This is a genomic window from Streptomyces sp. NPDC020898 (assembly GCF_044333925.1).
In the GTDB taxonomy this organism is placed as follows: domain Bacteria; phylum Actinomycetota; class Actinomycetes; order Streptomycetales; family Streptomycetaceae; genus Streptomyces.
In genome coordinates this window covers 240,891-298,561 of record NZ_JBIRRV010000009.1, presented here as the reverse complement: position 1 = coordinate 298,561, position 57,671 = coordinate 240,891, and the positions used below count along the sequence as shown (strand labels likewise).

General features: G+C 70.8%; 46 protein-coding genes, 2 tRNA genes and 1 pseudogene (1 of these 49 only partly in view). 26 read left to right on the top strand and 23 right to left on the bottom strand.

Features of this window, described 5'->3' with window-relative positions; translation table 11 throughout:
* Window positions 1-195: 195 nt before the first annotated feature.
* The 4 genes from ACH4TV_RS28190 to ACH4TV_RS28175 all read right to left on the bottom strand — a co-directional run bounded on the left by ACH4TV_RS28190 (window position 196) and on the right by ACH4TV_RS28175 (window position 5,206).
* The gene (locus ACH4TV_RS28190; protein WP_398402838.1) at window positions 196-762 is read right to left on the bottom strand and encodes a Uma2 family endonuclease; all 567 of its coding nucleotides are present in this window, start codon (window positions 760-762) and stop codon (window positions 196-198) included.
* Window positions 763-1,479: 717 nt separating this feature from the next.
* Window positions 1,480-1,552, bottom strand: a tRNA-Arg gene (locus tag ACH4TV_RS28185).
* A gap of 351 nt (window positions 1,553-1,903) precedes the next feature.
* Window positions 1,904-3,196 (bottom strand): PQQ-dependent sugar dehydrogenase, encoded by a 1,293-nt coding sequence (locus ACH4TV_RS28180; RefSeq protein WP_398402836.1) that lies wholly within the window; start codon window positions 3,194-3,196, stop codon window positions 1,904-1,906.
* Between the two features lie 1,431 nt (window positions 3,197-4,627).
* On the bottom strand, window positions 4,628-5,206 hold the full coding sequence (locus ACH4TV_RS28175; protein WP_398402834.1) for a TetR/AcrR family transcriptional regulator: 579 nt from the start codon (window positions 5,204-5,206) through the stop codon (window positions 4,628-4,630).
* 194 nt (window positions 5,207-5,400) lie between these two features.
* Between ACH4TV_RS28175 and ACH4TV_RS28170 the strand changes: the two genes are divergently transcribed.
* The gene (locus ACH4TV_RS28170; RefSeq protein WP_398402832.1) at window positions 5,401-6,192 is read left to right on the top strand and encodes an SDR family NAD(P)-dependent oxidoreductase; all 792 of its coding nucleotides are present in this window, start codon (window positions 5,401-5,403) and stop codon (window positions 6,190-6,192) included.
* A gap of 105 nt (window positions 6,193-6,297) precedes the next feature.
* The gene (locus tag ACH4TV_RS28165; protein ID WP_398402830.1) at window positions 6,298-7,359 is read left to right on the top strand and encodes an alkene reductase; all 1,062 of its coding nucleotides are present in this window, start codon (window positions 6,298-6,300) and stop codon (window positions 7,357-7,359) included.
* Window positions 7,360-7,558: 199 nt separating this feature from the next.
* On the opposite strand, the gene ACH4TV_RS28160 is transcribed toward ACH4TV_RS28165, so the two are convergent.
* The gene (locus tag ACH4TV_RS28160) at window positions 7,559-8,506 is read right to left on the bottom strand and encodes an NADP-dependent oxidoreductase (protein WP_398403014.1); all 948 of its coding nucleotides are present in this window, start codon (window positions 8,504-8,506) and stop codon (window positions 7,559-7,561) included.
* A 284-nt stretch (window positions 8,507-8,790) separates the two neighbouring features.
* On the opposite strand from ACH4TV_RS28160, the gene ACH4TV_RS28155 reads away from it, so the two are divergent.
* Window positions 8,791-9,744 (top strand): GlxA family transcriptional regulator, encoded by a 954-nt coding sequence (locus ACH4TV_RS28155; protein WP_398402828.1) that lies wholly within the window; start codon window positions 8,791-8,793, stop codon window positions 9,742-9,744.
* A 219-nt stretch (window positions 9,745-9,963) separates the two neighbouring features.
* Window positions 9,964-10,404 (top strand): annotated as a pseudogene (locus ACH4TV_RS28150) (hypothetical protein); the annotation flags it as partial.
* A gap of 290 nt (window positions 10,405-10,694) precedes the next feature.
* Here ACH4TV_RS28150 and ACH4TV_RS28145 read toward each other — a convergent pair.
* The 3 genes from ACH4TV_RS28145 to ACH4TV_RS28135 form a co-directional block, all read right to left on the bottom strand.
* Window positions 10,695-12,035: an enolase C-terminal domain-like protein gene (locus ACH4TV_RS28145; RefSeq protein ID WP_398402827.1), complete on the bottom strand. Its 1,341-nt coding sequence runs from the start codon at window positions 12,033-12,035 to the stop codon at window positions 10,695-10,697.
* Between the two features lie 183 nt (window positions 12,036-12,218).
* Window positions 12,219-13,895, bottom strand: a complete 1,677-nt coding sequence (locus ACH4TV_RS28140; RefSeq protein WP_398402826.1) for an IclR family transcriptional regulator C-terminal domain-containing protein — start codon at window positions 13,893-13,895, stop codon at window positions 12,219-12,221.
* A 78-nt stretch (window positions 13,896-13,973) separates the two neighbouring features.
* The gene (locus tag ACH4TV_RS28135) at window positions 13,974-15,275 is read right to left on the bottom strand and encodes a M6 family metalloprotease domain-containing protein (protein ID WP_398402824.1); all 1,302 of its coding nucleotides are present in this window, start codon (window positions 15,273-15,275) and stop codon (window positions 13,974-13,976) included.
* 273 nt (window positions 15,276-15,548) lie between these two features.
* Between ACH4TV_RS28135 and ACH4TV_RS28130 the strand changes: the two genes are divergently transcribed.
* Entirely contained in the window at window positions 15,549-16,193 is a 645-nt protein-coding gene (locus ACH4TV_RS28130; RefSeq protein WP_398402822.1) for a TetR/AcrR family transcriptional regulator, read from the top strand.
* A gap of 165 nt (window positions 16,194-16,358) precedes the next feature.
* Entirely contained in the window at window positions 16,359-17,891 is a 1,533-nt protein-coding gene (locus ACH4TV_RS28125; protein ID WP_398402820.1) for an MFS transporter, read from the top strand.
* A gap of 102 nt (window positions 17,892-17,993) precedes the next feature.
* Here the strand turns inward: ACH4TV_RS28125 and ACH4TV_RS28120 are convergent, their stop codons facing one another.
* Window positions 17,994-18,503: a MarR family winged helix-turn-helix transcriptional regulator gene (locus ACH4TV_RS28120; protein ID WP_398402818.1), complete on the bottom strand. Its 510-nt coding sequence runs from the start codon at window positions 18,501-18,503 to the stop codon at window positions 17,994-17,996.
* A gap of 133 nt (window positions 18,504-18,636) precedes the next feature.
* Here ACH4TV_RS28120 and ACH4TV_RS28115 point away from each other — a divergent pair, with 133 nt between their 5' ends.
* The 3 genes from ACH4TV_RS28115 (at window position 18,637) to ACH4TV_RS28105 (ending at window position 22,129) form a co-directional block, all read left to right on the top strand.
* Entirely contained in the window at window positions 18,637-19,428 is a 792-nt protein-coding gene (locus tag ACH4TV_RS28115) for a dioxygenase (protein ID WP_398402816.1), read from the top strand.
* 421 nt (window positions 19,429-19,849) lie between these two features.
* Window positions 19,850-20,851: an RNA polymerase sigma factor RpoD/SigA gene (locus ACH4TV_RS28110; protein ID WP_398402814.1), complete on the top strand. Its 1,002-nt coding sequence runs from the start codon at window positions 19,850-19,852 to the stop codon at window positions 20,849-20,851.
* 597 nt (window positions 20,852-21,448) lie between these two features.
* The gene (locus ACH4TV_RS28105; protein ID WP_398402812.1) at window positions 21,449-22,129 is read left to right on the top strand and encodes a TetR/AcrR family transcriptional regulator; all 681 of its coding nucleotides are present in this window, start codon (window positions 21,449-21,451) and stop codon (window positions 22,127-22,129) included.
* Window positions 22,130-22,198: 69 nt separating this feature from the next.
* Here the strand turns inward: ACH4TV_RS28105 and ACH4TV_RS28100 are convergent, their stop codons facing one another.
* Window positions 22,199-23,167 (bottom strand): helix-turn-helix transcriptional regulator, encoded by a 969-nt coding sequence (locus ACH4TV_RS28100; RefSeq protein ID WP_398402810.1) that lies wholly within the window; start codon window positions 23,165-23,167, stop codon window positions 22,199-22,201.
* 62 nt (window positions 23,168-23,229) lie between these two features.
* Here ACH4TV_RS28100 and ACH4TV_RS28095 point away from each other — a divergent pair, with 62 nt between their 5' ends.
* From ACH4TV_RS28095 to ACH4TV_RS28080, 4 genes are all read left to right on the top strand, one after another.
* Entirely contained in the window at window positions 23,230-24,726 is a 1,497-nt protein-coding gene (locus ACH4TV_RS28095) for an MFS transporter (protein WP_398402808.1), read from the top strand.
* Window positions 24,727-24,966: 240 nt separating this feature from the next.
* Window positions 24,967-25,728 carry a DeoR/GlpR family DNA-binding transcription regulator gene (locus ACH4TV_RS28090; protein ID WP_398402806.1) on the top strand — a complete coding sequence of 254 codons (762 nt, stop codon included), beginning with the start codon at window positions 24,967-24,969 and terminating at the stop codon, window positions 25,726-25,728.
* Window positions 25,725-26,672 (top strand): 1-phosphofructokinase, encoded by a 948-nt coding sequence (gene pfkB / locus ACH4TV_RS28085; protein WP_398402804.1) that lies wholly within the window; start codon window positions 25,725-25,727, stop codon window positions 26,670-26,672. Before ACH4TV_RS28090 ends, pfkB begins: the two co-directional genes overlap by 4 nt.
* 184 nt (window positions 26,673-26,856) lie before the next feature.
* Window positions 26,857-28,920: a fructose-specific PTS transporter subunit EIIC gene (locus tag ACH4TV_RS28080; RefSeq protein ID WP_398402802.1), complete on the top strand. Its 2,064-nt coding sequence runs from the start codon at window positions 26,857-26,859 to the stop codon at window positions 28,918-28,920.
* Window positions 28,921-29,013: 93 nt separating this feature from the next.
* Here ACH4TV_RS28080 and ACH4TV_RS28075 read toward each other — a convergent pair whose 3' ends face one another.
* From ACH4TV_RS28075 to ACH4TV_RS28065, 3 genes are all read right to left on the bottom strand, one after another.
* On the bottom strand, window positions 29,014-29,760 hold the full coding sequence (locus tag ACH4TV_RS28075) for a DUF6227 family protein (protein ID WP_398402800.1): 747 nt from the start codon (window positions 29,758-29,760) through the stop codon (window positions 29,014-29,016).
* Between the two features lie 181 nt (window positions 29,761-29,941).
* On the bottom strand, window positions 29,942-31,126 hold the full coding sequence (locus tag ACH4TV_RS28070; RefSeq protein WP_398403012.1) for an Ig-like domain-containing protein: 1,185 nt from the start codon (window positions 31,124-31,126) through the stop codon (window positions 29,942-29,944).
* A 277-nt stretch (window positions 31,127-31,403) separates the two neighbouring features.
* Window positions 31,404-32,435 (bottom strand): P1 family peptidase, encoded by a 1,032-nt coding sequence (locus ACH4TV_RS28065; protein ID WP_398402798.1) that lies wholly within the window; start codon window positions 32,433-32,435, stop codon window positions 31,404-31,406.
* 179 nt (window positions 32,436-32,614) lie between these two features.
* On the opposite strand from ACH4TV_RS28065, the gene ACH4TV_RS28060 reads away from it, so the two are divergent.
* The gene (locus ACH4TV_RS28060; protein ID WP_398402796.1) at window positions 32,615-32,800 is read left to right on the top strand and encodes a hypothetical protein; all 186 of its coding nucleotides are present in this window, start codon (window positions 32,615-32,617) and stop codon (window positions 32,798-32,800) included.
* A gap of 127 nt (window positions 32,801-32,927) precedes the next feature.
* On the opposite strand, the gene ACH4TV_RS28055 is transcribed toward ACH4TV_RS28060, so the two are convergent.
* The 6 genes from ACH4TV_RS28055 to ACH4TV_RS28030 form a co-directional block, all read right to left on the bottom strand.
* The gene (locus ACH4TV_RS28055; protein ID WP_398402794.1) at window positions 32,928-33,395 is read right to left on the bottom strand and encodes an MscL family protein; all 468 of its coding nucleotides are present in this window, start codon (window positions 33,393-33,395) and stop codon (window positions 32,928-32,930) included.
* 138 nt (window positions 33,396-33,533) lie between these two features.
* A complete protein-coding gene (locus ACH4TV_RS28050; protein WP_398402792.1) occupies window positions 33,534-34,103 on the bottom strand; it encodes an RcpC/CpaB family pilus assembly protein in 570 nt (189 codons plus the stop codon).
* Window positions 34,104-34,257: 154 nt separating this feature from the next.
* Complete coding sequence (locus ACH4TV_RS28045) at window positions 34,258-35,118, bottom strand: S-methyl-5'-thioadenosine phosphorylase (RefSeq protein ID WP_398402790.1); 861 nt, start codon at window positions 35,116-35,118, stop codon at window positions 34,258-34,260.
* A gap of 86 nt (window positions 35,119-35,204) precedes the next feature.
* Window positions 35,205-35,564: an FmdB family zinc ribbon protein gene (locus tag ACH4TV_RS28040; protein ID WP_398402788.1), complete on the bottom strand. Its 360-nt coding sequence runs from the start codon at window positions 35,562-35,564 to the stop codon at window positions 35,205-35,207.
* Between the two features lie 68 nt (window positions 35,565-35,632).
* A complete protein-coding gene (locus ACH4TV_RS28035) occupies window positions 35,633-36,931 on the bottom strand; it encodes an MFS transporter (protein ID WP_398402786.1) in 1,299 nt (432 codons plus the stop codon).
* A gap of 227 nt (window positions 36,932-37,158) precedes the next feature.
* Window positions 37,159-38,664, bottom strand: a complete 1,506-nt coding sequence (locus ACH4TV_RS28030; protein WP_398403010.1) for a potassium/proton antiporter — start codon at window positions 38,662-38,664, stop codon at window positions 37,159-37,161.
* Between the two features lie 260 nt (window positions 38,665-38,924).
* Here ACH4TV_RS28030 and ACH4TV_RS28025 point away from each other — a divergent pair, with 260 nt between their 5' ends.
* Entirely contained in the window at window positions 38,925-41,681 is a 2,757-nt protein-coding gene (locus ACH4TV_RS28025) for a penicillin acylase family protein (RefSeq protein ID WP_398402784.1), read from the top strand.
* A gap of 67 nt (window positions 41,682-41,748) precedes the next feature.
* Here the strand turns inward: ACH4TV_RS28025 and ACH4TV_RS28020 are convergent, their stop codons facing one another.
* Window positions 41,749-42,357, bottom strand: a complete 609-nt coding sequence (locus ACH4TV_RS28020) for a 5-formyltetrahydrofolate cyclo-ligase (protein ID WP_398402782.1) — start codon at window positions 42,355-42,357, stop codon at window positions 41,749-41,751.
* Window positions 42,358-42,487: 130 nt separating this feature from the next.
* Between ACH4TV_RS28020 and galU the strand changes: the two genes are divergently transcribed.
* The 8 genes from galU to ACH4TV_RS27980 all read left to right on the top strand — a co-directional run bounded on the left by galU (window position 42,488) and on the right by ACH4TV_RS27980 (window position 48,949).
* Window positions 42,488-43,390 (top strand): UTP--glucose-1-phosphate uridylyltransferase GalU, encoded by a 903-nt coding sequence (gene galU / locus ACH4TV_RS28015; protein WP_398402780.1) that lies wholly within the window; start codon window positions 42,488-42,490, stop codon window positions 43,388-43,390.
* 5 nt (window positions 43,391-43,395) lie between these two features.
* Entirely contained in the window at window positions 43,396-44,718 is a 1,323-nt protein-coding gene (gene glp / locus ACH4TV_RS28010) for a gephyrin-like molybdotransferase Glp (RefSeq protein ID WP_398402778.1), read from the top strand.
* Between the two features lie 84 nt (window positions 44,719-44,802).
* Window positions 44,803-45,285: a cyclic pyranopterin monophosphate synthase MoaC gene (gene moaC, locus ACH4TV_RS28005; RefSeq protein WP_398402776.1), complete on the top strand. Its 483-nt coding sequence runs from the start codon at window positions 44,803-44,805 to the stop codon at window positions 45,283-45,285.
* Window positions 45,282-45,830 carry a molybdenum cofactor biosynthesis protein B gene (locus ACH4TV_RS28000; protein WP_398402774.1) on the top strand — a complete coding sequence of 183 codons (549 nt, stop codon included), beginning with the start codon at window positions 45,282-45,284 and terminating at the stop codon, window positions 45,828-45,830. The genes moaC and ACH4TV_RS28000 overlap by 4 nt, the downstream gene beginning before the upstream one ends.
* Window positions 45,827-46,456, top strand: a complete 630-nt coding sequence (locus tag ACH4TV_RS27995) for a GNAT family N-acetyltransferase (RefSeq protein ID WP_398403008.1) — start codon at window positions 45,827-45,829, stop codon at window positions 46,454-46,456. Before ACH4TV_RS28000 ends, ACH4TV_RS27995 begins: the two co-directional genes overlap by 4 nt.
* A 172-nt stretch (window positions 46,457-46,628) precedes the next feature.
* A complete protein-coding gene (glpR, locus tag ACH4TV_RS27990) occupies window positions 46,629-47,864 on the top strand; it encodes a gephyrin-like molybdotransferase receptor GlpR (RefSeq protein ID WP_398402772.1) in 1,236 nt (411 codons plus the stop codon).
* Between the two features lie 118 nt (window positions 47,865-47,982).
* Window positions 47,983-48,056, top strand: a tRNA-Ala gene (locus tag ACH4TV_RS27985).
* A 302-nt stretch (window positions 48,057-48,358) separates the two neighbouring features.
* Entirely contained in the window at window positions 48,359-48,949 is a 591-nt protein-coding gene (locus tag ACH4TV_RS27980; protein WP_398402770.1) for a GPP34 family phosphoprotein, read from the top strand.
* 61 nt (window positions 48,950-49,010) lie between these two features.
* Here ACH4TV_RS27980 and ACH4TV_RS27975 read toward each other — a convergent pair whose 3' ends face one another.
* Window positions 49,011-50,153 carry an acetamidase/formamidase family protein gene (locus ACH4TV_RS27975; RefSeq protein ID WP_398402768.1) on the bottom strand — a complete coding sequence of 381 codons (1,143 nt, stop codon included), beginning with the start codon at window positions 50,151-50,153 and terminating at the stop codon, window positions 49,011-49,013.
* Window positions 50,154-50,296: 143 nt separating this feature from the next.
* Here ACH4TV_RS27975 and ACH4TV_RS27970 point away from each other — a divergent pair, with 143 nt between their 5' ends.
* Window positions 50,297-51,043: a sulfite exporter TauE/SafE family protein gene (locus tag ACH4TV_RS27970; RefSeq protein ID WP_398402767.1), complete on the top strand. Its 747-nt coding sequence runs from the start codon at window positions 50,297-50,299 to the stop codon at window positions 51,041-51,043.
* 699 nt (window positions 51,044-51,742) lie between these two features.
* Here the strand turns inward: ACH4TV_RS27970 and ACH4TV_RS27965 are convergent.
* Together ACH4TV_RS27965 and ACH4TV_RS27960 are read right to left on the bottom strand one after the other, a co-directional pair.
* Window positions 51,743-53,944, bottom strand: coding sequence for a cytochrome P450 (locus tag ACH4TV_RS27965; protein WP_398402766.1), 2,202 nt, complete (start codon window positions 53,942-53,944; stop codon window positions 51,743-51,745).
* Between the two features lie 132 nt (window positions 53,945-54,076).
* Entirely contained in the window at window positions 54,077-55,159 is a 1,083-nt protein-coding gene (locus ACH4TV_RS27960) for an NAD(P)-dependent alcohol dehydrogenase (RefSeq protein ID WP_398402764.1), read from the bottom strand.
* Between the two features lie 73 nt (window positions 55,160-55,232).
* Between ACH4TV_RS27960 and ACH4TV_RS27955 the strand changes: the two genes are divergently transcribed.
* Window positions 55,233-56,678 carry an aldehyde dehydrogenase family protein gene (locus ACH4TV_RS27955; protein ID WP_398402762.1) on the top strand — a complete coding sequence of 482 codons (1,446 nt, stop codon included), beginning with the start codon at window positions 55,233-55,235 and terminating at the stop codon, window positions 56,676-56,678.
* 11 nt (window positions 56,679-56,689) lie between these two features.
* Window positions 56,690-57,671: the 5' portion of a PucR family transcriptional regulator gene (locus ACH4TV_RS27950; RefSeq protein WP_398402760.1), read on the top strand. It continues 224 nt past the right edge of the window; 982 of the gene's 1,206 nt are visible here — the first part of the coding sequence; its start codon is at window positions 56,690-56,692; its stop codon lies beyond the right edge, outside the window.

Genomic DNA, 57,671 nt, shown 5'->3' with positions numbered 1-57,671 from the left:
ACCACTGGGACGCCAGTCGGATGTGCCGTTGCATCCCTCCGACTGCTGGGGGCGTGGTGGCCCAGCCTGTCCGTGTACGCAGCTTGACCGACCCCCCCCGCCCCCGCCACAGGCAGGCCTGTAGCCAGACTGCCCTGTGTCGGACCGTCCGCTCATGCATCGCTCACGCGCTGTTGGCTGCCGAGCAGCGCCTGGTCAGACCTGCCCGAGGTCGATCTCTACCGGGAACGGGGCCACTACCTTGAGGACGCCGGTGAACACGTCTCCGTCCCGGTAGGTCTTCGTCGCGGGGTCGAGAACGTAGGTGTACACAAGGGGAACGCCTGTCGCGGCCTGCTCGATCCGCCAGTAGAAGCCGATGCCTGCCTTGGCGTACTGGTCGACCTTCACGATCCGGTCGGTGGTCTCCGAACCTGGCGACACCACCTCCGCGACCAGCAGCACGTGCTCGGGGCGGGTTGGGGTGATGTCGATGGTGTCGGCCTGGTACACGACGACGTCGGGGCGGCGATTGGTGAGCGGGACGTCCTGAAGCCGGACGTCGAAGTCCGTGTCGGCGCTCCACTCCGGACCTGCCGCGGCATCCAGGGCGTTCGCCAGAATCCGGGCCAGCCGGTTGCGCCGCTTGGACGCACTCGGACTCACGACGACCATCCCGTCCACGATCTCGATGCCGGAGCACTGCTCCTCGGACCAGGACTCGTACTCCTCCGCCGTGATCTGCTCATGCATCCACGCCGGGGCAACCATCTCGGCCGTCATGAAGCACCTCCCGGACGCTGTTCTGCGGACCCGATCCCACTGGACTCAGCGTACGGTCTGCCGTCCGTCCGGCATGCCGATCTCGCTCACACCACTCCCCGTCGGCCGGCATCCGACCAGCCGGCCCACGACAAGTGAGGAGGTGGCGCCCGGCTGCGGAACGTCCCGGTCGGCAGCCGCGCCTTCGTCGAGGGACCGTACGGGACGTTCACCTCGCTGCTCCGGACCCGGCCCGGCACCCTGCTGATCGTCGGGGGTGTGGGATCACGCCAGTGCGGGCCATGCTGGAGGAGGCGCCCGGCGACGTCGTCGTGCAACTGAACGAGGTGCGCCACCTGATGACGCTACGGGCGGACGGCTGCACCTGCTCACCGGCAGAACCAGTGAGGGCGGTACTGCGTCGTTCGGCCCGGGCGGCCTGCGCCGGCTGATCCCCGACATCACCGAACGCGACCTGTGCGTCTGCGGCCCGCCTGCCATGACCAGGGCCGTGCTCGCCGACCTACGAGACCTGCGGGTCCTGCGCGACAGGTGCACGCCGAGCAGTTCGGTCCGGTCTGAACCGGAAAGTAGCCCGATGTCCAGACCTGCGCACACAGACCCACTACCGGCCAAGCAGTCCCCGTGGCTCACGCAAACGGCCCCGGACGAGGAGTCCGAGGCCGAATAGGAGCGCTACCTGGGGAAGAAACCCCAGGTCAGAGCGGTAATGCGTTGTGCCCTCGGCAGGATTCGAACCTGCGACACCGGCTTTAGGAGAGCCGTGCTCTATCCCCTGAGCTACGAAGGCCGGGATGTGTGGGCCAGGAGACGGATCCCCGGCAAGGATGCAAATCCGCTGGTCAGAAGCGGTGCCACGTACCCTGCATCGGTGCCTGCACGGACAACATGGCGTACCAACCACTGGCCAAGGACAGGGTAGCGGATGTGGGCGGGTGTGGGTTGCGGGGATCGGGGCTGATGGGTCCGCTGACGGAGCAGATGCTTCTGACCTGCTGGTTCTGTCGTTGCTGGGGAGCGGTCGGCGGATGCTGGACGACGGGCAGATCGTGTTCGGCTGTTGCCGGGGGACGTGCGCCGGCCCTGCGGTAGGCCGGTGGTAGGCGGTACGCGCAGGGTGGCGGACTCTCCATGGGCCGGCTCAGGCGGTGGTTGCGGTGGCGGGCCGGTCCCAGCCTTCCCAGCGGAGGAGGCGGCCGGTGCCGGCCTTGGCCTCGACACCGTGGTCGGTCATCTCGAACTCACCGAAGTCCAGCACGTACAGGGCCGGATCACCGGGCGCGAACCCGACGTCGATCGGCCGGTGCAGGTCGGGTTCGGACGGCAGGCCACGGAGGGACCAGTCGTCCGGGTCGGCCATCAGCAGATGCCGACCGAGCTTCGGTCCGCCCGGTGGCAGCGTCATCGGGGCCTCGTCCCCGAACAGCGTGACCACCAGCTGTCCGGCGAGCGGGGAACCCGGCGGGGCGACGGCGAACTTGGTCGCCGCCACATGTGCCTCGAAGTCCAGCACGGCCGGCTCCGGGGGCGGAAGCTGGTCGTGGTTGGCGAGCAGGAACGTCGGCTGGGGCCCGCGCTGGGGCTTGAACTTGGGGTCGGTCACCGGGATCCCGCCGATGAAGTCCGGCCAGCCGTACCAAGCTCCCTCGCGTACTTCGAACAGCAGGTCAGGCGCGTCGCCGATGGGACGGCTGCCCCGGTCGTCCGCTCCCTGGTCCACTGCGAGGAGCCGGCCGTCGGGCAGGAACCCGAGCCCGAAGGCGTTGCGCAGGCCCCAGGCCACCAGTTCCAGGTTGCCGCCGTCGAGGTCGCAGCGCATGACGGCCGCGGAGCAGGGCAGTGCGGCTTCGATCTTCTGACCGGGGCGGGTGGCAGTGCCGAAAGGGGCGAACGCGCCGGTGACTGCCTGCGCGCCGGGAGTATCGGTCAGCGGGTCGCGGGTGGTGACGTTGACGCCGGTCAGCTCTATGTCGAGACCGGGAAGGTCGTACGAATGCGGGAGCCGGCCCAGCCAGCCGAGCTCGTAGGCGTCCAGGCCGATGATGCCCAGGTTGGACATCGCTCCCTGAGCGAAATACAGCTTGTCGTCGGGGCCCGCCACCGCCATGTCGACGTGGTAGTTGCCGGGTCCGGGCAGGCCGTCGACGATGACTGTGCGCTGCCCGTCGGGACCTATCCGGGTGATCTGGCCGGCGCCGCCCTCGGACACGTGCAGGAAGCCCTTGTGCCACAGAAGCCCGGTCACCGGCGGGGCCAACTGGTCGGCGATGAGCCGACGGTCGGCGCCGTCCTCACCGAGACGCCAGATCCGGCCGCCCGGTGCGGCACCGCCGAACGGCAGGCCCGACTCGGCCAGATACACCCCGTGGTCGTCGTCGAAAGCCAGGCTGGTCGGGAAATTCAGCCCGTCGGCCACTGCAGTCGGTGAAGACATGAAGACTCCTCAGGAAAGGGGGCAGGGCCGCTGTAGCCCTGACATCAGGCTGGGAAGGATTTACCGTCCTTCCGTTTCTCCGCGGCACCTTGGGGTCGGCAAAGAGCTGTTGACAGCAACGGGACTGCACCCAGGCTGAGGTGATGGATCGTCGGAAGGGTCGCCGGGTACAGGCCCGGGGCGGAAACAGGTGAAGCCCCCCAGGAGGACTGGTCTGCGAAGACCAGGTCCACGCCAGGAGGCTTCACGTGCCGTCCAGTGCCACATACACCCCGGGATCGACATGAGACGGGACACCGTCCCGTACCTCTCATCGTTCACGAGGGCCGAGCGCGACCGGCTCGGGACCCTGTGTCGGCACCCGGGCGCTGAGCTGTCTCCGGAGACCGTGCTGGTCATCCGCTGGTTCCTCGACAACACCCGGGTGCGTCAGCTCACCGCGGACAACAGCCTGTCCGGCCGGGACCTGCTACCGCTGCCTCTACGAAGGTGCCGCCGCGCTCACCGCACAGGCACCCTCGGCCCCGTCACCTGGTATAGCAGAACACCTGTGCGAGATACGTGACCGGGGAGCCGCTCGTAGACGATTGAATAACTCTGGTCGAGCTGACCTGCCCGTTCTTGCTACGGCACGTTTGCTGCAGGCCAGGGAGGTCTTCTGTCGCCCGCTGTTGCGTAAGCCGGTGATACCCGGTTTCCACCCACGACTCGTATGCCTGCGCCGATGTGGCCGTTCCTGCGAGCGTGGCGGCGCAGAAGAATGACACCGCTGTCACACGGCTCATCCTCTTCCTCGTGGTTCCGTTCTTCATCGTCACTGTGGTCATGCCGTATCTCCGTCTTTGGTGTGGGGGAATATCCGACGGACCGTCACGCCTGACGGAGGCCAATGGACGACAGGGCGTCATGCCCTGCGCCGGGCACTGTCATTGCCTACATCAGTGATGCTCGTGCACGGGTCGTGCCCGACGTTACGGATGAAGGGATGGAAGCGGATCTGCCGCCGTATCCGTCGCCGTATCCGTCATCGAACGTGTCATGGGGCTGCCAATACGGCCGGGCTGTCTGCGTCGAGGCCCCGATCACGCGAGAGTCGGCGGCCGCGATCGTGGTCTCGCAGTCGACGCGGGCAGCAGCGAACAGCCCGCGCCCCACCTCCGGTTGGGACGGCGGGGACAAGGCGGGCGGCTCCAAGCGGCACCGGGTGGTGGACTGCCTCGGCCTGGTCCTGGCTGGTGCGGTCGCTGGATGCGGGCGGCGGGCTGTCGGGGGCCGAGAGTACGGCTCGGTCGAGAGGGCGCGGCTCGGTCGACCGTCTCGCGTGGTCGTCGGCCCGACGCCGGGACGGCGGCAGCGGCGGGGGTAGCGGCGGGGGCCCGGGCCCCGATTGCCTACCTATGTGGCGTCGGGCCCCGGTCGCGTAGCCCGTGTTCAGGATTCGAGGTCGGGCCCGTGTGGTGCGGTCATGGCTCTGTGGGTCGATTCCAGGATCTTCTCCGACAGTTCTGTGCCCGCCGTGGCCCGGGCGAGCAGGATCGCGCCGACCAGCGTGGCCACCATGGGAAGGCCGTCGTCGGTGTCGGTGGACATCCACGCGGCGAATTCCTGGACTCCGGCCGCGTACGTCTCGCGGACCTCCCCGGCTGAGGGCTCGCGAGCCATGTCCCCGGCGAACCCCGCGGTGGGGCAGCCGGTGCCGGGCTGGTCGCGGTGTTCGGCCGACAGGTAGTAGTCGACGAGGGCGCCGCGCGCGGTGTTGTGATCGCCGTGGGCCGTGTCGAACGACGCCAGGAGTACGTCAACGTCCCCGAAGGCGGCCTGGGCGGCCTCGGCCACCAGGGCCTCCTTGGAGGAGAACTGCTTGTAGAAGCCACCCGTGGTCAGCCCGATGGACTTCATCAGGTCGGCGACGCTGATGCCGTTCACACCGCGCTCCCGGAAGAGCTGGGAGGCCGCGGCGACCGCGCGCCTGCGGTTCTCGACCGCCTGTGCCTGCGAAACGCGACTCATCAGTCACCTGCCCACGTTAGATATTGAAGTGTATCTATCGTACGCGAAGGGTCGGGCGGGCGGCAGTGGCGCCCTCGTTCCGTACGGCGACGCCCGCTGTTGACCGGACGACGTTAGATAGTTATCGTAATCTAAAGCGAGGCCGACACTCCGGCCCCACCCACGCATCCGACGGACCAGAAATGAGATCCACCATGACCACGCAGAACAAGACCGCCGTCGTCACCGGAGCGTCCGCCGGCCTGGGTGCCGCCTACGCGCAGCGGCTGGCCGACCGGGGCTACGACCTGATCCTGGTGGCCCGGAACGCCGCGCGGCTGGAGACGCTGGCGTCGGACATCCGCAGCCGCACGGGCCGTGCGGTGGACATCGTCGCCGCCGACCTCACCGACGCGGCACAGATCGCCGTTGTCGAGGAGCGGCTGCGGACCGACGAGAGCATCGAGGTACTGATCAACAACGCCGGCGCCGCGCTGCTCACGCCGCTGACAGGTTCCGACGCGGCGGCCTACGAGGCGCTGATCAACCTCAATGTGACCTCGCTGACCAGGCTGACCATCGCGGTCCTGCCGGGCCTGACGGCCCGCGGGCGCGGCACCGTCGTGAACGTCTCTTCCGCCATGGCTCTCAACATCCTGCCGGTCAGCGCCGTCTACAGCGGCACCAAGAGCTACGTCCTGACGTTCACCCAGGCCCTGCAGCAGGAACTCGCCGAGAGCCCCGTCACGGTGCAGGCCGTGCTGCCGGGCGCTGTCCGCACGGATCTCTGGGACGGCTCCGGTGTCGACCTCGAGACGTTCCCCGACGAGATCATCATGAGCGTGGACGACGCCGTCGACGCGGCGTTCGCCGGCCTCGACGCCGGGGAGCCTGTCACCATCCTGTCGCTGCCGGACATCAGCGACTGGGAGGCGTTCGAGAAGGCGCGTCAGGCGCTCGTCCCGAACCTGTCGCTGCGGGTCCCGGCCGACCGCTACCGCGGCTGACCATCGCTCCGCCCCCGGTGCGAGGGAGGACCGACACGCTCGGCGTCCTCCCTCTCGTACGAACAGTCCCTCGCTCACTCACACCCTTCATCTGAGGAAACACCCATGTCGAACACCCTGTGGAACCCGATCGTCGCCGGAGAGATCCCCCTGCCGCACCGGCTGGCCATGGCCCCGCTCACCCGGAACCGGTCCACCCCGAGCGGCGCGCCCACCGAGCTGAACGCCGAGTACTACGCCCAGCGCGCCTCGCACGCCTTCATCGTCACCGAGGGAACCCAGCCCAGCGCCGACGGCCAGGGCTACCCGCTCACCCCCGGCATCTACACCGAGGAACACATCGCCGGCTGGCGCAAGGTCACCGACGCCGTGCACAAGGCCGACGGACGCATCGTCATCCAGCTCATGCACGCCGGACGGATGTCCCACCCCGACAACACCCCCCACCACCGGCAGCCGGTCGCCCCCTCCCCGGTCCGGCCGGCGGGCGAGATGTTCACCGCGTCCGGGCTCCAGGAGATGCCGGTACCGCGCGAACTGTCCACCGAGGAAGTCGCCGGCGTGGTCGACGACTTCCGCCGGGCCGCCGCGGCAGCCATCGCGGCCGGCGCCGACGGCGTCGAGATCCACGGTGCCAACGGCTACCTCGTGCACCAGTTCCTCTCCACCAACACCAACCAGCGCACCGACAGCTACGGCGGATCCATCGAGAACCGCATCCGCTTCGCCGTCGAGGTGGCCACCGCCGTGGCCGAGGAGATCGGCGCCGGCCGCACCGGCATCCGTATCTCCCCCGCCACCCCCTTCAACGACATGGCCGAGAGCGACACCCACGAGCTGTACCCCGCCCTCGTCAGCGCCCTCGCCCCGCTCGACCTCGCCTACCTGCACGTCCTCCACGGTGGCGACGACGAACTCCTGCACACCCTGCGCAAGTTGTGGCCGACCACCCTCGTCCTCAACCGGGCCGGCACCGACATCGCCACCCGTGCCAAGGACGTCGAAGACGGCCTCGCCGACGTCATCACCGTCGGCTCGATGGCACTCGCCAACCCCGACCTGGTCGAGCGCGTCCGCGCCGACGCGCCGCTGAACACCCCCGACCCGGAGACCTTCTACGGTGGCGGCGCGGCCGGCTACACCGACTACCCGACCCACGCCGCCTGACCAGCTCCGACCGCGACTCCGACCCCGACCCCGACTCCACCCGTACCGGTCCTGGCGGGCCGGTATGCCCAACTGGCCTCGGGGCCGTCGGGGGCGAGCGGGTTGTGCTGGATGCAGTCCGGCCGTACGTGGCGGTCGACGGCGGTGGTGTCGCCCCCGTCGAAGACGGCCCTGAGGGCTTGGGCGGCGATCCGCGTCCTCAGCGTCCCTCGACCGTCAGCACGATCTTGCCGGTGGTGCGGCCGGTCTCGCCGAGGATGTGGGCCTTGGCGGCCTCGGCGAGCGGGAAGGTGGCCGCGATGTGGACGCGCAGGGCGCCGGTCTCGACGAGGTCGGCGATGGCCTGCATGCCGGCGCGGTCGGCCTCGACGAGGAGACTCTCGTAGCGGATGCCCCGTGCGGCGATGTCGGCCAGTTCGGCGGGGTCGATGGGGAACGGAAGGATCGAGACGAGGGTGCCGCCGGGGCCCAGCACAGCGAGGGAGCGGGCGCGGGCGGCGGTGTCCCGTGAGATCGGGTCGAGGACCACGTCGATGTCCTTGGCGGCCTCGGTGAAGTCGACCGTCTGGTAGTCGATGGCCTCGTCCACTCCGATCGAACGCAGGAAGTCGTGCTTGGCGGCGCTGGCGGTGCCGAGGACGTATGCGCCGCGGGACTTGGCGATCTGGACGGCGAGGTGGCCGACGCCGCCGGCCGCCGCGTGGATGAGGACCCTCTGCCCGGGCTGGATGTCGGCGGTGTCGACGAGTGCCTGGTAGGCGGTGAGGGCCGCGAGCGGGAGGGCGCCGGCCTGGACATGGTCGATGCCGGCGGGCTTGTGGACGAAGGCGCGGGCCGGGCCGGTCACGTACTCGGCGTGGGCGCCGACCCCGTGGGGGTAGGGCAGCATGCCGAAGACCTCGTCGCCGGGCTTGAACACGGTGACGCCGGTGCCGACGGACTCGACGACTCCGGAGACGTCCCAGCCCAGGATGAGAGGCAGGCCGTTGGCGGTCATGGGCAGCGCGCGGTTCCACCAGTCGGTGGGGTTGACGCCGGCCCCGCGGACGGCGATCAGGATCTCACTCAACCCCGGCTCGGGCCGGGGCAGTTCGACCTCCTTGAGCACATCGGGGGAGCCGTGGGTGTCCTGGCGGATGGCGCGCATGGTGGCGGTACTGGGATTCGTCATGCGTCCAGCGTCGCTGCCTGCCACACACCGGCGCCATGGCATGAATGCCAACTTTCGACGGGATCACGCCATGGCTGCGCGAGGGGAAGGGTGCGCGTGATGTGTCCAGCATGCTCGCCGTCGCTCGCCGTCGCTCGCCGCGCTCGCCGTCGCTCGCCGCGCTCGCCGTCGCTCGCCGCGCTCGCCGCGCTCGCCGCGCTCGCCGTCGCCCTCCGGTCCGATACCCTGGCATGAATTCCAACTTCCGACGGGATCACGCCATGGCATCCATCCACCGAGTCGTCGTCCTGGCCGTCGACGGTGTGTACCCCTTCGAACTGGGCATCCCCAGCCGGGTCTTCGGGTCGGCGGACGGTCGCTACGAGGTCCTGACCTGCAGTGTCGACGGCCGCCCGGTCCGCACCAACTCCGACTTCTCGATCACCGTCGAGCACGGCCCGGAGGTGCTGCGCACCGCCGACACCGTCATCCTCCCGCCCTTCGGTGCCGTCGTCATGACCCGGGACGTGCTGCAAACAGCGGTTCAGGCGCTCGCGTCCGTGACTCCCGGCACCCGCCTCGTGTCCATCTGCACCGGCGCCTTGGTCCTCGCCGAAGCCGGTCTCCTCGACGGTCGGAGGGCCACCACCCACTGGATGGGCGCGGACCCCTTCCGCGCACGCTTCCCACAGGTCGCACTGGATCCCGACGTCCTTTTCATCGACGACGGAGATGTGCTGACATCGGCCGGTGCCGCCTCCGGGCTCGACGTCTGCCTGCACCTCATCCGCAAGGACCACGGCAGTGAGGTCGCCAACCAGGTGGCCCGCATGTGCGTCGTCCCGCCGTGGCGCGACGGAGGGCAGGCGCAGTACATCCAGCACCCGGTGCCCGAGGCCCCGGCCGGAGGAACGGCCACCGCACGCCAGTGGGCGCTGGAGAACCTCCACGAGCCCATGACTCTGACGGACCTCGCCGAGCACTCCCGCATGAGCCTGCGCACCTTCGCCCGCCGCTTCACCGAGGAGGTGGGCATGAGCCCGGGGCGCTGGCTGATCCAGCAGCGCGTCGAACGGGCACGGCACCTCCTCGAAACCACCGACCAGCCGGTGGACGACATCGCCGGCCAGGTCGGCTTCGCCGGCGGCACCTCGCTACGGGAGCATCTGCACGCCGCCATCGGCGTCTCACCCCTCGCCTACCGGCGCACCTTCCGGGGTGCTCTGTCCCGGTAGAGGTTGGTTGAGGAAGACCACGGGGGCCGGACCCCACTGGACCCCCACCCCTATGTGAGTACGGTCATACTCCAAAGAGTCATCAGGCCCTTGCCTGTGAAGAGGTCCTGTTCTTATGATCGTATGGTCGTAATGTAAAAGGTTCAGGGGCGAGTGAGCGGGCCACTGGAACCCACCGGTCAAGTGGTCCACGAGTTCCTCCCTCTGAAAGGGCATCCCATGAAGTCACTGGTCTCGCCGAAGCCGGTGACGGTGGACGTGGCGCAGGAAGCCCCCCGGCCGCTCGCCTCCTTCGCCCGGTTCGTCCTGCTCGGCGGCGGTGTCGGAGTCGCTTCCAGCGCTGCCGTGGCGGCGCTCGCCGGGCTGATGCCCTGGGTCGTGGCGAATGCGGTGATGACCGTCGTGTCCACTGTCCTCAGTACGGAGCTCCACGCGCACTTCACCTTCGGGGCAGGGCACGCCGGATGGCGCCAGCACTGGCAGTCCGCCGGATCGGCGACGGCTGCCTACGCGGTGACCTCCGTCGCGGTCCTCGTCCTGCACGTCGTACAGCCGTCGGCCGGAGCGTTCTACGAGCAGGCTGTCTACCTCGCCGCCGCCGGACTCGCCGGCATCGGGCGCTTCCTCGTACTGCGGGTGTTCGTCTTCGCCGGCAAGCGGAACCGCAACGGGAACGGGGACCTGGACGGAAACGGGACCACGGTGCGGGTCATGAGCGCGGCACCGGTGCAGGAGACGGCGGGCACGAAGGCGCCCCTGCTCCTCCCGGTTGCCGGCGCCCTGAGCGGAGTGCGCATCCAGCCCGTCCACTCCCCGGTCCGCAGGCCCGCTGTTCTGGCCTCCCGCGTCCCCCGTCGCGCGAGCGCGAGGCGAAGCGCACCGCCGAGCTTGTCGCCGCGCCGGGGTGGACATGCCGGGCCGGCAGGCCGCGCAGCCCTCGCTCCCCCCTCCTACCGCACCAGGCAGGGCCGCTTCCCGTCGAACTCCCACCCCGGCACCAGGAACCGCATCCCGGTCGCGTCGTCCCGCGCCCCCAGCGCCTTCTCCCGGTACAGCTCATGGGCGGCGAGCACCCGCTCCATGTCCACCTGAACCCCCAGCCCCGGCGCGTCCGGCACCGCGATCTCACCCCCGACGATGCGCGGCGGAGCGACCGTGAGGCGTTCCAGGCCCTCCTGCCAGATCCAGTGGGTGTCGAGGGCGTTGTACTCGCCCGGGGCCGCCGCGCCGCAGTGGGTGACCATGGCCAGGGAGATGTCGAAGTGGTTGTTGGAGTGGCAGCCCCAGGTCAGGCCCATCGCGTTGCACAGCTGGGCGACGCGTACGGAGCCCTGCATGGTCCAGAAGTGCGGGTCGGCCAGGGGGATGGAGACCGACTGGAGGGCCAGGGCGTGGGTCAGCTGCCGCCAGTCCGTGGCGATCATGTTGGTCGCCGTGGGGAGGCCGGTCGCCCGGCGGAACTCGGCCAGGATCTCGCGCCCCGAGTAGCCGTCCTCCGCCCCGCAGGGATCCTCGGCGTAGGCGAGGGTGCCGTGCAGGGGGGCGCACAGCTCGATAGCCTCGCGCAGCGACCACGCGCCGTTCGGGTCGAGGGTGATCCGGGCCTCCGGGAACCGGTCCTTCAGCGCCCGTACGGCCTTCACCTCGTCGGCGCCCTCCAGGACCCCGCCCTTGAGCTTGAAGTCGCGGAAGCCGTAGCGGGCGTGGGTGGCCTCGGCCTGGCGGACGATTGCCTCCGGGGTCAGGGCCTCCTCGTGCCGGACGCGGTACCAGTCCACGTCCGAGTCCGGTTCGCGGACGTAGTCCAGGTCCGTGCGGTCCGGGTCGCCGACGTAGAAGAGGTAGCCCAACACCCGTACGGAATCGCGCTGTTGGCCGTCGCCGAGCAGGGCCGCGACCGGTACGTCCAGGTGCTGGCCGAGGAGGTCGAGCAGCGCCGACTCGACGGCCGTCACCGCGTGCACGGTGGTGCGCAGGTCGAAGGTCTGGGCGCCGCGTCCGCCCGAGTCGCGGTCGGCGAACCGGGCGCCGATCTCGCGCAGGACCCGCTTGTAGTCGCCCACCTTGGCACCGACGACCAGCGACTCGGCGTCGCGCAGAGTCCGCGTGATCTTCTCGCCGCCGGGGACCTCACCGAGTCCCGTACGGCCCTCGGAGTCGGTGAGGATCACGACGTTGCGGGTGAAGTAGGGGCCGTGGGCGCCGGAGAGGTTCAGCTCCATGCTGTCGCGGCCGGCGACGGGATAGACGGCGAAGGCGGTGACGGTCGGCTGGCTCGTACTCACGGTCATCAAGATCCTCCGGCCGATGCGCGGGGTGCAGATGCTGTCCATGTATGCAGATGGAGGCTAGGTGAGTGAACTGGCGGGGTCAACGATGGGCCCCATGCCGGAGAAGAGATCGTGTCCGCTGCCATGGGGCGGCTGCGGTGATCAGGGTGCGGGGGAGTCGGGGCGGTGTCGCGGGACACCGCCCTAGGCCAACGGCACCCGCGTGAACCGCCCCGCCGTCCGCAGCTCCGCCTCGATTCGGGACGCCGTCCCGTACAGCTCCGGCAGCACCTCCGCCACGCAGCTCTCCGCCGTACGCCGGGTCGTGTGCATCGCGACGTTCACCGCCGCGACGACCCGTCCCGTACGGTCCCGCACCGGGACCGCGATCGACCGCAGCCCCTCCTCCAACTCCTCGTCGACCAGGGCGTATCCCTGCTCCCGCACCTCCGCCAGCACCCCTGCGAAGGCCGCCGGGTCCGTCACCGTGTGCGGAGTCAGCGGCGGCAGGGGCGGCAGCGTCAACCGCCCCTCCGGTACGTCGGCCAGCAGCACCCGGCCCATCGAGGTGGGGTACGCCGGAAGCCGCGTCCCGACGGTGATGTGGGCGCTCATGATGCGCCTCGTCGCCACCCGCGCCGTGTACTGGATCTCGGCCTCCGAACCCGGCCCGCTGTCCTCCGTCAGGATCGCCAGTGACGCCGACTCGTCGACGCGACCCGCGAGTTCGGCCAGGTGCGGGGCGGCGATCTCGGGCAGGGACGTACGGGAGAGGGGCGGGAAACCGAGGGACAGGACCCGGGGGGTGAGGGCGAAGGTGCGGCCGTGTGTCCCGACGTATCCCAGGTGCTCGTAGGTGATCAGGGCCCGGCGGGCCGTCGCCCTGGCGAGGCCCGTCGCCCGCGCGACCTCCGTCAGGGTCAGGTCGGCGCGGGACTCGCCGAAGGCCGTCAGGACGGTCAGGCCCCTGGCCAGGGACTCGATGAACTCCCGGCCCAGTTCCTGCTTCGAGGCCCCGGTCCAGGCGGCCAGGCCGGAGGGAGGGGCCAGCGACGAGGGCTGCGGCTGCGCCCGCAACTCCGCCTCCATCGCGGCCACCGTCGCGCGAAGGCGTGGCAGCAGGTCGTCGCGCAGGCCGGCTGTCGTACGGCGGCTCGTGTGGCTGACCACGCTCGCGACACAGGCCACCCGGCCCGTACGGGGGTCCCGTACGGGTACGGAGACGGCGACCAGCCCCGGTTCGATCAGCTGGTCGTCCAGTGCCCAGCCGTCCGAGCGGGCCCGCTCGACGTACGCCTCGAAGTCGGCGCCCGTGTCGTCGGTGCGGGGCGGAACGGCGGGGAAGCCTAGGTCCGTCGGGTCCGCCGCCCGGCGTTCGCGCCAGCGGTGCCAGTCGGCGGGCGTCCACTCGGTGGCGAACAGCGGGCCGGGGGCGGTGCGTTCGGCGGGGAGGAGGTCGCCGATGCGGAAGCTGAGGGACATGGCGCGGCGGCGGGTCGCCTGGTGGATGAAACGGATGCCGTCCCGGTCGCCGACCGCGAGCGACACCGACTCGTCCAGCTCGTCGGCGAGGGCGTCCGCGTGCACGTCGAGGAGAGCGGGCAGCCGGAGGGCGGCCAGATAGGCGTTGCCGAGTTCCATCAGCCGAGGGGTGAGAACCGCGTCCCGGCCGTCGAGACGGACGTACCCCATCCGTGCGAGCGTCGCCGTGATCCGGTCGACCGTCGAACGGGCCAGCCCGGTCGCCCGCTCCAGCCCGCTCAGGCTCAACGTCCCGCCCGACTCGGTCAGTTGCCGCAGCACGGCGATCCCGCGCATCAGCGGGGCGACAGCCTCGACGGGGACGGCGACGGGGAGGGTGGCGGGGACGGGGTCAATCATGGGCACACCGTAATGCCCGTACGGAAAACCGCTGGTCGTGGGCCTGCCGCCACCACCGATGCCACCACGGGAAGACCCTTACCGGCGAGTGACCGCCACCCGGTAGTTCCCGTCGAGGTCCGCGCTCGCGACCGCGATCTGGACGCCCCGTCTCGGGTCCTTGAAGGACTCGCCCGGTGCGAAGGGCGCGTCGGAGAGTTCCGCGTGGACGTTCGGGCTGCGGGTGCAGCCGCCGCTGTCGCGCCGGGAGTCGTACACGGTGACCGGGCCCCGGCCGGTGTCGACGTTCGCGTCGACCTTGTAGATCAGCACGCCCGGCCGGCACACCGTCTCGTCGTTGCCCTCGCGGGTGCGCAGCTCGACGGCGTATCCCGTACGGGAGGTGAGGGGGACGAACACGAGTTTCGCGCCGCCGGGACGGGCCAGGGGAGTGAGGGCGTACTCGGTCGTCCCGGCCGTCACCGCGCAGCCGACCTGCGAGGCGTCCAGCCAGCCGAGCTTCCACTTGTGCCAGCCCAGGAGGTCGTTGTTGGCGCCCCAGTCCTCGCTCATGATGTCCCAGTGGCCGACCGCACCGCCGCCCTCGTGGGTGTAGAGGTCGGGCAGCCCGAACACATGGCCGTTCTCGTGGGGGAGGACGCGGTAGCCCGTGGTGTCGTACGCACCGGAGCCGTCGTCCTGGCGGGAGTAGACGAAGGACGCGTTGGCGACGGGCACGCCGTCCGCGACCGGAGCGTCGTCGTTGCCGGCGAAGGTGACGGACAGGACGGTGTCCAGGGCGGAGGGGCCCGCGTTGGGGGTGACCAGCACGTTCAGCAGGTCGTACGAGCGGAAGTCCACCGTCGGGTCGGCCGTGGCCACGATGTCCTGGACCAGCCGGCGGTAGCCGGGGTCGAAGGGGGCGCCGCGCTCTATGCCGTACGAGCGGAAGGACCGGGGCATCCGCAGCCAGTCGGCGACGGGGGCCTCGGGGCGGTAGTCGAGGCGGCCGTAGGAGCTGGTGGTGAACCAGTCCCGGGTCTGCGGGAAGAACTCCGCGAGGCGGTCGAGGGCGCTGCCCTGGCCGGGGGCGTCGGAGAAGTCGACCATCAGGTTCAGGGCGCGGACGGTGCCGGTGGAGCGGGAGTAGCCGAGCGGGGTGGGCAGGCCCTCGGACATCTGGACGCCGAGGCCGCCCCTGATCAGGCAGGGCCCGAGGGGGGAGGAGCGGGCCAGCGAGATGGAGCCCGCGGCCGTCGTGGCGCCCCCGGTGAGGTGCCCGGTGCCGGCCGAGGTGCTGACCGCGAGGGTCAGCGCGGCCACGGACGCGAGGGCGGCCACCCGGCGAGGGCGCAGGGGACCCCGCGGGCGTATCCGACGACGGCTGGTGGGCTGCTGCATGCACGGACCCTTCGCGCCACGGCAGCCGCCGGTCTCGGACTGCACCCTTTCGATCACCCTGTGTGGAGGGCGGCGGGAGCGCGCGCTGGAGGAGACCGATCGTGGATTTCCCGCCCAGGCGCTTGTGACTCAGGTCACATGGAATCTCTGTCGATGCGGGAAATAACCGGGGACCGTTTCCCCGTTTGGTCATGTGTCCGAGCGAAACGGGGACTGCTTCCCCGGATCGCACCGCAAGCCTCATAGCTCATCGACTCGCCGAAGGAGCACACCGTGCAGACCGCCATCCCTGTGCAGAAGAAGGCGACCCGGCCCCGCGCCGACGCCCTGCGCAACCGGGAGCGGATCGTCACCGCCGCCCGCGAGATGTTCGTCGAGTTCGGCCCCGAGGTGCCGATCGACGAGATCGCCCGCCGGGCCGGCGTCGGCAATGCCACGGTGTACCGCAACTTCCCCGACCGCGAGGCCCTCGTGCGGGAGGTCGTCTGCTCGGTCATGGACCGGACGGCCGAGGCGGCCGAACTCGCGCTCGCCGAGACCGGCGACGCTTTCGCGGCGCTTGAGCGCTTCGTGCATGTCGCCGCCGACGAACGGCTCAGCGCGCTCTGCCCGATGATGGCCAGCACGTTCGACCAGCGCCACCCCGACCTGGAGGCGGCGCGGGAGCGGGTCGAACAGCTCACCGAGGAGATCATGGACCGGGCCAAGGTGACCGGCCGGCTCCGCACCGACGTGGGTGTGGGCGACGTGCTGATCGTCGTGTCCCAGCTCAGCCGCCCGCCGGCAGGCACGGCGTGCGGGAGCATGGACCGCTTCGTCCACCGCCACCTGCAGTTGTTCCTGGACGGTCTGCGGGCCCCGGCCCCCTCCGAACTGCCGGGCACGCCCGCGACGATGGAGGACCTGCGCCGATCCTGACCGATTAGCCCAGCGCCGTACCCGAGTCACCATTCACACCACGGCACGCCACCGCGCACCACACAGCACCACCACGCACCACACCAGACTTCCGGCCGTCAGTGTCGACGACCTGTCCCTTTCCTCGCTCTTTTTCCGTCACGAAGTCCCGAAGCGGGTATCCCCATGTCTGAAACAGCCCAGGCTGCCGCCACCAAGGCGCCGGCTCCCGACGCCAACCGCTGGAAAGCGCTCACCTTCATAGCGATCGCCCAGCTGATGGTCGTGCTCGACGCGACCATCGTGAACATCGCCCTGCCCTCCGCCCAGCAGGACCTGGGGATATCGGACGGCAACCGCCAGTGGGTCATCACGGCCTACGCCCTGGCCTTCGGCGGACTGCTGCTCTTCGGCGGCCGGATCGCCGACATCTGGGGCCGCAAGAACACCTTCGTCACCGGCCTGATCGGCTTCGCCGCCGCCTCCGCCCTGGGTGGCGCCGCCACCAACGAGGCGATGCTCCTCGGCTCCCGCGCCCTCCAGGGTGCCTTCGGCGCACTGCTCGCGCCCGCCGCGCTCTCCCTGCTCGCGGTGATGTTCACCGACGCCAAGGAGCGCGCCAAGGCGTTCGGCATCTACGGTGCGATCGCCGGTGGTGGCGGTGCCGTGGGTCTCATCCTCGGCGGCTTCCTCACCGAGTACCTGGACTGGCGCTGGACGTTCTTCGTGAACATCCCGTTCGCGATCGTCGCCGCCCTCGGTGCGTACTTCGTCATCCGTGAGCCGTCCGGCAGCCGCAACCGCTCGCCGCTCGACATCCCGGGCGTCGTCCTGTCCACCCTCGGTCTGGTCTCCCTCGTCTACGGCTTCACGCGGGCCGAGTCCGAGGGCTGGAGCGACTCCGTGACGATCGGCATGTTCGTCGTCTCGGTCGTGCTCCTCGCGACCTTCGTGCTCGTCGAGGCCAAGGTCAAGGCCCCGCTGCTGCCCCTGCGCGTCATCACCGAGCGCAACCGCGGCGGCGTCTACCTCTCGCTCGGCCTCGCGATCATCGCGATGTTCGGCCTGTTCCTCTTCCTGACGTACTACCTGCAGATCGTGAAGGGCTACTCGCCGGTCAAGACCGGCTTCGCCTTCCTGCCGATGATCGTGGGCATGATCACGGGCTCCACGCAGATCGGCGCCCGCCTAATGACTCGCGTCGCCCCGCGCCTGCTGATGGGCCCCGGCTTCGTGGTCGCCGCGCTCGGCATGCTGCTGCTGACCCAGATGGAGATCGGCTCCTCGTACACGGCGCTGCTTCTGCCGGCCATGCTCCTGCTCGGCCTCGGTATGGGTACGGCGTTCATGCCGGCCATGTCCCTGGCCACGCTGGGCGTCGAGCCGCGTGACTCCGGTGTCGCCTCCGCGATGGTCAACACCTCGCAGCAGGTGGGCGGCGCGATCGGTACGGCCCTGCTGAACACGATCGCCGCCTCGGCCACCACGTCGTACCTCGCCGACAACCTCGGCAGCGCGACCTCCCGCTCCCAGCAGCAGCTGGTCCAGCTGGAGGCCATGGTCGAGGGTTACACCAGCGCCATCTGGTTCGCCGTCGGCATCCTGGTCGCCGCCGCGGCCATCGCCTTCACCTTCATCAACGCCGGCCGCCCGGACATGAGTTCGGTCAGCGGCGAAGGTGCGGACGAGGAGTTCAAGGTGCCGGTGGTCGCCCACTGACGCCGGCGACCGTCGCCCTCGTACCCCTTCGGGCCGCCCCGTACGTCACGCGGGGTGGGGACACCTCGTGACGTACGACTCCAGGATCTGCCCTGGTTCCGCTCAGCGGAGCCAGGGCAGATCCGCGCCCGCGTCCTTCGGCTGAAGCCCCTGGGCGACGATCTCCATGACCTCGTGCAGGGTCTTGCGCTGCTCGTCGCTGATCCGGTCGAACAACGCCTGGCGTACGGCGGCCACATGGCCCGGCGCGGTGCGCCGGAGCACTTCCGCGCCCTGGTCGGTCAGGACCGCGAACTGGCCGCGTTTGTCCGAGGGGCAGTCCTCGCGGCGTACCCAGCCGTTCTTCTCCAGCCGGGCGATGGCGTGCGAGAGCCGGGACCGGGTGATCTTCGCCTTCATGGCCAGCTCGGTCATGCGCAGCCGCCGGTCCGGAACGTCGGCGAGGCCGACGAGCAGGCCGAAGTAGACGTGCGGCATGCCGGCGTCACGCTGCAGCTGACGGTCGAGATGGTCCTCGAGCAGGGTGACGGCGTGCACGTACGCGCGCCAGGTGCGCTGTTCCTCGTCGGTGAGCCAGCGGGGCTCCTCGGCGGGTGTAGATGCCGTATTCATGTACTCCACTCTACGGTCCCCCTTCTTGAATATTAAACCAAAACGATGTATGTTCAGTATGCGAGAAGCTTGATACTTCAAGGAGCAGACTTGAAGGAGGAGCAGTCTCGGAGAACCGAAGGGAGCAGTCGTCATGTCCGCCGCCATCCAGGAGCGCATGCCCGCGCTCTACCTCAGCCACGGCGCGCCTCCGCTGGCGGACGACCCGATCTGGCCCGGCGAACTCGCCGCCTGGTCGGCCGGCCTGCCGCGCCCCAAGGCGATCCTGATGGTCTCCGCCCACTGGGAAGAGGCCCCCCTCGCCCTCGCCGCCATCGAAACGATCCCCCTCGTCTACGACTTCTGGGGCTTTCCCGAGCACTACTACCAGGTCGAGTACGCCGCCCCTGGCGCCCCCGAACTCGCCGAGTCCGTACGTAAGCTGCTGCGGGCCCCCGGCATGCCCGTCCAGGACGTCCCGGACCGCGGTCTCGACCACGGCGCCTACGTCCCTCTGGTGGAGATGTTCCCCGAGGCGGACGTCCCTGTCCTCCAGATCTCCATGCCTACCCTCGACCCGGTGAAGCTGATGGACATCGGACGCAAGCTCGCGCCCCTGCGGGACGAGGGCGTCCTGATCGTCGGCTCCGGCTTCTTCACCCACAACCTGGCCGCCCTGCGGCATGCGGGCTCCGGAGTGCCGACCTGGTCGAGCGAGTTCGACGACTGGGGCCGCCGGGCGCTGGAGTCACGGGACGTGGACGGCCTGCTCGACTTCCTCAACAAGGCTCCCGCGGGCCGGTACGCCCATCCCCGCACCGAGCACTTCGCGCCGCTCTTCGTGACGATGGGCGCGGCCGACGTGGCCGGCGAGCTGGACTCCCAGAAGTCGGTCATCGACGGCTTCTGGATGGGGATGGCCAAGCGGTCGGTGCAGTTCGGCTGACACTCCGGACCGAAGTCGGCCCCTCGGGGCAGGCGCCGGTGGGCCTCAGAGGCACGGGAACCCGAAGCGTTCGTGCAGCCGCACGGACGCTTCGTCGTGTTCGGCGTGCTGTGGCAACCATCGGCCGGTGCCGACCGTCTTCAGGGGAGAGGGCGGTTGCGGAAAGCGTCGAGGTCACTCCCGACCCCCTGGCTGACCTGCACCTCTGTACGATCCGACAACATCACGCCTCCCCTGCGGCGGCACAGGGTACTGCAAGATCAGAAAAATAGGGGAGTCGGTTGGGAATTCTGTCCTGATTCCAGTCGTTGTTTCCATCGGATGCCGGGCACGCGAGGAGTGTGCTGAGCGTTCATGAATCAACAGGGATAACGAGGACCACCCGGACCACCCGCTGACCCTCCATCGCAAGGGAGCAAGCATGGCAACCCGTGCCGTCGCCCGTCGTACGTCGTCCGCCACCGGCGGGACCGCCGGCGGCGCACGCAGTGTTCGCGCCCACACCGGCGAGATCGCCGACCGCGACCTGGTCGGCATGTACCTGGACGAGATAGCGCGAACCCCGCTGCTCGACGCCGCGAAGGAGGTCGAGCTGTCGCAGACCATCGAGGCCGGTGTGTTCGCGCGCCAGATCCTCGACGGCGAGGCAGAGGCCAAGGCGGACGCCACCGTCGCGGAGCTGGAGGTGCTGGTCGCCGAGGCCGAGCGGGCCAAGGACATCTTCATCCGCTCCAACCTCCGGCTGGTCGTCGCCGTGGCGCGCCGCTACCCCCGTAGCGGACTGCCCCTCCTCGACCTCATCCAGGAGGGCAACGCCGGCCTGGTGCGCGCGGTCGAGAAGTTCGACTACCGCAAGGGCTTCAAGTTCTCGACGTACGCCACCTGGTGGATCCGTCAGGCCATCACCCGCTCCATAGCCGACCAGTCGCGCACGATCCGCCTCCCCGTCCACCTGGTCGAGGAGCTGGGCCGGATCCGGCGCGTGCAGCGCGAGTTCAACCGCAAGAACGGGCGCGACCCGGAGCCGCTGGAGATCGCCGCCGAGCTCGACACGACACCGGCACGCGTGATCGATGTCCTGGACTGGGCCCGCGACCCGGTCTCGCTGAACATGCCGGTGGACGACGAGGGTGAGACGCAGTTCGGCGACCTCCTGGAGGACACCTCGGCGGTGTCGCCGGAACAGTCGGTCCTGACCCTCCTGCGCAGCGAGGAACTGGACGACCTGATCGGCCGCCTCGACCAGCGCACGGCGTCCATCATCAAGATGCGGTACGGCATCGTGGACGGCCGGGAGCGCACGCTGACGGAGGTCGGCAAGGAGCACGGGCTGACCCGCGAGCGGATCCGGCAGATCGAGAAGCACGCGCTGCTGGAGCTGAAGAAGCTGGCCAGGGACACCGGCTTCGACGCGGCGGCATAGTCCCGCACAAGCGGTCGCGGCCGATGACGGGCGTACCGGATCCGGTGCAGGGGGGCGCGTTCGGGTGCTCCGCACGCCGGGCGGCGTACGACTGTTGGAGGCCGCGTGCGCGGGGTGGCGGAGGGCCGCGCAAAGACAGCGGTGCGACGCTGCTTCAAACCACGAAGTCCTGGGCACAAGAACTCAGGGCCCAGGACTTCTGGATCCGGGCGGCAACGCCTCGGACCCCCTGAGCCGAGTTCCGACGCAACCCCCCCCAGCGTCGGGGCTCTCCCGAGCCGGGCTTCGGCACCTACCCCCCCCAGGTGCCGGGGCCCGGCTCTCATGTGCAGGCTCTCGTCTGCCGTCTGCCGTCTGCCGTCTGCCGTCTGCCGTCTGCCGTCTGCCGTCTCCGTCCGGCATCTGCGGCCGCTGTCCGGCGTCTGCCGTCTCCGTCCGGCATCTGCGGCCGCCGTCCCGCGTCTGCCGTCTCCGTCCGGCGTCTGCGGCCGTCGCGGTTTCGCGCCTGGAAGTGCTGAAGGCGGGGCACCCCGTACCTGAACCCCGGGGTGGCCCGCCGAATGGCAGATTGTGCCACAGCGGCATAACCTGGCGTGCGTGTCGCACCCCACTTACCCCGGTTCCGCCGACTCCTCCGCTTCCTCCCCTCCCGCCGGCTTCTCGGGTTCGCTCACGGAACGGCGAAAATCGGCCACCCGGACGGAGATCGCCCGGGTGGCGGCGCGGCTCTTCGTGACCCACGGGCTGCGGGCCACCCGCGCCGAGGACATCGCCCAGGCCGCCGGGGTCGCGCCGCGCACGTTCTACCGCTACTTCGCGACCAAAGAAGAAGCCGTCGGCCCCCTGTTCGGCGCGGGGACGGAACTCTGGGCCCAGGCGGTGCGCGAGGCCCCGGCCGTACTGTCCGTACCGCAGGCGCTGGAACACGCGGTACGGCATGTGCTGACGCCAGGCGCCGGAGTGTCCCCGGGCGCCCTGGACTGGGCCCGCACCCTGCTCCGGCTGGCCCAGGAGAGCCCGGGCCTGCTGCGGGTGTGGACGGAACGGTGCCGCGAGGCGGAACACACGCTCGCGGAGGCGCTGGCCTCCCGGGGCGGCCCGGCCGGCTCACCCGAGGCGCGCTTCACGGCCGCCGTCGCCAACGCCGCCGTACGCGTCGCCTTCGAGACCTGGTCGGCCGGGGACACCCCGGCCGACGGCCCGACAGGCCCGGCCGCGCTGGCGGTGCGCAACCTGGGGATGCTGCGGGACTTTCCCTGGGGCGGTGCGGGGACGTGACGTGACGTGATGTGACGCGGTGCCGGGGGAGCAGCCGCTGCCCGTATCTCCGTCCTCAGTCTTCAGTCCTCAGTCCAATGCCGTCGCCCGGGTCAGACGGGCCCCCAACTCCCGTACCCGCTCGACCAGTTCGGCCGGTTGCCGGACCGTGAACTCGCAGTCGAGCGTCGCGAGCCGCATCGCCATCCAGTCCACCGGGTCGTCGACGGAGGCGCGGATGCGGCAGCTGTCCTCGTCGAGGGGTTCGGGGGTGCCGAGCCAGGCCGGGAGGCGGTCGGCGACATACGCGGCCGGGGCGGCGAACGTCGCCTCGAACTCGTACGCCTCCTGCCGTCCGTGGATCGACCGGCGCAGATACTCCGCCGCGTCGCCCTCCGGCAGCTCGCGCGGGGTGAAGCGGGCGCCCGTCGCGAGGGGGTCGCTGACCCGGTCGACGCGGAAGGTGCGCCAGTCGGCGCGGTCGAGGTCGTAGGCGACGAGATACCAGCGGCGGCCGGTCGACACGAGCCGGTAGGGCTCGGTCAGCCGCTTCGTGGGTGTCCCGTCCTTGGCGCGGTAGGCGAACCGCAGCCGCTCCTGCCCGGCCACCGCCGAGGCCATCACCGTCAACGTCTCCGGGGCGATGACCGCGCCGTCGCCGCTGGTCAGCGGGGTGGTCGCGGCCTGGAGGGTGGACACGCGCCGGCGCAGCCGGGACGGCAGTACCTGCTCCAGCTTGGCCAGCGCCCGTACGGAGGCCTCGTCCAGCCCCTCGACCGCGTGCCCGGCGCCCGCCCGCAGACCGACCGCGATCGCCACCGCCTCCTCGTCGTCGAGCACCAGCGGAGGCATCGCCTTGCCCGCGACCAGCCGGTACCCGCCGTCGGAACCCTTGGTCGCCTGCACGGGATAGCCGAGTTCGCGCAGCCGGTCGATGTCCCGCCGCACGGTACGCCGGGACACCCGGAGCCGGTCGGCGAGCTCGCCGCCGGGCCACTCGCGGGGCGTCTGGAGGAGGGAGAGGAGCTGAAGGAGCCGCGCCGGGGTGTCTGTCGTCATGGGTACGAGGATGCCCGACCACTAGGACATGATCTGACCTAATAGGGTCCTAGCTTGACGACATGACCTCCACCGAAACACCCACGGTTGTGCCTGACCGGCGGCGCTGGTTCGCCCTCGCCATCGTGATGACCGCGGCCTTCATGGACCTCGTCGACGTCACGATCGTCAATGTCGCGATCCCGTCGATCCAGCGTGAGGCCGGCGCCTCCTTCAGCCAGATCCAGTGGATCACTGCCGGATACGCGCTCGCCTTCGCCGCCGGCCTCGTCACCGGCGGGCGGCTCGGTGACATCCACGGCCGCAAGCGGCTGTTCCTCGTCGGCATCGGCGGATTCACCCTCGCCTCCGCCCTGTGCGGCTTCGCCGCGAACCCGGAGATGCTGGTCGCCTCCCGCATCCTCCAGGGCGCGATGGCGGCGCTGATGGTCCCGCAGGTCCTGTCGATCGTCCACGCGACCTTCCCGGCGCACGAGCGCGGCAAGGTGTTCGGGCTCTTCGGCGCGATCGTGGGCCTGGGCGCGGTGACCGGTCCGCTGCTGGGCGCACTGCTGACGGAGTGGGACCTGTTCGGCCTCGGCTGGCGGCCCATCTTCCTGATCAACCTGCCGGTCGGCATCGCGGGACTGATCCTCGGCCACCGCTTCATCACCGAGTCGAAGGCCCCGCGGGCACTGAAGCTGGACATGGTCGGCGTCGCCCTGGTGACCTTGGGCCTGCTGATGCTGCTCTACCCGCTGACGCGCGGCCGCGAGCTGGGCTGGCCGCTGTGGGGGTACCTGTCGATGGCGGGCGCGCTCGGTGTGTTCGGCGCGCTGGTGGCGTACGAGAAGCGGAAGATCCGGATCGACGGCTCCCCGCTGGTCGAGCTGTCGCTGTTCAAGGTGAAGAGCTTCGCCGCAGGGATCGCCGTGCAGACCGTCTTCGGGGTCGGCCTGGGCATCTTCTTCCTGGTCTGGACGCTGTACATGCAGTACGGGCTCGGCTGGAGCGTGCTGCGGGCCGGACTGACCGGCGTGCCGTTCTCGATCGCGGTGTCGGTGGCGGCCGGGATGTCCGTCCAGAAACTGGTCCCCCGCTTCGGCCGCAAGGTGCTCCAGGCCGGCGCGCTGGTGATGGGCCTCGGCGTGCTGCTCTACATCTGGGAGTCCGGCCGGTACGGCCTGGCCATCGCCTCCTGGCAGATGGCGCTCCCGCTGGTGGTCATGGGCGCCGGCATGGGCCTGATCGTCGCCCCGCTGACGGACGTGGTGCTGTCGGAGGTGCCGAAGGAGCACGCCGGGTCGGCGTCCGGGCTGATCAACACCGTGCAGCAGATGGGCTACGCGCTCGGACTCGGGCTGGTGTCGGTGGTGTTCTTCGGGGTGATGGGGGACCGGCTGGCGCCCAGTCAGGTGGGGCCGTCTTTCGTGGACGCCTTCCAGAACGCGCTGGGGTGGGTGGCCGGGCTGATGGGCGTGATCTTCCTGGTGATGTTCGCGCTGCCGGCCCGGCCTGTCGTGGCCGAGGAGCCCGACGCGGAGTCGGCGGACGAGCGGGAGAAGGTCCTCGTCGGCTGAGCGAGGACGGTGGAGCAGCGAGGCCGTTGGAGTAGGTGGCAGACGAGCAGGTGGCTGCCAAGGGCCCGTCGCCCCGGAGGAATCCGGGGCGACGGGCCCGCCGTTTGGGTACGGAAGCCCGTTTGTGTCCACTCCATGCCCGAACCTGTTTACTTTCCGGAAATCCGGGCGTAGCCTCCGAACGAATCCACAAGTTCGGGCACGAGTGGGCAACTGGGCAACTGGTCGGAGGCGACAGACATGTACGCACCGGAGCGGCAGCAGGAGATCCTGCGGCTCGCCCGTGCCGGCGGGCGGGTGGACGTGCTGTCCCTCGCCGAGCAGTTCCAGGTCACCGCGGAGACCATCCGCCGGGACCTGAAGGCTCTGGACCGCGCGGGCCTGCTGCGGCGTGTGCACGGCGGGGCCATACCGGCCGGTCGCCTCGACTTCGAGCCGGACCTCACCGAGCGCGAGTCGACCTACGCCGACGAGAAGGACCGCATCGCCAAGGCGGCCCTCGCCGAACTGCCCACCCAGGGCACCCTCATCCTCGACGCCGGCTCGACCGTCGCGCGCCTCGCCGCCGCCATCCCGCTGGAGGCGACGCTCACCGTCGTCACGCACAGCCTTCCGATCGCGGCCCGCCTCGCCGACCACCCCGGCATCCAGCTCCACCTCGTCGGAGGCCGCGTCCGGCACCGTACGCGCGCCGCCGTGGACGGCTGGGCGCTGCGGGCGTACGGCGAGATCCGCGCCGACGTCCTGTTCGTGGCCGCCAACGGGTTCTCCGCCGAGCACGGGCTGACCACGCCCGACCTCGCCGAGGCCGCCGTGAAGCGGGCCGCCGTGGACGCCGCCCGCCGAGTGGTGCTGCTCGCCGACTCGACGAAGCATGGCGAGGAGCACTTCGCCCGCTTCGGGGACCTGGGCGACGTCGACCTGCTGATCACCGACAGCGGGCTGGACCCCGAGGACGCCACCGCCATCGAGGCCGGCGGCACGGAGGTAGTGCGCGCATGATCCTCACCGTCACTCCCAACCCGTCCCTCGACCGTACGTACGAGGTCCCGTCGCTCGACCGCGGTGAGGTCATCCGGGCCACCGGCGAACGCATGGACCCGGGCGGCAAGGGCGTCAACGTCTCACGGGCGGTGGCCGCCGCCGGGCGCCGGACCGTGGCCGTGCTGCCGCTGGGCGGCGCGCCCGGAGCGCTCGTCGCCGACCTGCTCGACGCCCAGGGCATCGAGGTCGCGCCGGTGCCGATCGCCGGGCCGACCCGGTCCAACATCGCCCTCGCCGAATCCGACGGCGTCCTGACGAAGATCAACGCACCGGGCCCCGAACTGTCGCCTGCGGAACAGGAGTTGCTCCTGGAGACCGTGCGCCGGCAGTCGGCCGACGCCGACTGGATCGCCTGCTGCGGCAGCCTGCCGCGCGGCCTCGCCCCCTCCTGGTACGCCGACCTCGTCGCCCGTACGCACGCGGCGGGCGCCCGCATCGCCCTCGACACCTCCGGACCCGCCCTGCTGGCCGCCCTGCGCGAACGCCCCGACGTCGTCAAGCCCAACGCCGAGGAGCTGGCCGAGGCGGTGGGCCGTCCCCTCGCCACCATCGGCGACGCCGTGAAGGCCGCCGAGGAACTGCGCGAACTCGGCGCGGGCGCCGTCCTGGCCAGCCTCGGCGCCGACGGACAACTCCTCGTCAACGGCTCCGGCACCTGGTTCGCCAGCGCGCGCGTCGACACCGTACGCAGCAACGTCGGCGCCGGTGACTCCTCGCTCGCCGGCTTCCTGATCGCCGGCGGCAGCGGCCCCGAGGCCCTCGCCTCCGCCGTCGCGCACGGCGCCGCCGCCGTCCAGCTCCCCGGCAGCGTGATGCCGACCCCCGCCGACCTCGACCCGTCCGCCGTGACGGTGACGAGCGAGATACCCGTGGACCGCGTACTGAGGGAGCCCGTGTCATGACGACGACGTTGACGACGGCGCCCACCACCCGGTGCGTCCGTCCCCCTGAACCGGCCCTGACGCGGCGGGGTTCCCCCGGCCCCGCCGCAGCCACCCCCCTCCCCCTGAAACCCCACTGCACCACCCCCGTCCCCAGCCCCGCCCACCCCACGCCACGGGCAATACGCGTGCGAAGGAGCCCGCGATGAGCGAGATGATCACCGCGGATCTGGTCGACCTCGACCTGTCCGCCCAGACCAAGGATGCGGCGGCCCGCGCCCTCGCCGAACGCATGGTGGCGAAGGGGAGGGTGACCGACCTCGACGGCTTCCTCGCCGACGTGGCCGCCCGAGAGGCGCAGATGCCGACCGGCCTCGACGGCGGCATCGGCATCCCGCACTGCCGAAGCGAACACGTGACCGAGCCGACGCTCGCCTTCGGGCGCAGCGCCGCCGGGATCGACTTCGGCGCGGCGGACGGTCCCGCCGACCTGATCTTCCTGATCGCGGCCCCCGCCGGCGCCGACGACGCCCATCTGACGATCCTGTCGTCGCTGGCCCGCCAGCTGATGAACGACGAGTTCACGACGGCACTGCGATCGGTGGACGACGCGGAGGCAGCGGCCGCGCTGATCCGCGGCGACGAGGCCCCGGCCACAGAGGGCACCACCGCAGACTCCGCGGCGGCTTCGGCGGCGGCCTCCGCCGAAGTCGCCGCGGGTACCGACGACGGTGACGATAGTGATGGTGCCGACGAGGGCGCGCGCCCGTTCCGTATCGTCGCCGTCACCTCCTGTCCGACCGGTATCGCGCACACCTACATGGCCGCCGAGTCCCTGGAGAACGCGGGCCGCGAGGCGGGCGTCGAGATCGTCGTCGAAACGCAGGGCTCCGCCGGGTTCACCCGGCTCGACCCCGCGGCCATCGCCGACGCGGACGGCGTGATCTTCGCCCACGACGTTCCCGTACGGGAGAAGGAACGCTTCGCCGGGAAGCCGACCGTCGACGTCGGCGTGAAGGCCGGCATCAACAAGCCCGCCCAGCTGATCGCCGACGTACGCGGCAAGGCCGAGCGCGGCGAGGTCACCGCGAGCGCCAAGGGCGGCGGCACGCCCGTCGAGCGGGCCGGCGAATCCGGCGACAACTACGGCACCAAGCTGCGCAAGTGGCTGATGACCGGCGTGAGTTACATGGTCCCGTTCGTCGCCGCGGGCGGTCTGCTGCTCGCCCTCGGCTTCGCGATCGGCGGCTGGGAGATCAACAAGGCGCCCTCGGTCATGGAGCACTTCTCCTGGACCCAGGTCGACAGCTGGGGCGCACTGCTGTTCCAGATCGGCGGCGTGGCCTTCGGGTTCCTCATCCCGGTCCTCGCCGGCTACATCGCCTACGGCATGGCCGACCGCCCCGGCCTCGTCCCCGGCTTCGTCGGCGGCATGATCGCCTCGAACATCGCGGCCGGCTTCCTCGGCGGCCTGGTCGCCGGTCTGCTGGCGGGCGGAATCGTCCTCTCCATCCAGAAGATCAAGATCCCGCCGGTGCTGCGCGGCATCATGCCCGTCGTGGTGATCCCGCTGATCTCCTCGCTCATCGTCGGCTTCCTGATGTTCGTCGTCGTCGGCAAGCCCATCGCCGAGGCCCAGAAGGGCATGACGGACTGGCTCTCCGGCCTCTCCGGCACCAACGCCGTCCTCCTCGGCATCCTGCTCGGCCTGATGATGTGCTTCGACCTCGGCGGCCCCGTCAACAAGGTCGCGTACGCCTTCGCCACCGCCGGAATCGCCGTCCAGGACCCGAGCGACGCCGCGATGAAGGTCATGGCCGCCGTGATGGCCGCAGGCATGGTCCCGCCGCTGGGCATGGCGCTGGCCACCGTCGTCCGCAAGAAGCTCTTCACCCCGGCCGAGCAGGAGAACGGCAAGGCCGCCTGGGTGCTGGGCGCCTCGTTCATCTCCGAGGGTGCGATCCCGTTCGCGGCGGCGGACCCGCTGCGCGTCATCCCGGCCTCCATGGCGGGCGGCGCGGTCACCGGCGCACTGTCGATGGCCTTCGGCGCCACCCTCCGCGCCCCGCACGGCGGCATCTTCGTGGTCCCGCTGATCGGCAGCCCGTTCCTCTACCTGCTCGCCATCGCCGCGGGCACCTGCGTCACGACGGCCCTGGTCGTCGTCCTCAAGGGCATGCGCAAGACGGGCCCGGGTGCCACGGCGCCCGAATCACCCGAGGGTGCGGCCGCGACGGCGACGGCGAAGAAGGAGCCGGTCGCCGCGTAAGCGCGGAGCGAGCACGCGAGACGCCACGGTCCCGGACAGGGTGTTCCCCGTCCGGGACCGTGGCGTTTCGCACTGCTCAGTCTCCAGGAACGGTTACGACGTCCGCGCGGCCCGGCGCTCCATCGCGTCCCGCGCCCGGTCCTCCGTCGGATACACCTCGCACATGTGCCGTCCGTCGGGCGTGGCCGTGTGCTCGACCTCCCAGAGGGAGACCTCCTTGCCGCCGGACAGCAGGAAGGCGTGCTCATAGAGCGAGAAACCGATACCGGCGCGGCCCGCCCGGCACGGGCGCCCGAAAGCCTGGGTGATCTGGTGCGCGAACGCGGTCCGCAGCAGGTCGGCGATCTCCGCCCCCGGCGGGTCCGGGTTCTCCGCGCGGCGTAACAGCCGGCGCGCGTGGTCCGCGGAGTCGTCGGGAATGTACACATGGCCCGGTGTGAGGACCGGCGTGAGCTGCACCGTCACCGGCAGCTCGAAGTCCGGGGCGTCAGGCGGCAGCGGCAGCCGGGCCGTGGCGGCACGCAGCTCCTCCTCGTCGACATACACCTCGTGCTGCGGACCCGCCCCCGGCGCCGTGTTGTGCACCAGCTCCCAGAGGGTGAGCGCCGCACCGTCGGCGAGCAGCCACGTATGTCGGTACGTCTCGCGGTGCAGCCCCGCACTGTGGTGCGCGGAGTGCAGTGAACTGTCGTGCGCCAGCGCGCAGTCGAGCCGCCGTATCGTCTCGTCGGGCAGTTCGAAGGAGTTCAGCGCACGGCCGAGGAGCCGCGCGAGATGCTCCTCCGGAGACTCGGGCGACTCGGGTGGTTCGTACGCTGCCGTCTCGTACGGAACGCTCAAGGCTTCTCCCGGCGTTGCTGCATGTCACCTTGTGGGTGCATACCGTAGCCCCTCGGTCGGACATCATGTCCGGGAACCGAGAAAACATATGCCTGAAGGACGCACGGGCCGCGCGAAAAGTTCCCGCACGACCCGGCGACACCGCCGACGAACCGTCAACACGCCCTGTTCAGACGGCACTTCAGGCCGTGCTCCCCGCCGTCCACTCGCTCCACGGCAGATTCCAGCCATTGAGACCGTTGTCCGGCGCGACCTGCTTGTCGGGGGAGTTCTTGACGACGACGACATCCCCGACCATCGAGTTGTCGAAGAACCACTTGGCGGGCGTGTCCCCCTGCGCCCCCTGCACGTCCCGCAGCCCCACGCACCCATGACTGGTGCCCGTCCGCCCGAACGGCGGATTGCCCTTCTTGTACCAGTAGTTGCCGTGGATGAAGGTCCCCGACGTGGTCAACCGCATCGCGTTCGGGACGTCCTTGATGTCGTACGCGTTGGCCAGATCGACCGTACGGCTGTCCATCCGCGTCTCCCTCAGCTTCTCGGAGATCACCATCTGCCCGTTGTACGTGGTGAACTCCGGGCTGCCGGCCGAGATCGGCACGCTCTTGAGGGTCTTCCCGTCCCGTACGACCGTCATGGTCTGCGTGTCGACGTCGACCGTGGACACCTGCGAGCGCCCGATCGTGAAACTCACGGTCTTCTTCTGTACCCCGACCACGCCGTTGGCGCCCTCGACCCCGTCCAGGTCGATCTTCATCGTGACCTTGGAACCGGCCTTCCAGTACTCCTCGGGCCGGAAGTCGAGCCGCTGCGCCCCGAACCAATGCCCCACCACCTCCTGCCCGCTGCTCGACGTCACCGTGATGTGCGAGCGCACGGCCGCCTGGTCGCTGATGGCCTTGTCGAACGTGAACGACACCGGCATCCCGACCCCGACCGTCGTCCCGTTGTCCGGCGTGTACGTCCCGATGAAACTGTTCGCCTTGGAGACCGTCGTGAACGTCGAATCGGCGGCACCGGCCCGCCCGTCCGCGTCCTTCGCGGCCGCCGATATTCGGTACCGCGTCCCACGCTCCAACTGCTCCGCGGGCTGCCAGCTCCGCCCGTCCGCGGCTATCGCCCCCGCCACGGCCGCCCCCGACCCCGCGACGGTCATCTTCACGTCGGTCAGCGTGCCACCGCTGACCTTCACACCGGTCGTGTTGATCGACGCACCCGTCGACCCGTCCTTCGCGGAGATGGCGATCCGAGCGGCCGACGTCGCGACGGAACCGCTACTGCCCTTGCCGTCACCGCCCTCGCCCCCCTTGCTGTCGTCGCCTCCGCTGCCGCCACCGCACGCGGTGAGGGTCAGAGCGCCGACCATCAGGACGGCACAGGCCCCCAGCGCGCGCCGAGTTGTTGTCTCCGGCGTTGTCACGGGCTGCTCCAGGTGTGTGTGGTCGGGCGTATCCGGGCTGTTCGGGTTGTTCGGACGATCTGCTCCCCTTGCGTGAAGAAAGAGGGAAACACCGTCGGCCCGGGTTCCCGACGACCGCACTCACACCCATCACGTGACAGAACCGCGACAATCGCCGTCCCTTGGGGGAATCCCCCCGCCCCGCCCCCCGCCCCGCCCTCCGCCCCCTACCGCCCTCCGCCCCCTACCGCCCCCCATACAACTCCCCGTACGACGGCCACGCCCCGCCCGCTCCCGCCACCGACTCCGCCGCCCGTACCGCCCGGACGATCGCCCGTGTCACCAGGTCGGCGCCCGCCGCGAGGATCTCGTTCAGCGCGAGCGGGTTGTCCTCGGACAGTGGACGCGTCCCCGTCGCCAACGTGAACACCGTGTCCCCGTCGGTGAGCAGATGCACCGGCCGTACGGCACGTGCGATGCCGTCGTGTGCCGTGCCTGCCACCTTCTGGGCCTGCGCCTTCGTCAGCGCCGCGTCGGTCGCGACCACCGCGAGCGTCGTGTTCAACGGGGGGAGCGGGGTCTGTGCGGCGACCTCGGCCAGCCGCCGCCGCGCCGCCTCGTGCACACCGGCCGCCGGATACCCGACGCGCCGCCCCTCGAACAAGTCCCCGTACAGCACGCCCGTTTCCGGATCCACCGTGAAACCTGCCGCGTTGGCCACCACCAGCGCCGCCACCGTGATCCCCGAGTCGAGCACGGTGCTCGCGGTGCCGACACCGCCCTTGAGGTGCCCGACCACCGCCCCCGTACCGGCGCCCACGCACCCCTCCGCCACAGGGGCGCCCAATTCGCTCGCGGCGGCTGCCTCGACCGCGGCCCGTCCGGTGGCCGCGTCCGGCCGGGCCCGGAAGTCGCCACCCCGGCCCAGGTCGAAGACGCAGGCGGCGGGCACCACCGGCACGACGTGCCCCGGGTCGGGCCCGACCCGCACCCCGCGTCCCCGCTCCTCCAGCCAGGCCATGACCCCCGACGCCGAGTCCAGCCCGTACGCGCTGCCGCCCGTCAGCACCACCGCCTCGACCTTCCGCACAACGTTGCGCGGATCCAGGGCGTCGGTCTCCTTGGTGCCGGGTCCACCACCCCGCACGTCCACGGCGGCCACAGCCCCACCCTCCGGTGCGAGCACGACCGTCGTACCGGTGAGCCACCCGTCGCTGTTACGCGTCGCGTGCCCCACCCGCAGGCCGGCGACATCTGTCAGAGCGTCAACTGTCATGGCCCTCAGTCTCGTCCAGCGCCCGCTGTCCCGCTTCTTCGGCTGCCTGCGTGCTTCCGTGTCTCGCAGGCTGAACGGCGGCGCCGGAGCATGATCGTGGTCCGGCGAGCGCCCCGCGGCCCGCGCGGCGCCGGGCAAGCGGGAGGTACGGCCAGGCAGGCGGGACGTACCCTGGAGCCATGAGCAGCCCCGCCGCCCCCGAACCGCGCGCCCCGAAGCCCGCGCTGATCTTCGACGACCCGCTGGACCAGCAGTCGTCGGACGACACGGACCGAGGCTGGGGCGAGCGCCCCGGCGACGGCAGCGGCGACAGCGCGGCCGACCTGAAGCGCTTCCTCGACGAGAAGCCGCCCCACCACTGCTGAGCAGCGCCCCACCACTGCTGACCGCCGCCCCACCACCTCTGGACCGGGCCCGACTGTTCCTGGACCGGGCCCGACCGCCCCCGAACCGGACCGAGCCGCCTCTGGACGAGGCCGAGCGCAGCCCTTGTTACTCGTTGTGCCCGGAGCCTCGCTGTGCCACCAGGGCGTCGCGGATCTCCTTGAGGACCTCCAGTTCGCTCAACTCGACGATCTCCTGGGTGCCTTCCTTCGCCTTCTGGCGGGCCGCAACCTTGGCCAGGTACTTCGACATCGGCAGGACCATCAGGAAGTAGACGACGGCCGCGGTGATCACGAAGGTGAGCGTGGAGCCCAGAACCGAGCCCCACATGATCTTGACGCCGGTCGCGGTGTCGCCGGTGCCGGTGCAGGGGTCCTTGATGCAGGAGCTGTAGTTGTCGAGGTTCTTGGTCCCGAACGCCCCCACCATGGGGTTGATGACGCCCTTCACCACCGAGTTGACGATGTTGGTGAACGCGGTACCGATGACTACCGCGACCGCCAGGTCGACGACGTTGCCGCGTGTCAGGAAGGTTTTGAAGCCGTCCCAGACGCTCGGTTTCTTCTTCTCGCTCACCGCGGGGCCTCTCCTCGTGCGCACAAGTCGTGGAACAAACAGTTCCGCAACCTACGTCAACGCGTAGCGGCCGTGTCCAATTGGCAAGCTCCAACGAGGGACTTGACGCATCCCGCTTCGAGGTGATCACGCCGCGGCTCACCACACCGTCACCGCCAACCGCGCCGTCGTGCTCGCGCCGGCCAGCCGGGACGCCGTGTCGCGCGGTACCGAGAGCACGACCAGCGCCCCGCCCTCGGCCACGCTGTCCTGGGGCGTCGGGGCCTGGGGCACCTGGGTCACCCGTGCCCTGCGCGCGACCACCCGGGCGTCGGTGCCCGTCGGCGACTCCTCGGCCGCGATGACGTCGACCCGGTCACCGGGCCGCAGCAGCCGGACCGTGGCCGCGTCGGCGATCCGTACCGGCGCCGTCACCATCTCGACGGCGCGCCGCTCCCGTACGGGATCCGCCACGGGGTGACCACGGACCCGTCCGGCATCGGGCGGCGGACCCGTCGCCTCATGTGGGCCCGCCGCCACCATCGCCGCCGCCGTGACGGCGAGCCCGACGGCCAGCGCCCGCCTCCGGTGCCGTACCAGCCGCCGCAGTCGATACCGCCCGCCGCGCACCCGCACGGGGGCGAAGTGCGGCACCTCGCAGGGCGCGGGGACGAGAGGAACGGACTGCACGGGACGACGTACGGGAGAAACGGGGCGTACGGGAGACACGAGGATCACCACCTGTGACGAGGGATCTGCTTGCGCTCCCACGATGAGGCCTCGCGGCGAACCGTGCTGAGGCCTGTGTGTTACTCACCGGTTGTGGACAACTCGCTCACCCGAACGGGAAGTTCCGCCCCCTGAACCCGTACCCGGCCCTTCGTCAGGGCAGTTCGAACCCCGGGTCCATCCCGCCCAGCGCCTTCGTGCACAGGCAGTCCCGTGTTCCGTCCGCCGGGAGTGCAGCCACCGCGTCGAAGAGGACGCCCCGCATCCGGTCGACGTTCGCCGCGAACACCTGGAGCACCTCCTCGTGCGAGACGCCCTCGCCGGTCTCGGCGCCCGCGTCGAGGTCGGTGACCAGGGCCAACGACGTGTAACAGAGCTCCAGTTCACGGGCGAGCGCCGCCTCGGGGTGGCCCGTCATGCCCACCACCGACCAGCCCTGCGCCTGGTGCCACAACGATTCCGCGCGGGTCGAGAACCGCGGCCCCTCGATCACGACCAGCGTGCCGCCGTCCACCGGCTCCCAGTCGCGCCCGCGCGCCGCCTCCAGGGCCACCTTGCGGCCGGCCGGGCAGTAGGGGTCGGCGAGGGACACGTGCACCACGTTGGGGACGTCGCCGCCGGGCAGCGGGAGGCCGTCGAAGTACGTCCCCGCCCGGGACTTCGTACGGTCGACCAGCTGGTCCGGCACGAGCAGCGTGCCCGGGCCGTGCTCGGGCCGCAGACCGCCCACCGCGCACGGGGCGAGCACCTGACGCACGCCGACGGAGCGCAACGCCCACAGGTTGGCGCGGTAGTTGATGCGGTGCGGCGGAAGATGGTGGCCGCGTCCGTGCCGGGGCAGGAAGGCGACCCGGCGGCCGGCGACCTCGCCGAGGAACAGGGAGTCGCTGGGGGAGCCGTACGGCGTGTCCACCTGTATCTCGGTCACGTCGTCGAGGAAGGAGTAGAAGCCGGAGCCGCCGATCACGCCGATCTCGGCACCTGCGGCGCTCACGGGATTCACCTGATTCACCATGCCCGCAGATTAGCCGCGCGGGAAAAACGCCGAAGACCCCGTCGCCGTACGACGACAGGGTCCCGTGGGCCGGGAAAAGGCGGTGCTTACGCGGCCGAGCTGGTGCTCGACGAGCTGCTGGAGCCCGACGAGGAGCTGGACGACGACGTTGAGGACGACGTGTTCGAAGAACCCGACGATCCCGACGAACTCGACGACGAGTCCGAGGAGGACGACGTCGAGGCCGAGGTGGTCGACGGCTTCGCCGCCGGCGCGCTGCTCGACGAGGAGCCGCGGCTGTCGTTGCGGTAGAAGCCGGAGCCCTTGAAGACGATGCCGACCGCGGAGAACACCTTCTTCAGGCGGCCACCGCAGTTGGGGCACTCGGTCAGGGCGTCGTCGGTGAACTTCTGCACCGCTTCGAGGCCCTCAGCGCACTCTGTGCACTGGTACTGGTAGGTCGGCACTTGTCTTCCTCCTGGCACTCTCACTCGATGAGTGCTAACGACGGTCAATACTGACGTATTCCCGGGGATCAGTCCACTGTCACCGGTACGCGGTGACCGACGCCACGTGCCACGGTCCGGCTCGCCGGGCCGATCGTCGCCCGCGGTGCGAGCCGTGAACGCAGGGTCACCAGGGTCGCCAGGGCCAGCAGTGTGCCGCCCATGGGGACCAGGAATCCGGCGCCGGCCCACAGGTGGTCCTCCAGTTGTCCGGCGGCGGTGACGGCCACCGCCTGGCCGAGGGCGACCGCGCCGGTGAGCCAGGTGAAGGCCTCGGTGCGGGCGCCGGCCGGGACCAGACTGTCGACGAGGGTGTAGCCGGTGATCAGCGCGGGCGCGATGCACATGCCGACCAGGAGGCCGAGTCCGGCGAGGGTCAGGACGGAGTCGGCGCTCCACAGGCCGGAGGCGGTGACCGCGAGGGCCGCGTACCCGGCGACCAGGCGCCGCTGCGGGGCCATGCGCCAGGCGACGGCTCCGCAGACCAGGCCGGAGAGCATGTTGCCGGCGGCGAAGACCCCGTACAGAACGCCGTTGAGGCCGGGGTTGCCGATGGACTCGCTGAACGCGGCGAGGGAGACCTGCATACCGCCGAAGACGGCTCCGATGCCCAGGAAGGCGACGATCAGTACGCGTACCCCGGGGATGCTCAGTGCCGAAACGCGCTGCACGCGTGCGTGCGGCCCGCTGAGGGGGCTGTCCGTGGCGGCCGGGGGCTGGGTGCTTCGCTGTGCGGCGAACAGGAGGCCGCCGAGGAGGGTCAGGGCGGCCTCGGTGACCAGGCCGGCCGCCGGGTCCACGGCCGTGCACAGGGCGGTCGCGAACAGAGGGCCGAAGACGAAGGTCAGCTCGTCCGTGACGGACTCGAAGGCCGCCGCCGTCGGCATCAGGGGCGAGTCCTGGAGCTTCGCCGCCCAGCGGGCGCGGACCATGGGGCCGACCTGGGGCGTGGAGGCGCCGGCCAGGGTGGCGGCGGCGAACAGGGTCCACAGGGGGGCGCCGGTGAGCGCCAGCGTCGTCAGGGTGAGGCCGGCCAGGGTGTGCACGACGACGCCGGGGACCAGGACGGCGCGTTGTCCGTAGCGGTCGGCGAGGCGGCCCCCGTAGGGCGCGCACAGGGCCATGGAGACGCCGGTGACGGCGGCGACGGCGCCCGCGGTCCCGTACGAGCCGGTGGTGTGCTGGACGAGCAGCACGATGGAGATGGTGAGCATCGCGAACGGCTGTCGCGCGGCGAAACCGGGGAGCAGGAACGTCCAGGCGCCGGGGGTGCGGAGCAGTTGTCCGTAGCCGGGGCGGAGGGACTTCGAGGTGACCGTGGATGCCACGGCCGTGCCTTTCTGCTGGCTGGTAGCACGGCCCCTTCGCGTGGGGCGGCGCCGAGAGCTGTCCTCTTGCGCGGACTGCGGTAGATGCCGACGCCCACGATGAGGATGTTCCGGCCGCCATACGGTCGCGCCAGCTCTGCTTCAGACAGAGGTGGTTCGATCAGGTGCGCCTTCACTGTACAGGGCAAACGGGTGTATGTACCTGTGAAAGGAAGAGGCGAGATAGGTCACGCCTCTGCTCCGTTTCCGCCCGTCCCCAGCCACTGCGCCAGCTTGCCGCCCTGTCCCACGGCCCGCAGCCGTCGTTCCGTCGCGTCGCGGACCGGGTCCGTCGTCACCACGAGGAGTTCGTCGCCGCGGCGCAGAACCGTCGTGGGCAGCGGGACGAACGATTTTTCGTCGCGTACGACGAGGGTGACGGCGGCGCCCGGTGGCAGCCTCAGTTCGCCCACCTCGACGCCGTGCATCTTCGAGCCGTCGGGTATCGCGACGGACAGCAGATGCCCGCGCAGCCGCTCCAGGGGCGCCGACTCGATGCCCAGGTCGGCTGCCTCCGCGCTCTTGCCGAGGCGCAGGGTGCGGGCCAGCCAGGGGAGTGTCGGGCCCTGGACGAGGGTGTAGACGACGACCAGGACGAAGACGATGTTGAAGATGCGACGGCTGTCCTCGATGCCGCTCACCATGGGGATCGTCGCCAGGATGATGGGCACGGCGCCGCGCAGCCCGGCCCAGGACATCAGGGTCTGCTCCTGCCACGGCACCCGGAACGGCGTCAGGCTGACGACCACGCTCAGAGGGCGCGCCACCATGGTCAGGACCAGCCCGATGACGAGCGCGGGCCAGATGTCGTCGCCCATCTCGTGCGGGGTCACCTGGAGTCCGAGCAGGACGAACATGCCGATCTGGGCGATCCAGCCGAGTCCGTCGGCGAAGCCGCGGGTGGCCGGCCAGTGCGGCAGTTTCGCGTTGCCGAGCACCATGGAGGCCAGGTAGACGGCGAGGAAGCCGCTGCCGTGGGCGAGCGCGCCGGCGGCGTACGCGGTGACCGCGATCGCCATCACGGCGATGGGGTAGAGGCCGGACGCGGGCAGGGCCACGTGCCGCAGGCCCCAGGAGCCGAGCCAGCCGACCGCGATGCCGATGGCCGCGCCGATGGCCAGCTCCAGGACGATGACGCCCAGCAGTTTGTACCAGTGCTCCACCGGGCCCGCCGTGGACAGCGAGACGACCAGGATGACGACCGGGGCGTCGTTGAAGCCCGACTCCGCCTCCAGGGTGCCCGTCACGCGCGCGGGGAGGGGGATTTTCCGCAGTACGGAGAACACCGCCGCCGCGTCCGTCGAGGACACCACCGCCCCGATGATGAGCGCCTGCCGCCATTCCAGCCCGACCAGGTAGTGCGCGGCCGTCGCCGTGATCCCGACGCTCACCGCGACCCCCGCCAGCGCCAGCACGGACGCGGCCGGGAGGACGGGCTTGATCTCCTTCCATTTCGTGCCGAGTCCGCCCTCGGCCAGGATCACGACGAGGGCCGCGTATCCGATGACCTGGGTCAGTTCGGCGTTGTCGAAGTGGATGTCGCCGATGCCGTCCTGGCCCATGGCGACGCCGATCCCCAGGTAGACGAGCAGGCTGGGGAGCCCGCTGCGCGAGGAGATCCGGACCGCTGCGACAGCGATGAGGAGGACGAGCGAGCAGACGAGCAGGAGCTGGTTGAGGTGGTGGACAGTCAGCGGCCGTTCCCTTCCCTGACCCGGCGCGGCACGCGCGCGGGCTCACGCTTACATCGGACACGAAGTGAGGTCACCGCGCACCCAAGTACTTCGTTACCTTACCTAACTCTTGACGATTTCTTGACGCTTCCGTATGCATGATCGAACGCCCGTCCGTTCTCGTACCCGACTCCGCGTCAAGTCGCGTCGGGCCCTGCGCCTATGGTTGCTCCAGCACTCCAGTACCGCCTGCCGCTCGCGTTAGGACAGCAAGGACAGCGATGCCCCCCACTACCACCAGCTCTTCCGGACACAAGCCCGGCAAGTCCGGCAGGAAGAAGGGGCGCAAAGCCCGACTGTTCGTGATTGTCCTGGTCCTGGCCCTTATCGGAGGCGTCGCCTACGGCGCGTTCTGGTCCGTCAGCACCGTGCGGGCCTCCTTCCCGCAGACCAAGGGGTCCATAACGCTCGACGGTCTCTCAGGACCCGTCGACGTCAAGCGCGACAGCTACGGCATCCCGCAGATCTACGCCTCCTCCGACGACGACCTGTTCATGGCACAGGGCTACGTCCAGGCGCAGGACCGGTTCTACGAGATGGACGTACGCCGGCACATGACCTCGGGCCGGCTCTCCGAGATGTTCGGCAAGGGGCTGGTCGACGAGGACGAGTTCCTGCGCACCCTGGGCTGGGACCGGGTGGCGAAGGAGGAGTACGACAAGACCCTGTCGGCCGCCACGAAGAAGTACCTCCAGGCCTACGCCAAGGGGGTCAACGCCTACCTCAAGGGCAAGGACGGCGCGGACATCTCCCTGGAGTACGCGGCCCTCGGGTTCACCAACGACTACAAGCCGCAGGAGTGGACCCCGGTCGACTCGGTCGCGTGGCTGAAGGCGATGGCCTGGGACCTGCGCGGCAACATGGAGGACGAGATCGACCGGTCCCTCCTGACCAGCCGCCTCGGCCCGCAGCAGATCGCCGACCTGTACCCGGAGTACCCGTACAGCCGGAACAAGCCGATCGTCCAGGAAGGCGCGTACGACGCCGCTACGCAGACCTTCGTCCAGGGCGGCAGCGCCGCGAGCACGCAGTCCGCGGCGTCCGGTGCGGCCGGCTCCACCATCGTGGACTCCGCGGCTCTCCAGAGCCAGCTGGAGGGCCTCTACAGCGCCCTGGACGACGTCCCGACGGCCGTCGGTGTGAACGGCAACGGCATCGGCTCCAACTCCTGGGTCGTCGCGGGCGCCCACACCATCACCGGCAAGCCGCTGCTGGCCAACGATCCGCACCTGTCGCCGTCGCTGCCGTCCGTCTGGTACCAGATGGGCCTGCACTGCCGGAGCATCTCCGCCAAGTGCCAGTACGACGTCTCCGGGTACACCTTCGCGGGCATGCCCGGCGTGATAATCGGCCACAACGGCGACATCGCCTGGGGCATGACCAACTCGGGCGCCGACGTCACCGACCTCTACCTGGAGAAGCTCTCCGGCGACGGCTACCTGGTCGACGGGAAGACGAAGCCCTTCATCACGCGCGAGGAGACCATCAAGGTCGCCGGCGGCAGCCCCAAGACGATCGTCGTCCGCGAGACCGACAACGGGCCCCTGCTGTCCGACCGCGAGGACGAGCTGGTGAAGGTCGGCCAGAAGGCCACCGTCGACGCCTCGGCCCCCGACCGGGGCGACGGCTACGGCATCGCGCTGCGCTGGACCGCGCTGGACCCCGGCAACTCCATGGACGCCGTCTTCCTGATCGACAAGGCCAAGAACTGGGCCGAGTTCCGCGCGGGCGCTGCCTCCTTCGACGTGCCCTCGCAGAACCTCGTCTACGCGGACACCGAGGGCAACATCGGCTACCAGCTGCCGGGACGCATCCCCACGCGCGCGGCGGGCGACGACGGCTCCCTCCCGGTGCCCGGCTGGGACTCCAAGTACCGCTGGACCGGCTACCTCAAGCAGGCCGAACTGCCCTTCGAGTTCAACCCGAAGCGCGGCTACATCGTGACCGCCAACCAGGCCGTCGTCGACCAGGCCAAGTACCCGTACACGCTCACCACGGACTGGGGCTACGGCACCCGCAGCCAGCGCATCGCCGACCTGATCGCCTCGAAGATCAGGGGCGGCGGCAAGATCTCCACCGACGACATGCGCCAGATGCAGCTCGACAACAGCAGCGAGATCGCCAAGCTGCTGGTGCCCAAGCTGCTGGCGATCGACGTCGACGACAAGTACGTCCGTGAGGCGCAGAAGCTCCTGGTGGGCTGGGACTACACCCAGGACGCCGACTCGGCCGCGGCGGCCTACTTCAACTCGGTCTGGCGCAACATCCTCAAGCTCGCCTTCGGCAACAAGCTGCCCAAGGAGGTGCGGGTCAAGGGCCAGTGCCTGTACGTCAGGCCGGTGAACACCACCGGCCCCGCCGACGCGGACCAGCCGGTGCTGGAGTGCGGTCAGCGGGACGCGGACCAGGCGCAGCCGGACGGCGGCGACCGCTGGTTCGAGGTGGTCCGCAAGATCATCAACGACCAGGACAACTCCTGGTGGAGCACCCCGAAGACCCGCACCGAGAAGGCGGCGACCAACCGCGACCAGCTGTTCGCGCGCGCCATGTCGGACGCCCGCTGGGAGCTGACCGCCAAGCTCGGCAAGGACATCGACACCTGGAGCTGGGGCCGGCTGCACCGCCTGTTCCTGAAGAACCAGACCCTGGGCACCGAAGGTCCCGCGGTCGTGCAGTACATGCTCAACCGCGGCCCCTGGAGGCTCGGCGGCGGCGAGGCGACGGTCAACGCGACCGGCTGGAACGCGGCCGGCGGCTACGGCGTCGTCTGGGTGCCGTCGATGCGGATGGTGGTCAACCTCGGCGACCTCGACAAGTCGAAGTGGATCAACCTGACGGGAGCCTCCGGGCACGCCTTCAGCGACCACTACACCGACCAGACGGGCAAGTGGGTCAAGGGCGAACTCCTGGACTGGTCCTTCACGGACCAGGCCGTCGACGCCGGCACGAGCGACACGTTGTCGCTGAAACCGTCGTGAGCACCCGCTGACCCGAACCGGCCCTCCACGCGCGCGTGGAGGGCCGGTTCGCATTCGGGGCCCACCGTCAGGGACGGCCGCGGAACCGGCGCACTCCCGACGGCGTGACCACCGCGTGCACCGGCCGGTCGTGCGGCTCGGCCGGGACACGGCGGACGACCTCGGAGTCGTACAGCAGCACCACCAGGGCCGGATCGGTGCCCGCCCGCTCCAGCCGGGCCAGCACACGGTCGTACGAGCCCCCGCCGCGCCCCAGGCGCATCCCGAGGTCGTCCACGGCGAGGCCGGGCAGCAGGACGGCGTCGGCGCCCGTCACGGCGTCCGGTCCCAGGCGCTCGCCGGACGGCTCCAGGAGGGCCATCCGCCCGCCGTGCCGCACCTCCACCAGGGACCCCTCCCCGCGGTACGCGCCCCAGTCCAGGTCGTTGTCCGCGAGGAGGGCCGGCAGCAGGACCCGTACCCCGCGCGCGTGGAGAGCGTCGAGCAGCGCCCGGGTGCCGGGTTCGGTGCCGACGGAGACGTACGCGGCCACCGTGCGGGCGTGCGCCAGTTCGGGCAGGCCGAGCGCGCCGGCGGCCAGTGCCGTCGCCGCGTCCTGGACGTCGTCGGCCGTCAACCTGCTTCTCACCGTGAGGAATTCACGCCGCAACAATCGCTTGTCAGGCTCTGTCACCATGGCTCTCCCGGAGTCCCTTCCCGTGCTCTGCCAGTGCTCTCATGCAGCTCAAAGGGTGCATGTGCCGATATGAGCGTCAATTAACCGGAGCCTCAGAATCAGCCCAAAGGCACCGGATAAGGTTGCGGGCATGACTGAGTCGCACCCCAGGATCAGCAAGGCTGTCATCCCCGCAGCAGGCCTCGGCACCCGGTTCCTGCCGGCCACCAAGGCCACTCCCAAGGAGATGCTGCCGGTCGTCGACAAGCCGGCGATCCAGTACGTGGTCGAGGAGGCCGCGTCCGCGGGCCTCGATGACGTCCTCATGATCACAGGACGCAACAAGCGCCCCCTTGAGGACCACTTCGACCGCAACTACGAGCTGGAGTCCGCCCTTCAGAAGAAGGGCGACGCCGCGCGACTCGCCAAGGTCCAGGAGTCCAGCGACCTCGCCACCATGCACTACGTCCGCCAGGGCGACCCCAAGGGCCTCGGCCACGCCGTCCTGTGCGCGGCCCCGCACGTCGGCGACGAGCCCTTCGCCGTCCTCCTCGGCGACGACCTCATCGACCCCCGCGACCCCCTGCTCCAGCGCATGATCGAGGTCCAGGAACAGCACGGCGGCAGCGTGATCGCCCTCATGGAGGTCGCCCCCGAACAGATCCACATGTACGGCTGCGCGGCCGTCGAGACCACCGACGAAGGCGACGTCGTCAAGGTCACCGGCCTGGTCGAGAAGCCCGAGGCCGCGGACGCCCCGTCGAACTACGCGATCATCGGCCGCTACGTCCTCGACCCGCACATCTTCGGCATACTCCGCCGGACCGAGCCCGGCCGCGGCGGCGAGATCCAGCTCACCGACGCCCTCCAGCAGCTCGCCGACGACGAGAAGGTCGGCGGCCCCGTGCACGGCGTCGTCTTCAAGGGCCGCCGCTATGACACCGGGGACCGCGGCGACTACCTGCGTGCCATTGTCAGACTCGCATGCGAACGTGAGGACCTGGGCCCGGACTTCCGGACCTGGCTTCGCAGTTACGTAGCCGAGGAGATGTAGCAACGTTGAGCAGCGCCGCGCCCCGCACCACCGGCCAGGACCACCTGTGGTCGGTGGACGAGCACCTGGAGGACATCCTCGCGACCGTCCGCCCCCTCGAACCCATCGAGCTGCAGATCCTCGACGCCCAGGGCTGCGTCCTGGTCGAGGAGGTCACGGTGCAGGTCTCCCTGCCGCCGTTCGACAACAGCTCCATGGACGGGTACGCGGTCCGGGTCGCCGATGTCGCGGGCGCGAGCGAGGAGTACCCGGCCGTCCTGACGGTGATCGGGGACGTCGCGGCCGGCCAGGGCGGCCTGCTCCACGTGGGCCCCGGCCAGGCCGCCCGCATCATGACGGGCGCCCCGCTGCCGCCCGGCGCCGAGACCGTCGTCCCCGTGGAATGGACCGACGGGGGCCTCGGCGAGGGCCCCGTCACCGGCATGCGCGCCCGCAGCGCCGACCCCGACGGCGCCCACGGCGAGGTGCGCGTGCACCGCCCGGCACCGGCACGCGCGCACGTACGCGCGCAGGGCAGCGACGTCCAGGCCGGCGACCGCGCCCTCGCCGAGGGCACGATCCTCGGCCCGCCGCAGATCGCCCTGCTCGCCGCGATCGGCCGCGGCACCGTACGTGTGCGCCCACGCCCGCGCGTGGTCGTCATGTCGACCGGCAGCGAGCTGATCCAGCCCGACGAGAAGCTCGGCAGCGGCCAGATCTACGACTCCAACAGCTTCGCCCTCACCGCCGCCGCCCGGGACGCCGGGGCGATCGCCTACCGCGTGGGCGCGGTCGCCGACGACGCCGAGACCCTCCGCTCCACCATCGAGGACCAGCTCGTCCGCGCCGACCTCGTCGTCACCACCGGAGGCGTCAGCGTCGGCGCGTACGACGTCGTCAAGGAGGCCCTCTCGCACGTCGCCGACGAGGACGAGCCCGGCGCCGGCGTCGACTTCCGCAAGCTCGCCATGCAGCCCGGCAAACCCCAGGGCTTCGGCACCATCGGCCCCGACCACACCCCGCTGCTCGCCCTGCCGGGCAACCCGGTGTCGTCGTACGTCTCCTTCGAGCTGTTCGTGCGGCCCGCGATCCGTGCCCTGATGGGCCTGCCGGACGTCCACCGGCCCGTGACCAGGGCGGTCCTGGACACGGACAAGGCGCTGACCTCGCCGTCCGGGCGCCGCCAGTTCCTGCGCGGGAAGTACGCCGACGGCCGGGTGACGCCGGTCGGCGGCGCCGGATCACACCTGATCGCGGCGCTCGCCCACGCCGACGCGCTGATCGTCGTACCGGAGGACAAGGAGTCCGTGGAGCCCGGCGCCGAGGTCGAGGTCGTGCTGCTCGGCTGACCGGGGAGGCCGGGGGCGGCCGAGGGGTGCGAGTGGGGAGTACCGTGTCGCGCACAACAGGCCCGACCGGGAGCGCCGCAGCACATGAGCACGCAGGACGACCGACTGACGCACATCGACGAGGCGGGCGCCGCCCGCATGGTCGACGTATCCGGCAAGGACGTGACCGCGCGCACCGCCCGTGCCAGCGGCCGCGTTCTCGTCTCACCCCGCGTGATCGAACTGCTGCGCGGGGAGGGCGTCCCCAAGGGCGACGCCCTGGCCACCGCGCGCATCGCGGGCATCATGGGCGCCAAGCGCACCCCGGATCTCATCCCGCTCTGTCACCCGTTGTCGGTGTCGGGTGTGAAACTGGATCTGTCGGTCGCGGACGACGCCGTCGAGATCCTGGCCACCGTGAAGACGACGGACCGCACGGGCGTCGAGATGGAGGCCCTCACGGCGGTCTCGATCGCCGCGCTCACCGTGATCGACATGGTCAAGGCGGTCGACAAGGGGGCGGTCATCACGGACGTGCGGGTGGAGGAGAAAACCGGCGGGAAGTCGGGCGACTGGAGCAGGGCATGACGCAGACACTGCCTCTCGATTTCGGGGGCCCGCTGCTCACGGCCTACGCCGCCATGGTCGTGACCGCGTCCAACCGTGCGGCGGCCGGCGTCTACGAGGACAAGGGCGGCCCCCTCATCGCGGCCGGCCTGGAGACGTTCGGCTTCGCCGTCGACGGACCGTGGGTCGTGCCCGACGGCGACCCCGTCGAGAACGCCCTGCGGGCCGGTGTCGAGGCCGGGTACGACGTCATCGTCACCACCGGCGGCACCGGCATCTCGCCCACCGACCGCACCCCGGAAGCGACCCGCGCGGTCCTCGACCACGAGGTGCCGGGCATCGCCGAGGCCATCAGGGCGTTCGGACGGGAGAAGGTGCCGACGTCGGCGCTGTCGCGCGGGCTCGCCGGAGTCGCGGGCGGAACGCTGATCGTCAATCTGCCGGGTTCCACCGGCGGGGTGAAGGACGGACTGGCCGTCCTGGAACCCCTGTTGAAACACGCCGTCGACCAGATCCGCGGCGGCGATCACCCCAGACCCGACGGCAGCAGCGGGGGTGCGAGCTGAACAGCCCATCCTGGCCCGTCGAGCTGAGGGACGGCGATGTCGTCCTGAGGCCCGTCAGGCTGCGCGACCAGCGGGCCTGGCGCGAGGTCAACCGCCGCAACCGGGACTGGCTGCGCCCCTGGGAGGCGACGATCCCGCCCCCGACACCGAGCGGCCCGATCGCCCACCGGCCGACCTATCGCCAGATGGTCCGGCATCTGCGCGCGGAGGCCAACGCGGGCCGGATGCTGCCGTTCGCCATCGAGTACCAGGGGCAACTGGTCGGCCAGTTGACGGTCGCCGGCATCACCTGGGGCTCGATGTGCTCGGGCCACGTCGGCTACTGGGTGGACGAGGCGGTGGCAGGACGTGGCGTCATGCCGACCGCGGTCGCCATGGCGGTCGACCACTGCTTCCGCACGGTCGGACTGCACCGCGTCGAAGTCTGCATTCGCCCCGAGAACGGGCCCAGCCGCCGGGTCGTGGAGAAACTCGGATTCCGCGAGGAGGGACTCCGGCCGCGTTATCTCCACATCGACGGGGCCTGGCGCGACCATCTCATCTTCGCGCTGACCGCCGAAGAGGTGCCGGAGGGGTTGCTGAGCCGCTGGCAGCGGGCACGCTCCCAGAACACACCGCGGAATTGAATATATGTTCGAAATTAATGGGTCGGCGATCGTCTCTGGACGTTAAATTCACGCTCCCGGTGACCTGCTGATCGCATCGGTCACAAAAAAAGCTCGAAATATCAGCCAGATCGTGCGACACACCGGCTCAATTGGCAGATGGCCTCACGCAAACCCCTCTACCGTGTGAGGCGTGAGCAGCAGCGGCCTCATCTACGCAGTCATTGTCGGGGCCTGGGCCGCCTACTTGGTGCCGATGTGGCTCCGTAGGCAGGACGAGCTGAACGAGGCTCGTCCGACGGAACGCTTCAGCACCGCAATCCGGCTTCTGTCCGGACGGGCGGGCATGGAGCGCCGGTACGCCAAGGACCTGCGGGCGCGCTCCACCGACGAGGAGGAGCCCAGCGCCGGAGCCCCGGAGGGTGCCACCGACTCGGTGGACGTCCGGGCCTTCGCCATGCCCCCGACCCGCCCCAAGGCAAAGGTTCAGGTACAGCAGGTACAGCAGGAGCAACAGGTACAGCAGGAGCAGCCGAGGGCGCCCAAGCGGGAGCAGCAGGCACCGGTTCAGGCGCAGGCGCCGGCCCCGACGAGGGAACGGGAGCGTGAGCGCGTACCGGCGGCTCGTCGGAGCGCGGGACAGTCGGCGGAAGCCGCCGCGCGCGCCCGGCGCTCGAAGGTGCTCGCGCGCCGTCGGCGTACGACGGTGATGCTGTTCTTCGCCTTCACGCTCGGCGCGATCGTCGCGGCCGTCGGCGGACTCGCCTTCCTCTGGGCGCCCGCAGTCCCGGCAGTCATGCTGAGCGGATACATCGCCTACCTGCGTACGCAGGAGACGCGCCGTTTCGCCTACCAGATGGACCGGCGCCAGGCCGAGCTCGCCGCGCAGCGACTGCGTGAGCGCCAGCCTCGGCGGCGTCCGCCCGCCGACCCCGGGGCCGACGAGCAGGACGAGCACCCGGAGCCGGCCACCGACGTCGCCCCGTCGGCGCTGTCCGCGCTCGCCGCTGACCGGCGTGCGCTGGTCGAGCAGACCGATCACGCGGAGTGGGTCGACCAGCAGCGTGAACGCCAGCGCCGCCCCGGCCACGGCGACAGCTGGGACCCGGTACCGGTCCCGCTGCCGACGTACGTGACCGCACCCGTCGCCCCGCGCGCCACATCCGACGTGGACCTCGGCGGACCCGACGCCTGGAGTTCGGCGCGGTCCAGCACGGTGGGCCGCGAGGCGGAGGAATCGACGGCGACGGAGGACCCGGCGCAGGACGAACCGACCTCGGAGTCCGAGTCGGACCCGGACTCGGAGGACGCGGACGGACGCACCGACGCCCGACGCGCGGCTTCCGCCCGCCGGGCACGCGAGCGGGGCCGTACACCGCTGTTCGACCAGTACGAGGACGGCGAACGGCCCCGGGCGGCCAACGAGTAGAGAGCGGTGCTCGGCGGCACTCCGGGCAGGTGGGAGTGCGTACGGCAGCCTCTGCCGGCCGGCGCGGAACGGATTTCCGAGCACCCGGACCGGGATGCTAGAGTTCCACTCGTTGCAAGGGCCTGTGGCGCAGTCTGGTAGCGCACCTCGTTCGCATCGAGGGGGTCTGGGGTTCAAATCCCCACAGGTCCACCGCAGCTCAGAGCCCCAGTCGGAGAGATCCGGCTGGGGCTTTCTTGCGTTGTGCAGCAGCGAAGTGCGGCACCTGCTCCCGACGTTGCTTCCCAAGGTGCTTGCCCGGCTTGTGCGGTGTCGGTCACTGCCGATGTGTCTCTCGGCGTTCTGACATACCGCTGAAATGTCGATCTGGGAGTCTGGCCGGGCAACCAACCGTGTTCCGCATGTCAGGACGATGTCTTGCATTGACGCATGAGCTCTGCGCCCGTCATAGTGCTGCGAACACTCCTCGGGATCCGGGTACTGGGAGGAACGGGATGAAGACCGATGCCACCTCCAGCCTTTGCGGAGACTTCATGCTGGCTGTGTTCCTGGACGACCGAGGCCGTGTTCCCGGCTATCGCACCGGCCTCGGATTCGGCCTGAGCGGCGCGATGCTGATGGAACTCGCTCTGGGCGGTTTCGTCGACGTCCTGGGCGGACGCGTTGTCGCCGTCCCCGGTGCACAGCCGCGCGACCGCGCGCTCGGCGAGGCTCTCGTGCGGATCCGGTCGTCCCGCAGACCGCGTACGGCGGCGGAGTGGGTCAGGGTCCTGAGCGTCGGGGCGCACAAGCGTCTGGCGGTCGGCTTGATCGCTGAGGGTGTCCTGGCCGGGCGGGCTCGTCGCTACGACGTCCTGGTCGGAGAGAGGCGGGATACCGCGATCCGCTCCCTCGCCGGTACGGCCGGTTCCTCCGGGCGCTTGATCGCGCTGGCCGCACTGGCGAGTGCGTGCGGGGCCGCGTCGGACGGCTGGGAGTGGGGCGAGTACGAGGCGGTGCTGCGGTCCACGAGCCCGGCCTGTGCCCAGATCCTGGCCGCGGTCGCCGACTGTGTGTGGCGCGGGACGCTCTCTTCCTGGACCTGAACCCCGCCGCCTGGTCCGTGTCGCCTCGGCGCGGCGGGATCGGGATCGGTGTACTCGCCGGTCAGTGCGGTCGGCGGACGTCGTGGAAGTCGGACTTGCGGATCTTCGCGTGGACGCCCTTCACGTCGTCGACGACCTGGGAGACCGCGAAGTCGCCCGCCGCGCTGAGGTACGCCATCGCCAGATGACGGTCGATGCCGTAGTCGGTCACGAGCAGGTCCAGCGCGCAGCGCACGCAGTCGCGCATCGCCTCGTCGAGGTCCTTGTCCAGGCCGATCGGAACCAGGTAGTCGTCCGTCTCGGCGAACGGCGTGACGCGGCCATGGCCGGGCCGCAGGGCCGCACCGCCCGGTATCACCTCGAGCTTCACGGTGGCGCGCAACGACGCTTCGAACGCGGTGAGGGCGACCTCGCCGTCGCCCTGGGCGAAGTGGGGGTCCCCGAAGTAGACCAGCGCGTCGTCGACCTGCACCGGGAGGAACAGCGTGGCGCCCTCGCCGAGCAGGGAGATGTCGATGTTGCCCCCGTGGCGCCCCGGCGGCACCGAGTGCGGCCGCTCGTCCCCGGGTACCGCCACGCCCATCACGCCGAGGAAGGGACGCAGCGGGAAGCGGAGTGAGCCGCGAGCGGGGTCCGCCGGATCCACCGCCATCCGGCCCCACGCGCCGTGGCGGTCCGCGTGTGCCGTGGCGAAGGTGAACGCGGGACCGGACGTCGACGGCATCTCGCCGGGGAGTGCGCCGAAGCCGTGGCGGGCGGAGACCATGCCGTACGGAACCCGGGGAGTGAGGCCGAGAACGGTCACGGCGAGCAGATCGCCGGGCCGGGCCCCGGCCACGGCTATGGGTCCGGTGACGAGGTGCGGCCCGTCGTCGTCGAAGTCGTGCGGCATACCGGAGTCCGCCACCTGCTGGGCGTCGTCGAGCACATGGCCGCCGCCGACGCCGTAACGGCCGAAGAACTGGGTGGGGTTGCGGCCCTGGTCCTCCAGCACTCCCTCGTGGCTGAGTGTGTCGACCGTGACGACGGTGCCCGGTTGCACGACCGCGCACGGTGCGTCCGCCTCGCACGGAAGGCGGCCCCACAGGGTGTTCCCCGGCGTGGCCGGGACGTAGGTCGTCGACGCGATCGCTCCATGGCCGGGCTGGAGGATCGGGAAGCCGGTGGCGGCGAGGTCGAGGAGGGGCGAGTCGATCGCGGTCATGGCCCACCTTTCAAGGAGGGGAAGGGCTGGCCCGACGCTAGGAACGTCCCGTTGCCCCGGTGTTTCCGGCGGGGGTCCGTGCCGTAAAGCTGTCTCGTATGGCAACATGGCATCTCGTATATGTGGATGCAGAGGAGACCTGGATGGACGTCGGCGACGTTGTTCTCATCGGCGGTGCCGGCCTTGTCGGTGGATTCGTCAACTCCATAGCCGGCGGCGGGTCGCTGCTCCTCTTCCCCGCCCTGATCGCCGGCGGGCTGGGTACGGTGGCCGCCAACGTCACCAACTCCGTGGCGCTCTGGCCGGGCTACCTGGGCAATGTCGCGGCACTGCGGGGGGCTTCCCGCCCGTCTTCCGTGACGTCGCTGGCGGTCGTGTCCGCGGTGGGTGCGGCCGCCGGATGCGCGCTGCTGCTGCTCACTCCGTCACGGATCTTCTCGGTCGCGGTGCCGTTCCTCGTTCTCGGTGCCAGTGCCCTGCTCGCCTTCCAGCCCCGGTTGCGGGCACTGCTCGGCGCCGACGCCGGTGACCACCGCGTCAGGCTGTACGCCGGCACGCTCGCCGGCGCGGTCTACGGCGGCTACTTCGGAGGTGGGCTGGGAGTCATCCTGATGGCACTGCTCGGCCTGACGCTGTCCGCTCCGCTGGCCGAGGTGAGCGTGCTCAAGGGGACGTTGCAGCTGGTCGTGGCCACTGTGTCGCTCGTCGTGTTCGCGCTGTTCGGCCCCGTGCACTGGATGATCGCGCTCGTGGTCGCGCCGGCGTCCCTGGTCGGCGGAGTGCTCGGCGGCCGGCTGTCGACGAAGCTGAGCGAGCCGGTGCTGCGCGCCGCCGTGGTCGCCTTCGGCATCCTGGCGGGCGTCTGGCTGGCTGTCCGCGCCTTCGGGTGACACACGCGGCTGCCGCGCGTGGGAGAGCGCCGGAGGATCGTCAGGCCGTGCCGGGCCAGCCACCCCGCGCGGGTCCTGCGGGGGTGCGTCGCGGGACCCGCGCGGGGTCGGCCGCGGTGCGGGTCCTGCGGGGGTGCGTCGCGGGACCCGCGCGCAGTCGGGCGCGGTGCGGGTCCTGCGGGGTACGTCGCGTCGGGTGGCGGGTTCATGGGGTGGTCGGTCGGTGGTCGGTTGGCGGAGGGCGGCTGTGGGACGTGGTCGGTCTGGGTTCGGGGGCGAGGGTTGGTCGGTCGCCGTGTGCCGGGGTCGGGCGCGGTGTGAGTCCTGTGGGGCAGGTCGCGTCGGGTGGCGGGTTCATGGGGCGGTCGGCCGACGGTCGGTTGCCGAAGGGCGGCTGCGGAACGTGGCCGGTCTGGGCTCAGAGTTGAGGGCTGGTCGGTCGCCGTGTGCCGGGGTCGGCTGTGGTGCGGGTCCTGTGGGGTGGGTCGCGTCGAGTGGCGGGTTCATGGGGTGGTCGGTTGCCGGAGGGCGGCTGTGGGACGTGGTCGGTCTGGGTTCGGGGGCGAGGGCGGGTCGGTCGCCGTGTGCCGGAGCGGCCGTGGCGCGGGTCCTGGCGGGGCAGGTCGCGTTCGGTGGCGGGTTCGTGGGGCGGTCGGTCGGCGGTGGGTTCCCGAATGCCGGCCGACCGCCGACCTCGGATCAGAGGTCGAGGACCAGTCGGTCGCTCTGGCACCGGCCGACGCAGATCATCATCGTGCGTCCGGCAATGCGTTCCTCGTCGGTGAGTACGGAGTCCCGGTGCTCGGGGGTTCCGGCGAGGACGCGGGTCTCGCAGGCGCCGCAGTAGCCCTTCTCGCAGTCGTAGGACAGGCCGCTCACGGCGTCGCGCAGGACCTCGATGAGGCGGCGGTCGGACGGCACGGTGAGGGTGACTCCCGTGCGCGCGAGCCGGACCGAGAAGGTGCGGTTCTCCGTGGCGTCGTACGCCGCCTCCAGGCCGTCGCCCGCCGTGAAGCGCTCCAGGTGCAGCCGGTCGGTGAGATCCAGGCGGGCGCACTCGCGCTCGACGGCCGCCAGCATCGGCGCCGGGCCGCACGCGTAGACGGCGGTGTCCGCGTCCAGGTCGCCCAGCAGCCGGGGGAGGTCGGGCAGTCCGGCCTCGTCCTGGGGGAGCAGGGTGAGCTTGTCGCCGGCGACGGTGGCGAGTTCGTCGGCGAACGCCATCGTCGAGCGGGTGCGTCCGCCGTACACGACGGAGAAGGGTGTGCCGCGTCCGGCGGCCGCACGGGCCATGGCGAGGATCGGTGTGACGCCGATGCCGCCGGCGAGGAACAGGTAGGACGGCGCCGGCGTGAGCGGGAAGTGGTTGCGCGGCCCGCGTACCGCGAAGGTGGCTCCCGGGCGGGCCAGTTCGTGGAGTTCGGCCGATCCGCCCCGGCCCTCGGGCTCGCGCAGGACGCCGACGCGCCACGTCATGGCGTCGGCGGGGTCACCGCAGAGGGAGTACTGACGCAGCCTGCCCGAGGGCAGCCGCACCTCGACGTGCGCGCCGGGCAGCCACGAGGGGAGTTCGCCGCCGTCCGGCAGGCCGAGGTCGACGGCGACGACGTCCCGCGCCGTGGTGTGGACGGCGGTCACCCGCAGCGGGGTGGGGGTTGTCAGGGCGCGGATCGCGCCTGCCGCCGTACTCGCCCGGGGGCCGGGTGTGAAGACCGCCGGGATCGCGTCCCAGCCGGACTGGTTGCCGCGTGTCGGGTAGGCGACGAGCCCCTCCTCGATCACCCGGTAGTCGGGCAGCCGGGTCAGTACCTGCGTCATCATCGCGCGGAACATGGCCCGGGCGAGGTGTGCGCCGGCGCACCGGTGGGAGCCGATGCCGAAGCTGAGATGGCGGCTGGCGTCGCGGTCCAGCCGTACCTGCTCGGGGTCGGGGAACACGGCGGGGTCGTGGTTGGCGGCGACCCACGGGATCAGCACCCGGTCGCCCGCTCCCATCGGGCAGCCGCCGACCTCGACGTCCTGGGTGACCGTTCGGGCCATCGACTGGGAGGGGGCGAACGCGCGCAGGAATTCCTCGGTCGCGGTGTCCAGGAGGTCGGGGGAGTCGATCAGCCGCCGGAGCTGCTCGGGGCTGCGGGCGAGGTGGACGAGCGTCGATCCGGTCAGGGAGGTGGTGGTGTCGACGCCGCCGGCGATGAGCAGGCCGATCACCGACACCAGCTCGTCCTCGCCGAACTCGCTGCCGTCGCCGCGCCGGCCGGCCACCAGCTCGCTGACCGCGTCGGCCCGTGGCGCCGACCGGCGCTCGGCGATCAGCTCGCGGATGCGCTGGTCCATGTAGGCCAGTCCGGCGGCCCCGCGCACGGCACGCTCGCTGCCGGCCTCCGCGGCGAAGATGTCGTGGATCGGACCGGCCAGCTTCGCCCAGTCCTCCTCGGGGAAACCGAGCCAGTCCAGGGTCACCGCGGCCGGCAGCGGGTTGGTGAGGTCACGGACGAAGTCGCAGGAGCCGAGCTCGACGAAGTCGTCCACGACGCGGGCGGCGTGGCGCTCGATCATGGGCACCAGCCGCTCGATCGCCTCCGGGGTGAGCAGCGGGTTGATCAGCTGGCGGTAGTCGGTCGACCGCGGCGGGTCGAGCTCGATCGGGTACTGGTCGAGGCCCGCGCCCTTGGGGATGACGATGCCGACGCCCTGGCCGCCGTGGTCGCTGCGGGCCGAGGAGAACGTCTCGTCGTCGCGGGCGATACGGGCCACGTCGGCATACCGCGTCGTATAGGTGAAGCCGCCGTAGGCGGCGGACCGGCCTACCGGGCAGGACTCGCGAAAGCGCGCGTAGTAGGCGACCGGATCGGCGTTGGCCTCATCGGAGTGGTGATCGAAGTCGATGTCGGCGGACATGGTGGGCACGCTCCACGTGCTCGGCCTGCTGCGCGGTGTTGTCCGGCCGCGCCACCGGATGTCTGGTGCCTCATCGGCGTCGCCACACTAAGGCGCTGCCGCGCTGTGCGACAACGGCGGGTGGGCGATGTCTCAGAAGGTCAGCACAGCTTTGCCGACCGAGCCGGACCGGACCGCCGCGACGGCCTCGTTGATCTGCTCGAACGGGAAGTAGGTGATCATCTTCTCGACCGGGAACCGGCCCTTGGCGTTCAGGTCGAGCAGCTGGGGCAGGAACACCTGCGGCAGGCTGGACCCGGCGATGATGCCGGTGACGCTGCGCCCGTTGAGGATGCTGCGCCACTCGAAACTCATCGACTCGCTCGGCCCGATGCCGATGACCCCGGCGCGGCCGAGCGGCCCGAGAGCCTCCACCGCGACGCGCAGGACGTCCTCGCGCCCGGTGGTGTCGATGACGAAGTCGAATCCCTCGGGGACGAGGGCGGCCAGTTGTTCGGCGGCCGGCCCGGCCGAGGAGTCGACGGTGTGCGTGGCGCCGAAGCCGCGGGCCGCCTCCAGCTTGGCCGGGTTCACGTCGACGGCGGCGACGATCGCGCAGCCGCTCAGGGCGGCCGCGATGATGGCGGCCACGCCGACAGCCCCGGCCCCGAAGACGGCGATCGACGACCCGGGGCGCGGCTGCAGCACGTTGAGCACGCCGCCGGCGCCGGTCTGGAAGCCGCAGCCGAAGGGGCCGGCCCGCAGCAGGTCCAGTGAGGGGTCGATCTTCACGACCGCCCGCTCCGGTGCGACGACGTGGCTGGCGAACGACGACTGGCCCAGGAAGTGGGCGTTGACCTCGCGGCCCTCATGGGTGACCGCGGTCGAGCCGTCGGGGCGGCGGCCGGAGAAGTTCACCGCGTCGAAGCCGCGGCAGTAGGCGGGCGAGCCGGTGCGGCACAGGGTGCACGTGCCGCACGACGCGAAGGACATGGTGACGCTGTCGCCGGGGCGTACGGAGGTGACGTGCGTGCCGACCTGCTCGACGATGCCCGACCCCTCGTGCCCGAGCAGTGCCGGTGTGGTGAAGAAGGTCGCGAACTCGAGGTCGGTGCCGCAGATGCCGACGCCGGCGACGCGGACGAGCACCTCGTCGGGACGGGGCTCCTCCAGGTCCACCTCGGTCAGGACGAACGGCTGTCCGGCTTGCTCCAGCAGAGCGGCGGTGGCGCGCACCAGGCCTCCTGTAGTGACTCACATAGCGAGATCGCATATTGACATGCGTGACAAGGTCGGTCAAGGTTCACGTATGGCTGCTGTTGACTTCCCTTCTTCCCAGCACTTCATCGACGGCGAGTGGGTCGCGGCCCGTGACGGCGGCACCCTGGACATCGTCGATCCGGCCACCCAGCAGGTGATCACCGAGGTGGCGCTGTCGGGCCGAGCCGATGTCGGCGACGCGGTCGCCGCGGCGCGCCGTGCCTTCCCCGCCTGGGCGGCGACCAACCCCAGCGAGCGCGGGGCACTGATCCGGCGCTGGGCCGACCTGGTCATGGCCGAGGTCGAGGCGCTGGCGGCCGTCGAGGCGAGGGACGTGGGCAAGCCGCTGTCCGGCGGCCGGACGAACATCTACATCGCCCACGGCATCATCGACTACTTCGCCGGCGCGGCCGACAAGCTCACCGGGGTCACGCTGCCGACCCGCAGCCCCGACTACCTGGGCTACACGGTTCCCGAGCCGTACGGCGTGTGCGCCGTCGTCATCCCGTGGAACGTGCCGGCCGTCCTCATGGCCGCGAACGTCGCACCGGCGCTGGCCGCGGGCAACGCGGTCGTCCTCAAGCCGTCCGAGATCGCGCCCCTGGCCCCGTTCGCGCTCGTCGAACTCGCCCGCCGCGCCGGCTTCCCGCCCGGGGTGATCAACGTCGTCGCGGGCGGCCCCGAGGCGGGCGCCGCACTGACCTCGCACCCGGACGTCGACCACATCAGCTTCGTCGGCTCCACCGCCACCGGGCGGGCGATCATGACGGCCGCCGCGCAGAACCTCGTACCGGTGAAGCTCGAACTCGGCGGCAAGTCGCCGAACGTGGTGTTCGCCGACGCCGACCTCGACACGGCGATCGAGGCGGTCGTCGGCTCGATCACCGAGAACGCGGGACAGAACTGCTACGCCGGTTCCCGGCTGCTCGTCGAGGCCTCGGTGCACGACGAGGTCGTGGAGCGGGTCGCCGCCGGCATGGCCGCGATCAAGACCGGGCCCTGGGAAGCGGACCTGGACATGGGTCCGCTGGTCAGCGCCGCGCAGTTCGCCCGCGTCAGCGGATTCCTGGAGGACGCGCCCCGCGAGGGCGCGCGGCTGGTCACCGGTGGCGCGCCCACCGGCGACGGATGGTTCGTCCAGCCGACCGTGTTCGACCGCGTGGACGCGGGCATGCGCGTCGCCCGCGAGGAGGTCTTCGGCCCGGTCCTCGCCGTACAGTCCTTCCGCGACACGGCCGAGGCGACCGAACTGATGAACGCGACGGACTTCGGTCTGCTGGCCTGCATCTGGACCAACGACGTCTCCCGGGCCCTGCGGCTGGCGAAGGACGTCCGCTCCGGGCAGGTGGCGGTCAACCAGTTCCACGACGCCGGAGTGATCGGCTTCCCGTTCAACATGCAGAAGGACAGCGGCTTCAGCCGGGGCGGCGGGTACGCGGCGCTGCGCGAGTACACGCAGGAGAAGGGCGTGGCCATCCGGTTGTTGGCCCGCTGAGAGTCGACATCATGGGATCCGTCGCAGAAGCGCGGTCCGGACCGGCCCGGGAGAGGGCGGGGCCGGACGCCGAACCCGCCGGGCTGGAGCGGGAGCTGACCGAGGCCGTGCTCGCCGGAGCCGCGCGCTCGGACGTGCTCCGCGCGCTTCTGCGGGCGACCGGCCGGCAGGTGCGGCTGCTGTCCGCCGAGGGCGTGCCGCTGGCGACCACCGACGGCGGATCCGGAGTCGCGGCCACGGTCGCGGACGGCGTGCTCGCCGGCGTGGCGGAACCGGTGGTCGACACGCTCGACGGGGTGTGCGCCACGGCGCTGCCCGTGCGAGCGGGTACGACGGTGGGCGGCGTGCTGCTGACCGTCGGTCCCGCCGACCCGCGGGTGCAGGCGCTGGCCGGTGCCGCCGTCACCGCGCTTCTCATCGACGCCGTGCGCGCGGGGGACGCCTCGGCCGAGGTCTCGCCGCGGCACACACCGGCCGACGTCGTCGCCGCGCTGCGGTCCGGGACGGTGAGCCCCTCGGTGTGCGCGGCGGCCGCGGTACTGGGGATCGATCTGCGGCGACCGCCGGCCGGTGCCGTACTGCACTACAGCGGCTCCCGCCTGCGCGCCTGGTCCACCGCCCTCGCCTGGCTGGAGCACCCCGTGCAGCAGGAAGGGCGTACGGCGTGGACGGTGGCGTCGGGCGAGGTCGTGCTCTCCCGACTGCAGACCAGGCTGCGCCTCATGACCGGCGACGAGTCCGCCGGTGACCACGTCGTCGCGGCGAGCGGTTTCCACCCCGACTCGACCATCGGTCTGGCCCGGTCCTTCACCGAGGCCGAACGGCTGCTCGGGCTGGCCAGGAGCCGGCGTGTCCCGCTGCTCACCTTCGGTGGCTGCGGGGTGGTCCAGTTGTTGCTGCCCCTCCCGCGCGCGGAGCTGGAGGCGTACGCCGAGGCGCACCTCGGGCCGGTCCGGCAGCGTCCGGAGCTGATGGCGACCCTCCGTGCCTGGC

Coding starts and splice junctions, on each gene's coding strand:
- ACH4TV_RS28190 (WP_398402838.1), bottom strand. CDS start 762: ATGACGGCCGAGATGGTTGCCCCGGCGTGGATGCATGAGCAGATCACG.
- ACH4TV_RS28180 (WP_398402836.1), bottom strand. CDS start 3,196: ATGTCTTCACCGACTGCAGTGGCCGACGGGCTGAATTTCCCGACCAGC.
- ACH4TV_RS28175 (WP_398402834.1), bottom strand. CDS start 5,206: ATGAGTCGCGTTTCGCAGGCACAGGCGGTCGAGAACCGCAGGCGCGCG.
- ACH4TV_RS28170 (WP_398402832.1), top strand. CDS start 5,401: ATGACCACGCAGAACAAGACCGCCGTCGTCACCGGAGCGTCCGCCGGC.
- ACH4TV_RS28165 (WP_398402830.1), top strand. CDS start 6,298: ATGTCGAACACCCTGTGGAACCCGATCGTCGCCGGAGAGATCCCCCTG.
- ACH4TV_RS28160 (WP_398403014.1), bottom strand. CDS start 8,506: ATGCGCGCCATCCGCCAGGACACCCACGGCTCCCCCGATGTGCTCAAG.
- ACH4TV_RS28155 (WP_398402828.1), top strand. CDS start 8,791: ATGGCATCCATCCACCGAGTCGTCGTCCTGGCCGTCGACGGTGTGTAC.
- ACH4TV_RS28145 (WP_398402827.1), bottom strand. CDS start 12,035: ATGACCGTGAGTACGAGCCAGCCGACCGTCACCGCCTTCGCCGTCTAT.
- ACH4TV_RS28140 (WP_398402826.1), bottom strand. CDS start 13,895: ATGATTGACCCCGTCCCCGCCACCCTCCCCGTCGCCGTCCCCGTCGAG.
- ACH4TV_RS28135 (WP_398402824.1), bottom strand. CDS start 15,275: ATGCAGCAGCCCACCAGCCGTCGTCGGATACGCCCGCGGGGTCCCCTG.
- ACH4TV_RS28125 (WP_398402820.1), top strand. CDS start 16,359: ATGTCTGAAACAGCCCAGGCTGCCGCCACCAAGGCGCCGGCTCCCGAC.
- ACH4TV_RS28120 (WP_398402818.1), bottom strand. CDS start 18,503: ATGAATACGGCATCTACACCCGCCGAGGAGCCCCGCTGGCTCACCGAC.
- ACH4TV_RS28115 (WP_398402816.1), top strand. CDS start 18,637: ATGTCCGCCGCCATCCAGGAGCGCATGCCCGCGCTCTACCTCAGCCAC.
- ACH4TV_RS28110 (WP_398402814.1), top strand. CDS start 19,850: ATGGCAACCCGTGCCGTCGCCCGTCGTACGTCGTCCGCCACCGGCGGG.
- ACH4TV_RS28100 (WP_398402810.1), bottom strand. CDS start 23,167: ATGACGACAGACACCCCGGCGCGGCTCCTTCAGCTCCTCTCCCTCCTC.
- ACH4TV_RS28095 (WP_398402808.1), top strand. CDS start 23,230: ATGACCTCCACCGAAACACCCACGGTTGTGCCTGACCGGCGGCGCTGG.
- ACH4TV_RS28090 (WP_398402806.1), top strand. CDS start 24,967: ATGTACGCACCGGAGCGGCAGCAGGAGATCCTGCGGCTCGCCCGTGCC.
- pfkB (WP_398402804.1), top strand. CDS start 25,725: ATGATCCTCACCGTCACTCCCAACCCGTCCCTCGACCGTACGTACGAG.
- ACH4TV_RS28080 (WP_398402802.1), top strand. CDS start 26,857: ATGAGCGAGATGATCACCGCGGATCTGGTCGACCTCGACCTGTCCGCC.
- ACH4TV_RS28070 (WP_398403012.1), bottom strand. CDS start 31,126: ATGGTCGGCGCTCTGACCCTCACCGCGTGCGGTGGCGGCAGCGGAGGC.
- ACH4TV_RS28065 (WP_398402798.1), bottom strand. CDS start 32,435: ATGACAGTTGACGCTCTGACAGATGTCGCCGGCCTGCGGGTGGGGCAC.
- ACH4TV_RS28060 (WP_398402796.1), top strand. CDS start 32,615: ATGAGCAGCCCCGCCGCCCCCGAACCGCGCGCCCCGAAGCCCGCGCTG.
- ACH4TV_RS28045 (WP_398402790.1), bottom strand. CDS start 35,118: ATGGTGAATCAGGTGAATCCCGTGAGCGCCGCAGGTGCCGAGATCGGC.
- ACH4TV_RS28025 (WP_398402784.1), top strand. CDS start 38,925: ATGCCCCCCACTACCACCAGCTCTTCCGGACACAAGCCCGGCAAGTCC.
- ACH4TV_RS28020 (WP_398402782.1), bottom strand. CDS start 42,357: ATGGTGACAGAGCCTGACAAGCGATTGTTGCGGCGTGAATTCCTCACG.
- galU (WP_398402780.1), top strand. CDS start 42,488: ATGACTGAGTCGCACCCCAGGATCAGCAAGGCTGTCATCCCCGCAGCA.
- moaC (WP_398402776.1), top strand. CDS start 44,803: ATGAGCACGCAGGACGACCGACTGACGCACATCGACGAGGCGGGCGCC.
- ACH4TV_RS28000 (WP_398402774.1), top strand. CDS start 45,282: ATGACGCAGACACTGCCTCTCGATTTCGGGGGCCCGCTGCTCACGGCC.
- ACH4TV_RS27980 (WP_398402770.1), top strand. CDS start 48,359: ATGAAGACCGATGCCACCTCCAGCCTTTGCGGAGACTTCATGCTGGCT.
- ACH4TV_RS27975 (WP_398402768.1), bottom strand. CDS start 50,153: ATGACCGCGATCGACTCGCCCCTCCTCGACCTCGCCGCCACCGGCTTC.
- ACH4TV_RS27970 (WP_398402767.1), top strand. CDS start 50,297: ATGGACGTCGGCGACGTTGTTCTCATCGGCGGTGCCGGCCTTGTCGGT.
- ACH4TV_RS27965 (WP_398402766.1), bottom strand. CDS start 53,944: ATGTCCGCCGACATCGACTTCGATCACCACTCCGATGAGGCCAACGCC.
- ACH4TV_RS27955 (WP_398402762.1), top strand. CDS start 55,233: ATGGCTGCTGTTGACTTCCCTTCTTCCCAGCACTTCATCGACGGCGAG.